49 protein-coding genes and 3 pseudogenes (1 of these 52 cut by a window edge) are annotated in these 56,743 nt (G+C 69.8%); 22 read left to right on the top strand and 30 right to left on the bottom strand.

The annotated features are described in order from the left end of the window. The 9 genes from ACE4Q9_RS33665 to ACE4Q9_RS33625 all read right to left on the bottom strand — a co-directional run. Positions 1-262, bottom strand: partial view of a phosphopantetheine-binding protein gene (locus tag ACE4Q9_RS33665; RefSeq protein ID WP_397988390.1) — the start only. The gene continues 467 nt to the left of window position 1, outside the view; the window shows 262 of its 729 coding nt (coding positions 1-262); its start codon is at positions 260-262; the stop codon falls past the left edge of the window. Positions 263-300: 38 nt separating this feature from the next. Beyond that, positions 301-1,164: a BTAD domain-containing putative transcriptional regulator gene (locus ACE4Q9_RS33660; RefSeq protein WP_397988388.1), complete on the bottom strand. Its 864-nt coding sequence runs from the start codon at positions 1,162-1,164 to the stop codon at positions 301-303. A gap of 270 nt (positions 1,165-1,434) precedes the next feature. Further along, positions 1,435-1,650, bottom strand: a complete 216-nt coding sequence (locus ACE4Q9_RS33655) for an acyl-CoA carboxylase epsilon subunit (RefSeq protein ID WP_397988386.1) — start codon at positions 1,648-1,650, stop codon at positions 1,435-1,437. An 86-nt stretch (positions 1,651-1,736) separates the two neighbouring features. Continuing rightward, positions 1,737-3,800: a condensation domain-containing protein gene (locus ACE4Q9_RS33650; protein ID WP_397988385.1), complete on the bottom strand. Its 2,064-nt coding sequence runs from the start codon at positions 3,798-3,800 to the stop codon at positions 1,737-1,739. 124 nt (positions 3,801-3,924) lie between these two features. Then, on the bottom strand, positions 3,925-4,806 hold the full coding sequence (locus ACE4Q9_RS33645; RefSeq protein ID WP_397988864.1) for a 4'-phosphopantetheinyl transferase family protein: 882 nt from the start codon (positions 4,804-4,806) through the stop codon (positions 3,925-3,927). Between the two features lie 5 nt (positions 4,807-4,811). Then, positions 4,812-6,146, bottom strand: coding sequence for a hypothetical protein (locus tag ACE4Q9_RS33640; protein ID WP_397988383.1), 1,335 nt, complete (start codon positions 6,144-6,146; stop codon positions 4,812-4,814). A gap of 56 nt (positions 6,147-6,202) precedes the next feature. Next, positions 6,203-7,147 carry an SRPBCC family protein gene (locus ACE4Q9_RS33635; RefSeq protein WP_397988382.1) on the bottom strand — a complete coding sequence of 315 codons (945 nt, stop codon included), beginning with the start codon at positions 7,145-7,147 and terminating at the stop codon, positions 6,203-6,205. A 93-nt stretch (positions 7,148-7,240) separates the two neighbouring features. Next, positions 7,241-8,074, bottom strand: coding sequence for a BTAD domain-containing putative transcriptional regulator (locus tag ACE4Q9_RS33630; RefSeq protein ID WP_397988380.1), 834 nt, complete (start codon positions 8,072-8,074; stop codon positions 7,241-7,243). 301 nt (positions 8,075-8,375) lie between these two features. Next, positions 8,376-9,023, bottom strand: coding sequence for a ScbR family autoregulator-binding transcription factor (locus tag ACE4Q9_RS33625; protein WP_397988378.1), 648 nt, complete (start codon positions 9,021-9,023; stop codon positions 8,376-8,378). 581 nt (positions 9,024-9,604) lie between these two features. Between ACE4Q9_RS33625 and ACE4Q9_RS33620 the strand changes: the two genes are divergently transcribed. After that, positions 9,605-10,606, top strand: coding sequence for a ScbA/BarX family gamma-butyrolactone biosynthesis protein (locus ACE4Q9_RS33620; RefSeq protein WP_397988376.1), 1,002 nt, complete (start codon positions 9,605-9,607; stop codon positions 10,604-10,606). Positions 10,607-10,962: 356 nt separating this feature from the next. Then, positions 10,963-11,628 (top strand): ScbR family autoregulator-binding transcription factor, encoded by a 666-nt coding sequence (locus ACE4Q9_RS33615; protein ID WP_397988374.1) that lies wholly within the window; start codon positions 10,963-10,965, stop codon positions 11,626-11,628. A gap of 92 nt (positions 11,629-11,720) precedes the next feature. Here ACE4Q9_RS33615 and ACE4Q9_RS33610 read toward each other — a convergent pair whose 3' ends face one another. The 3 genes from ACE4Q9_RS33610 to ACE4Q9_RS33600 form a co-directional block, all read right to left on the bottom strand. Next, on the bottom strand, positions 11,721-12,092 hold the full coding sequence (locus ACE4Q9_RS33610; RefSeq protein WP_397988372.1) for a DUF6009 family protein: 372 nt from the start codon (positions 12,090-12,092) through the stop codon (positions 11,721-11,723). Next, a complete protein-coding gene (locus ACE4Q9_RS33605) occupies positions 12,089-13,525 on the bottom strand; it encodes a phage/plasmid primase, P4 family (protein WP_397988862.1) in 1,437 nt (478 codons plus the stop codon). Before ACE4Q9_RS33605 ends, ACE4Q9_RS33610 begins: the two co-directional genes overlap by 4 nt. A 116-nt stretch (positions 13,526-13,641) precedes the next feature. After that, positions 13,642-14,754 carry a bifunctional DNA primase/polymerase gene (locus ACE4Q9_RS33600; RefSeq protein WP_397988370.1) on the bottom strand — a complete coding sequence of 371 codons (1,113 nt, stop codon included), beginning with the start codon at positions 14,752-14,754 and terminating at the stop codon, positions 13,642-13,644. A 679-nt stretch (positions 14,755-15,433) separates the two neighbouring features. Between ACE4Q9_RS33600 and ACE4Q9_RS33595 the strand changes: the two are divergent. Further along, positions 15,434-15,528, top strand: a pseudogene (locus ACE4Q9_RS33595). 33 nt (positions 15,529-15,561) lie between these two features. Here the strand turns inward: ACE4Q9_RS33595 and ACE4Q9_RS33590 are convergent. From ACE4Q9_RS33590 to ACE4Q9_RS33580, 3 genes are all read right to left on the bottom strand, one after another. After that, a complete protein-coding gene (locus ACE4Q9_RS33590; protein WP_397988369.1) occupies positions 15,562-16,380 on the bottom strand; it encodes a DUF6924 domain-containing protein in 819 nt (272 codons plus the stop codon). Positions 16,381-16,677: 297 nt separating this feature from the next. Next, on the bottom strand, positions 16,678-17,064 hold the full coding sequence (locus tag ACE4Q9_RS33585; protein ID WP_397988367.1) for a DUF6009 family protein: 387 nt from the start codon (positions 17,062-17,064) through the stop codon (positions 16,678-16,680). A 130-nt stretch (positions 17,065-17,194) separates the two neighbouring features. Further along, on the bottom strand, positions 17,195-18,748 hold the full coding sequence (locus ACE4Q9_RS33580; RefSeq protein ID WP_397988365.1) for a phage/plasmid primase, P4 family: 1,554 nt from the start codon (positions 18,746-18,748) through the stop codon (positions 17,195-17,197). 1,759 nt (positions 18,749-20,507) lie between these two features. On the opposite strand from ACE4Q9_RS33580, the gene ACE4Q9_RS33575 reads away from it, so the two are divergent. Then, complete coding sequence (locus tag ACE4Q9_RS33575; RefSeq protein WP_397988364.1) at positions 20,508-20,960, top strand: MarR family transcriptional regulator; 453 nt, start codon at positions 20,508-20,510, stop codon at positions 20,958-20,960. Positions 20,961-21,013: 53 nt separating this feature from the next. Beyond that, entirely contained in the window at positions 21,014-21,271 is a 258-nt protein-coding gene (locus tag ACE4Q9_RS33570) for a hypothetical protein (protein ID WP_051850404.1), read from the top strand. Positions 21,272-21,412: 141 nt separating this feature from the next. Here the strand turns inward: ACE4Q9_RS33570 and ACE4Q9_RS33565 are convergent, their stop codons facing one another. The 3 genes from ACE4Q9_RS33565 to ACE4Q9_RS33555 form a co-directional block, all read right to left on the bottom strand. Further along, positions 21,413-22,594, bottom strand: coding sequence for a ParB/RepB/Spo0J family partition protein (locus ACE4Q9_RS33565; protein ID WP_397988363.1), 1,182 nt, complete (start codon positions 22,592-22,594; stop codon positions 21,413-21,415). Then, the gene (locus tag ACE4Q9_RS33560; protein ID WP_397988361.1) at positions 22,591-23,850 is read right to left on the bottom strand and encodes a ParA family protein; all 1,260 of its coding nucleotides are present in this window, start codon (positions 23,848-23,850) and stop codon (positions 22,591-22,593) included. The genes ACE4Q9_RS33565 and ACE4Q9_RS33560 overlap by 4 nt, the downstream gene beginning before the upstream one ends. Positions 23,851-24,152: 302 nt before the next feature. Then, positions 24,153-24,743: a TetR/AcrR family transcriptional regulator gene (locus ACE4Q9_RS33555; protein WP_397988359.1), complete on the bottom strand. Its 591-nt coding sequence runs from the start codon at positions 24,741-24,743 to the stop codon at positions 24,153-24,155. Between the two features lie 130 nt (positions 24,744-24,873). On the opposite strand from ACE4Q9_RS33555, the gene ACE4Q9_RS33550 reads away from it, so the two are divergent. The 5 genes from ACE4Q9_RS33550 (at position 24,874) to ACE4Q9_RS33530 (ending at position 29,247) form a co-directional block, all read left to right on the top strand. Beyond that, positions 24,874-25,254, top strand: coding sequence for a nuclear transport factor 2 family protein (locus ACE4Q9_RS33550; protein WP_397988357.1), 381 nt, complete (start codon positions 24,874-24,876; stop codon positions 25,252-25,254). Positions 25,255-25,470: 216 nt separating this feature from the next. Next, positions 25,471-27,699 (top strand): telomere-associated protein Tap, encoded by a 2,229-nt coding sequence (tap, locus tag ACE4Q9_RS33545; protein WP_397988355.1) that lies wholly within the window; start codon positions 25,471-25,473, stop codon positions 27,697-27,699. A gap of 3 nt (positions 27,700-27,702) precedes the next feature. Further along, positions 27,703-28,260 carry a telomere-protecting terminal protein Tpg gene (gene tpg, locus ACE4Q9_RS33540; protein WP_397988353.1) on the top strand — a complete coding sequence of 186 codons (558 nt, stop codon included), beginning with the start codon at positions 27,703-27,705 and terminating at the stop codon, positions 28,258-28,260. A 146-nt stretch (positions 28,261-28,406) separates the two neighbouring features. After that, positions 28,407-28,820 carry a hypothetical protein gene (locus ACE4Q9_RS33535; RefSeq protein ID WP_397988352.1) on the top strand — a complete coding sequence of 138 codons (414 nt, stop codon included), beginning with the start codon at positions 28,407-28,409 and terminating at the stop codon, positions 28,818-28,820. 172 nt (positions 28,821-28,992) lie between these two features. Next, positions 28,993-29,247 (top strand): hypothetical protein, encoded by a 255-nt coding sequence (locus ACE4Q9_RS33530; protein WP_397988350.1) that lies wholly within the window; start codon positions 28,993-28,995, stop codon positions 29,245-29,247. Positions 29,248-29,653: 406 nt separating this feature from the next. On the opposite strand, the gene ACE4Q9_RS33525 is transcribed toward ACE4Q9_RS33530, so the two are convergent. Further along, positions 29,654-30,385, bottom strand: coding sequence for a hypothetical protein (locus tag ACE4Q9_RS33525; RefSeq protein WP_397988348.1), 732 nt, complete (start codon positions 30,383-30,385; stop codon positions 29,654-29,656). Positions 30,386-31,142: 757 nt separating this feature from the next. After that, the gene (locus tag ACE4Q9_RS33520; protein WP_397988346.1) at positions 31,143-31,787 is read right to left on the bottom strand and encodes an MBL fold metallo-hydrolase; all 645 of its coding nucleotides are present in this window, start codon (positions 31,785-31,787) and stop codon (positions 31,143-31,145) included. A gap of 97 nt (positions 31,788-31,884) precedes the next feature. On the opposite strand from ACE4Q9_RS33520, the gene ACE4Q9_RS33515 reads away from it, so the two are divergent. Further along, positions 31,885-32,313 carry a MarR family winged helix-turn-helix transcriptional regulator gene (locus tag ACE4Q9_RS33515; RefSeq protein ID WP_397988344.1) on the top strand — a complete coding sequence of 143 codons (429 nt, stop codon included), beginning with the start codon at positions 31,885-31,887 and terminating at the stop codon, positions 32,311-32,313. 97 nt (positions 32,314-32,410) lie between these two features. Here the strand turns inward: ACE4Q9_RS33515 and ACE4Q9_RS33510 are convergent, their stop codons facing one another. The 3 genes from ACE4Q9_RS33510 to ACE4Q9_RS33500 all read right to left on the bottom strand — a co-directional run bounded on the left by ACE4Q9_RS33510 (position 32,411) and on the right by ACE4Q9_RS33500 (position 33,871). Further along, the gene (locus ACE4Q9_RS33510) at positions 32,411-32,602 is read right to left on the bottom strand and encodes a hypothetical protein (RefSeq protein ID WP_397988342.1); all 192 of its coding nucleotides are present in this window, start codon (positions 32,600-32,602) and stop codon (positions 32,411-32,413) included. A gap of 83 nt (positions 32,603-32,685) precedes the next feature. Beyond that, positions 32,686-32,859, bottom strand: coding sequence for a hypothetical protein (locus tag ACE4Q9_RS33505; protein ID WP_397988340.1), 174 nt, complete (start codon positions 32,857-32,859; stop codon positions 32,686-32,688). Positions 32,860-32,872: 13 nt separating this feature from the next. Beyond that, positions 32,873-33,871: a GlxA family transcriptional regulator gene (locus ACE4Q9_RS33500; RefSeq protein ID WP_397988338.1), complete on the bottom strand. Its 999-nt coding sequence runs from the start codon at positions 33,869-33,871 to the stop codon at positions 32,873-32,875. Between the two features lie 122 nt (positions 33,872-33,993). Between ACE4Q9_RS33500 and ACE4Q9_RS33495 the strand changes: the two genes are divergently transcribed. Beyond that, a complete protein-coding gene (locus ACE4Q9_RS33495; RefSeq protein ID WP_397988336.1) occupies positions 33,994-34,932 on the top strand; it encodes an alpha/beta hydrolase in 939 nt (312 codons plus the stop codon). A 302-nt stretch (positions 34,933-35,234) separates the two neighbouring features. Here the strand turns inward: ACE4Q9_RS33495 and ACE4Q9_RS33490 are convergent, their stop codons facing one another. Then, positions 35,235-35,444 carry a hypothetical protein gene (locus ACE4Q9_RS33490; protein WP_397988334.1) on the bottom strand — a complete coding sequence of 70 codons (210 nt, stop codon included), beginning with the start codon at positions 35,442-35,444 and terminating at the stop codon, positions 35,235-35,237. Between the two features lie 68 nt (positions 35,445-35,512). Then, positions 35,513-35,902 (bottom strand): VOC family protein, encoded by a 390-nt coding sequence (locus tag ACE4Q9_RS33485; RefSeq protein ID WP_397988332.1) that lies wholly within the window; start codon positions 35,900-35,902, stop codon positions 35,513-35,515. Between the two features lie 412 nt (positions 35,903-36,314). Here ACE4Q9_RS33485 and ACE4Q9_RS33480 point away from each other — a divergent pair, with 412 nt between their 5' ends. Then, a complete protein-coding gene (locus ACE4Q9_RS33480) occupies positions 36,315-36,728 on the top strand; it encodes a hypothetical protein (RefSeq protein ID WP_397988331.1) in 414 nt (137 codons plus the stop codon). Further along, positions 36,725-37,438, top strand: a complete 714-nt coding sequence (locus tag ACE4Q9_RS33475) for a hypothetical protein (protein ID WP_397988330.1) — start codon at positions 36,725-36,727, stop codon at positions 37,436-37,438. The genes ACE4Q9_RS33480 and ACE4Q9_RS33475 overlap by 4 nt, the downstream gene beginning before the upstream one ends. 118 nt (positions 37,439-37,556) lie before the next feature. Here the strand turns inward: ACE4Q9_RS33475 and ACE4Q9_RS33470 are convergent, their stop codons facing one another. Next, positions 37,557-37,766, bottom strand: a complete 210-nt coding sequence (locus tag ACE4Q9_RS33470) for a hypothetical protein (RefSeq protein WP_397988329.1) — start codon at positions 37,764-37,766, stop codon at positions 37,557-37,559. 202 nt (positions 37,767-37,968) lie between these two features. Here ACE4Q9_RS33470 and ACE4Q9_RS33465 point away from each other — a divergent pair, with 202 nt between their 5' ends. Further along, positions 37,969-38,415: a hypothetical protein gene (locus tag ACE4Q9_RS33465; protein ID WP_397988328.1), complete on the top strand. Its 447-nt coding sequence runs from the start codon at positions 37,969-37,971 to the stop codon at positions 38,413-38,415. A gap of 491 nt (positions 38,416-38,906) precedes the next feature. On the opposite strand, the gene ACE4Q9_RS33460 is transcribed toward ACE4Q9_RS33465, so the two are convergent. Next, complete coding sequence (locus ACE4Q9_RS33460; RefSeq protein WP_397988326.1) at positions 38,907-39,842, bottom strand: transposase family protein; 936 nt, start codon at positions 39,840-39,842, stop codon at positions 38,907-38,909. A 119-nt stretch (positions 39,843-39,961) separates the two neighbouring features. Here ACE4Q9_RS33460 and ACE4Q9_RS33455 point away from each other — a divergent pair, with 119 nt between their 5' ends. From ACE4Q9_RS33455 to ACE4Q9_RS33425, 7 genes and pseudogenes are all read left to right on the top strand, one after another. Beyond that, on the top strand, positions 39,962-40,408 hold the full coding sequence (locus ACE4Q9_RS33455; RefSeq protein WP_397988325.1) for a hypothetical protein: 447 nt from the start codon (positions 39,962-39,964) through the stop codon (positions 40,406-40,408). Then, complete coding sequence (locus ACE4Q9_RS33450) at positions 40,405-40,653, top strand: hypothetical protein (RefSeq protein ID WP_397988323.1); 249 nt, start codon at positions 40,405-40,407, stop codon at positions 40,651-40,653. Before ACE4Q9_RS33455 ends, ACE4Q9_RS33450 begins: the two co-directional genes overlap by 4 nt. A 163-nt stretch (positions 40,654-40,816) precedes the next feature. Further along, positions 40,817-41,143: a WhiB family transcriptional regulator gene (locus tag ACE4Q9_RS33445; RefSeq protein ID WP_397988321.1), complete on the top strand. Its 327-nt coding sequence runs from the start codon at positions 40,817-40,819 to the stop codon at positions 41,141-41,143. A 220-nt stretch (positions 41,144-41,363) separates the two neighbouring features. Beyond that, on the top strand, positions 41,364-42,188 hold the full coding sequence (locus ACE4Q9_RS33440) for a hypothetical protein (RefSeq protein ID WP_397988319.1): 825 nt from the start codon (positions 41,364-41,366) through the stop codon (positions 42,186-42,188). Between the two features lie 37 nt (positions 42,189-42,225). After that, complete coding sequence (locus ACE4Q9_RS33435; RefSeq protein ID WP_397988317.1) at positions 42,226-42,723, top strand: DUF6420 family protein; 498 nt, start codon at positions 42,226-42,228, stop codon at positions 42,721-42,723. Positions 42,724-42,918: 195 nt separating this feature from the next. Continuing rightward, positions 42,919-43,256: pseudogene (locus ACE4Q9_RS33430) on the top strand (transposase); the annotation flags it as partial. A gap of 729 nt (positions 43,257-43,985) precedes the next feature. Beyond that, entirely contained in the window at positions 43,986-45,290 is a 1,305-nt protein-coding gene (locus tag ACE4Q9_RS33425) for a VanZ family protein (protein WP_397988315.1), read from the top strand. Between the two features lie 266 nt (positions 45,291-45,556). Here the strand turns inward: ACE4Q9_RS33425 and ACE4Q9_RS33420 are convergent. The 3 genes and pseudogenes from ACE4Q9_RS33420 to ACE4Q9_RS33410 all read right to left on the bottom strand — a co-directional run. Next, a pseudogene (locus tag ACE4Q9_RS33420) lies at positions 45,557-45,790 on the bottom strand (transposase); the annotation flags it as partial. A 351-nt stretch (positions 45,791-46,141) separates the two neighbouring features. Beyond that, positions 46,142-53,461 (bottom strand): LamG-like jellyroll fold domain-containing protein, encoded by a 7,320-nt coding sequence (locus tag ACE4Q9_RS33415; protein WP_397988313.1) that lies wholly within the window; start codon positions 53,459-53,461, stop codon positions 46,142-46,144. Positions 53,462-53,701: 240 nt separating this feature from the next. Next, positions 53,702-56,239 carry a Helicase associated domain protein gene (locus ACE4Q9_RS33410; protein WP_397988311.1) on the bottom strand — a complete coding sequence of 846 codons (2,538 nt, stop codon included), beginning with the start codon at positions 56,237-56,239 and terminating at the stop codon, positions 53,702-53,704. Between the last annotated feature and the right edge of the window lie 504 nt (positions 56,240-56,743).

Genomic DNA, 56,743 nt, shown 5'->3' with positions numbered 1-56,743 from the left:
TGCGGACAACCGCCAGGTGGCGGGCGAGCAGCGCCGGCGTGGGGTACTCGTACAGGGCCGCCCCGGCGATCCGGACGCCGAAGCGTTCGGCGACGGCCGCGACGAACTCGACGGTGAGCAGGGAGTCCAGGCCGAGCACGGGGAAGGGCTGCTCGGGGTCGACCCGGTCGGGGTCGGCGTGTACGACACCGGCCAGCACGGCCGTGAGCTCGACAAGGAGGTCTCCGGTCCCATCGGAAGGTGCCGTCGGCTCACTGGTCATGGGGAATGCCTCCAAGGATCGGCGCTCGGGCCGGAGGGTCAGTGGATCGGTGCCAGGGGTCCGGCGTGCGGGACGTGCGCGGTCCGGGCCGGCGCCGGGTTCGGCGCGCTCTCGGACGCGGCCATCAGGATCGAGTGCTGGAGCCGGCGCAGCCGCGCGGACGGTTCCAGACCCAGGTCGCGCCCGAGAGTGGCGCGCAGGTGCAGATAGGCCTCGAGAGCCTCGCTCCGCCGCCCCGACCGGTCCAGCGCGATCATGAACTGGGCGTGCAGGTTCTCATGCGTGCGGTACCGGCTCGTCAGGACCGTCAGTTCGGCGAGCACTTCGCGGTGCCGCCCGAGCCGCAGGTCCGCCTCGATGCGCTGGTCGAGCACGCACAGCCGGCTCTCCTCGAGGCGCTTGGCCTCCAGGGCGAGCCGGTCCCCGGTCTGCACGTCGGCGAAGGCGGACCCCGACCACAGGTCCAGGGCGGCGGCGAGGGTGTGTGAGGCGCCCGCGAAGTCACCGGCGTCCATGGCCCGGTAGCCCAGTCCCGCCAGCCGCTCGAACTCCCGGACGTCGCTGGTACCGCCGTCGGAGGCGAGCAGGTATCCGCCCGGCAGGGTGAGCAGCACGTCCTTGGCGGTACGGCGCTCCGCCGTGCCCTCCGCCTGCTGTCCGGTGGGCCGGGCCAGCGCCGTCGCGATGAGTTCGCGCAGTTGCAGCACATAGGTCTGCAAGGTGGTGCGCGCGCTGCGCGGTGGCCGGCTCGACCAGACTTCCTCGATGAGTGAGGCGACCGGCACCACCCGGTCCGCGTGGAACGCCAGCAACGCCAGCACCTGGCGGGGCTTCGGCGCCGTGGGGGCGACGGACACGCCGTTCACCCTCACGTCCAGTGCGCCCAGTACGTCGATGTCCACGCCGTCTCCCCTACGTTCACGTGCGCCGCTGGCACGCCACGATTAAAAAACAGCGCAGGCGGTATGTCAATAAAGACCGTTCGACCTGTCTCCAACGACCTTCAAGCCCAGATCCGGTGCAGGTACGGCAGCCCTCAAGGACATGTCACCCACCTGCCAACTTCCCCAGGATCCAGCAACTTTGACGCTCAGTCCGGCGCATCTCACGGTCGGAGCTGTGACCTGCCGAAGGGCAGGAGTCGCCTCGGAGAAAGAGACCGTCCGCAGGCTCTACCTCCCACCAAACAGACCGTAAGGTCTTTTCCATCCGGTCGTAGTTCCCGGCCGCCGCCAGCGCGGACCGTCGGCAGGCCGTGGCGGTACGTCCCCGCCCACCGACCGACCGCGCAGTGCCAGCAGTACGGCGGTCAGCGCGGCCAGTTCCTCCGCGGTCGCCGTGCCACGCTCGACGCGCAGCGTCCGCTCCACGCCGTCCGTGCCGCCCATGGCCACCTCCTCTTCCGGCCACCGTGGGCCATGGAGTTCAAGGGGCGCTCTCGTCCCACTGGAGGCACGGCCGGTGCCGCCACCGGTCAGCCACTGCGTGCCCGCACCGCCCGCAGCGCCCGTGACAACGCTTCAGCGCTCTCGGCGGCGCCGCCGACCCCGGTCATCACCACCACGGCGGGAACCTCGCCCGTGTGCCGGGCCGCACGGCGGGCGATCTCGTGGGCGACCAGGCCGGCCGGACCGGTCCCGCACAGGATCAACCGCCGCCCACCGCGGAGCAGTTCGCGCAGAGTGCCGGGCGGCACCCGGCGGTCCGGTGCGCTGAGCGACACGATGCGCTCCGGCCCCTCGTGCTCGTGCACGAACCTGTCGTACGCACCGGCCGTGACACCGGGGACCGTGACCAGGCACACGAGGTCCGCGCCGGGCTCCCCGGCCCGCAGCACCGCCGACGCGTGCCGCTGGACGCCGCCGGGTGGCGGCGGTGAGACGCGGGGCACCCCGGAGGTGGCCAGGAGCCCCAGGGCGTCGCCGACGGTGAACGTGTCCTCCGGGTGCCGGGGCATGCCGCGCAGCAGGCGCACACACTGCGCGAGGAGGTCCGAGGCGTCGGGGTCCGTGAGCCTGGCCCGGTCGTACAGGGCGGTCAGCACCAGGGAACCCTCGGTGTCGCAGTGCGCGGCGAGCGTGACCGGCAGGGGCGTGTCACCGCCGGCGCTTTCCGGCACGCCCACCCAGACGCCCTGCGCCGCCAGTTCGGCCCGCAGGTTCTCCGGCAGTGCGGGGTGGTTGTCGAAGCGGATGGTGGTCTCGGTCAGACCGGAGCCGGGGGCGCGCCCGCTCCACCGCCTGGTCCGGTCGGCATCCACCGAGGCACAGGGGCTGAGGCCGAACGCGGCGTCCCGCACCTGGAGCAGCAGGTCCACCAGCGGTGCGGCGGGGTCCACGGTGACCGTCATCGGCAGCGGGTCACCCAGGAGCCCGGGAATGTCGGCCACGGCCCGCGGCGGTATGTCCCGGCCGGACGAGTCCACGCCGAAAGCGACCGGCAGCGGACCGTCGGTTCCGGCCGCCCGGTACAGCAACAGGGCCCAGGCGACGTGCAGGACACTGCTCTCCCCCGCTCCCCGGCCCGCGGCCCAGGACCGCAACCGGGAGGTCTGGGGCGGTCCGAGCCGGCGCTGTATCCGGCCCGGCCCTCCGGTGGTCCCGGGCGGCGGACCGGGGCGGCCCGGGCTGACGGCGGCGTGGGCGGGCGGGGCCGCCGCCCGGTGCCCGCGGGCACCGGGCGCTTCCCGGCGAGCCGGCCACGCGCCGTGATCCCGGATGTCGGGCCGCCGGTCCCCGCCGGGCAGCACCCCGCCGGCGAGGTAGGAGCGGTAGAACTGGCGCACCAGCAGACGCGCCCCGCGCTCGTCGAGCAGGGCCCGGTGGTAGGTCACCAGCAAACGGCTGGGCGTCCGTCCGGCGCGGGCCCTGGCCGGTGGTCCGTCGAGCACGGACACCCGCAGCAGCCCCGGCCGGTACAGCTCGAAGCCGCGGTCCCGGTCCCTGCGAAGCAGTTCGCTCCAGCCGACATCGGTGTGCGCGTGGTGGACGACGTCGACGACGGCGCGGTCGTGGAGCACCAGGCGGGCGGCTCCGGCCCAGTCGAAGGACGCCCGCAGCACCGCCTCCCGCTCGGCGACGGACTGCCAGGCGGTGGTGAACCGGCCGAGATCCAGCGGCCCCGTCCAGTCCCAGAACAGCTGCTCCACGTACCGGCCGAGGCCGGCCTGGCTCTCCACCGCCGCCGCCAGCAGCACCCGCTGCTGCCCGGACACCGCGATGGTGTCCGCCGCGAGCGGCGCCAGCAGATCGGCCAGCAGGTCGTCGGTGAGCGGCCCGCCGTGCCCGGCCGGGTCGCGAGGGGTGAGCCGCAGGAGGTACCGGCCGCCATGCCCGGCGTCCGGTACGCCGTCGGCTTCGACGCCGTCCAGTTCGACGCCGTATCCCCGATGACGCTCGGCGACGCGGGCGGCGACCGCCTCGGTATCCGTGCGGGCGAGACCGCACAGCTCGAAGACGAGCGGCGACCAGGCCTGGGTGCCGGGCGGTTCGTGCACCACGGCGAGAACCGTGCCCGCGTGCGCGTGATGACCCCTCATCTGCTCCCCAGGGGACCGGAAACTGCTGCCGCAGCAGCCGCCCCCGGCGCCCCGACCTCCTTTTCGAATCGTTTCCGCGTGACGTGTCCCGGCGCGGCCCGGCAGCCTCGCCCGTCGCATCCGCTCACCGCTGCCCGCGGTCCCGCCGTCCCGGGAACGCGAGGACCCTCGTGCCCTGCGCCGTTTCCGCCGAGGGCGGCCGCACCGGTCCGCACCCGGCAGACGGCGCCCGTGTCCCGTCCGGCACCACCGGCCCGGTGTCCTGCCGGTGCGCCTCGCTCACCAGGAAGCGCCCCTGGACGAGATGGGTGGCGAAGGCCCACTCCCCGGCCGCGTCCCCGACGAGCCGGGCGGCACCCGACGCGTCCCACCCGAAGCCGACCGCCGAGAACCGGCGCCGCATACCGTGCCCGAGCGCCTTGGTGTACGCCTCCTTCAGGGTCCACAGGCGCAGGAACCGTTCGGTGCGCTCTCCCTCCGGCAGGGCCGCGAGCGAAGCGGCCTCCTCGGCGGTGCACACGTGAGCGCGCAGCGCCTCGAAGGAGATCCGGCGCCCCGCGGGCTCGGCGTCCACACCGACCGGTCCGGCGCGGCTGACACCGACCACGATCAATTCGTCAGTGTGGCTGAGGCTCACCCGCAGGTCCGCGCCGAGCCCGCGCAGCACGGGTCGCCCGCCCGGCAGGCCGGCGAGGTCGAACCGTTCGGCGGGGACCTGAAGGGCGGCGGCGGCCGTGTGCTTGAGCACCACTCTGGAGACGGCGAGGGTCAGCCGGCCGGCCGGTGCCGGGTGCTGCCGGTAGCGGGGCCAGTCGCGGCCGAGCAGCGTGCGCAGCCCGGGATCGAGCAGGGCCGGCGTCAGCCACTCGCCCCAGGTGGAGTGCACCACCGCCCGGCCCGTCCGCTCGAACCGCTCCTGGACCTCCTCCCACGGCCCGTCCGGCCCGGAGACATGCAAGGGCGGCGGGAAGGCCGGCCCGGGGGTGCGGCCGCTCGCCACGTCCATCGCGCTCACCACGCCACCCCCGTCGCGTACAAGTCACAGTCCACGCCGCTCGCCGCACGCCGGGCCAGTTCGTCCCACACCCCCGGCTGCGGATCGGGCAGCCCCTCGGGCAGGGGCAGTCCGAGCCGCCCGGCGATCCGGCCGAGTGCCAGCAGCGCCCAGCCGGTTTCGCCGAGGAAGGGCAGCCGCGCCCCGGCCGCCGCCTCCCGCACCCCCAGCGCGGCGGCAGCCAGCGTCAGCAGGGCCTCGCGGTCCGCCAGGGCCCGCGCGGCGGGGTCGGCGGGGTCGTGCTCGGCGACGGCCGCGCAGTCGACACGCAGCGCCCGCAGCTCGGTGACCAGTCTGCGGCCGACACGGGCGAGCGCCGCGGCGCCGGGTCCAGCGGCACCGGCGAGCCGGTCGGTGGCACCGGCCAGCGTCGCGGCGACGGCCCGCGGGCAGCCGGTGCCCGGTGCCGGGGCGCAGGCCGCCTCGGTGATCCGGAACAGCGCCGCGGCCGCCGTGCCGTCGTCGTCCGGCCATGAGCCGCCCGCACCGTTCAACCCGCGCACGAGGCGTGCCTGGGCGGCGCCAGAGGCGGTCCAGCCGACCCGGGCGAACTCCCGGTCCCGCAGGATCTTGGCCAGCGTGCGCCGTTCGGGAGTACCGGCGTCGAACCCGCACTCGTTCAGCACCAGTTCGAGATCCCCCAGCAGTTCACCGGCGAGTTGGGGGACGAGGTAGCCCACGACGGCGGCGAGCGACCGCCCGGGCCGCCGGGGCGGCACCGGGCCGTGCGGTCCGGGCCCGGCCGGGCCCGGCTCCCGGGCGGGGCAGGACCGCAGGGCCGCGGCCGTCAAGCTCTCGCAGGCCAACAGTTCCGCGAAGACCGACGCCAGGACCGGCCGCCACTGCCCGGCAGCGGGTTCGTACCTGCCAAGGCCGTCCACGACGCGGACCGCGCTCCGCAGGACGCCGCCCACCGACGCGAGGAGCGCCGCCGGTCCGAGCAGCGCGGCCGCCGGGTGCGGCACCGGTGTGCCCAGCAGCGGACGGATGATCCAGGCATGGGCGAGGGCGAGGTCCCGGCGAAAGAGCGGGCGCAGGGCGCGCGCGAGCTGGTCGGCGGCGGGCAGCGGTTCCCCGGTACCGGGCAGACCGGCGGGCGGGGCGGGCAGAGCGTCGTAGCCCGCGGCCCACAACCGCGACCGGCCGTAGGGGTTGCCGGGGTCCCTCGGGTTGCCGAGCAGCGCTTCGAGGCGCGCCGCGGACCGCGTCGCGCCGAACGGCACGGCCGCGAGACCCGAAGTCCGGGCCGCCGGGGGCCGTCCGGTGTCCGGGGCTGGCCGGGACAGGGCCATCGCCCATCTCCTCGTCGTCGTGGCGCGGGTCGCCCCGCGGCCGTTCTCCGGCGGGCTCATCGCAGCCGGCGGACGGCGCTCTCGGCGTGCCACCGCGCCAGGTCCAGCGTCTCCGTGCTGGAGCGGCCCAGCCATTCGCGCACGTGCCGGCGGGCGTCCACGAGCAGGGCACCGCCGCCCAGTACGGCCTCCACCGCGCTCTCCCGGAGCATCACGTGGTGAAGGGAGACGACCCGCACCCCGGTCTCGTCGGGCTCCAGGTACCACTCCCCGTAGTGCGCGGCAACGGGGTCGGGGGTCACGGTCTCCTTGTGGACGATCCGCCCCGCGGCCGGGAAGCACAGCCGCACGGCCTCGGACACCAGCGTCTCCCCCGTCTCCGGGGCCCAGGTGTGCAGGACCGTCGCCTGCACGCCCGGCTGGTCCTCGGTGACCTCGGCCCGGTCGACGTGGGGAAGCAGTTCGGCCCAGTCCCCGACGCGGTAGAGGAAGTCGTACACGAGTTCCGGGGAGCCGCAGACGTACACGCTGTCCTCGAAGGAGAGCAGCAGTTCGTCCAGCCGGTCCCAGCGCTCGGCCGCCTCGCGCAGGGACACCACATCGGACAGTACGTCGGATTCGAGTGTCCGGGAGTCCTCCCAGGGACCGGCCGGACGTTCCTGGCGCAGGGTCAGCAGGCACCGGTCGGTGCCGTCGGGTGCCACGCTCCAGACACCGGACGTCGGCGCACCGGGCAGCAGGTCGTCCCGCGCTTCGAACTCGATACGGCGCTCCTGCGGCCGCAGCACGCGGCGGGCGGAGACGGAAGACACCCGGCCGTCCCGCAGCCGCCACAGGCGCAGGTTCTCCTCGGTGCCGTCGAAGTCGATGCGTTCGACATGGACGAAGGGGTGCAGCAGGACCGGCCAGCGCGGGGAGTCGGCGAGCAGGCCGTACACGACGCCGGCGGGCGCCGCGACGGAGACCGTCCGCTGGGCGGAGTGCGTTCGCTGCGACGACATGCGCGATCCCCTCCTCCAGGTGGGATCCAAGCTGCACGGCCGGGCCTGAGCGGTGCTCGATTCCTGGTGGAAGGGGCGCAAGGTGACGGCGTATCAGCCCACGGCGGCCACGGACGCGATCCTCGTCGGCTGGGCCGCGAGGGTGTCCGGGCCGGACATCAGGATGGAGCGCTGCAACTTGGCGAGCGCGGAGGACGGTTCGAGGCCCATGGTGCGCACCAGGGTGGTCCGCAGCCGCTGGTAGGCGGCGAGCGCCTCGCCGCGGCGGCCGGACCGGTACAGCGCGAGCATGTACTGGCCGCACAGGCTCTCGTGAGTGGGGTACTGGTTGACCAGCACGGTCAGCTCGGCGAGCAGCTCACGGTGCCGGCCGAGCCGCAGGTCCGCCTCCACCCGCTGGTCCAGCGCGCACAGCCGGCTCTCCTCCAGCCGCTTGACCTCGGTCTGGAGATGGGGGCCGGTGTGGACGTCGGCGAGCGCGGGGCCGGTCCACAGTTCGAGCGCCTCGCGCAGCAGCCGGGCCGCCTGGGGATAGTCCTCGGCGTCCATGGCCCGGTACCCGCAGCCGGCGAGCCGTTCGAACTCCCTTACGTCACTGACACCTTCGCCACCCTTGAGCAGATAGCCGCCGGGTACGGTCAGCAGCAGGTCCTTGGCCTGGCGGCGCTGTCCGGTGTGGTCCGCCGCCCCGCCCTCCAGGGCGACGCCGATGAGCTCGCGCAGTTGCAGGATGTAGGTCTGAAGGGTGGCACGGGCGCTGCGCGGGGGCCTGGTGCCCCACAGCTCCTCGGTCAGGACACCCGCCGGGACGACCTGACCGGCGCGCAGCGCCAGCAGAGCGAGCACCTGACGCGGCTTGGGCGCCGTCGGTGTGATGGACGCCCCGTGGTGCCGTACGGCGAGTGTGCCGAGTACATCGATGTCCACGCCCGTCTCCCCCACTCTCTGGTGCAGATCTGCAGTGCTTCCCTAGCGCCTCCGAGTAAAAAACAGCACGCGCGGTATGTCAATACGGTACCGGTCAACCTGTTTACCTTCGACGTACACCGAATCCCCCGTCGCCCCGGTGAGCTGCCGGTATCCGGATCAGGCACCAAGGCCGGTCTTCGCAGGGGGACTTCAGGACCGATGTCCGGGCCGGACACCCGGCCGGGTCTTGCCGGGCCCCCTCGCGATCATTGCCGACCTTCCGGACTGTTTTCGCTCAGCCCTTCCTGTCGGTGTCCGGTCACCCGGTCACCGCCACTTCGCCGGCCGGCCCCCAGGTGCCGTCCAGCCCGACCGGAACCTGCTGGGGCGAGGCGGCCAGCAGGGGGAGTACGAGGGCCCAGAAGCGGGTCGCCCGCTCCCGCGACGTCCAGTCCCGGTTCCGGGTGCCCAGCACCTCGAAACCGACCGTCACGGCGACGATGGCCGCGGCGGCGTCCTCAGGCGGCACACCCGGTGCCAGCTCCCCCTTCTCCTGAGCGTGAGCGACCAGCTGCCGAACCCACGCCCACCACCAACCCGACACGCCCCCTTCCCCGCTCTTGCGCGAAGGGTCACGGCCCAGCTTGAAACCGGCCCTGACCAGGGGGTCGCCGGCCACGGCGGCGAGCAGCAGACAGGTGGCGTCCACCAGGGACTGGAGCAGGGTCTCAGCGGAGTCACAGCAGCCCTCCGCCATCTTCTCCACGGCGTCGACCGCGGCGTCCTCGACCTCCTGCGCCAGCTCCTCCTTGCTGGCGAAGTGGAAGTGCAGCGCGCCGTTGCTGACCCCGGCCCGCGAACTGATCGCGGTGAGCGACGCCACGGCGTAGCCCTCCTGCTCGAACACCTCGGCCGCGGACCTGATCAGGTTCTCCCTCGTCCGCGCCGCCCGTTCCTGTTTGACCATCACGTACTCCGTTACTGAACTGGGGGCCCGTGCTTCCTCATCGGCAGCCGGGTGCGCTGGCGCGCAGTCATGGCCAGGAAGTGGATCAATGCCTCGCAGCCCCCAGGTTAACAAACCGCTTGTGCGGTTTGTAGCCTGCGGCTACGGACGATACCGGCCGCCTTCCCGGCAGACGCCGCTCAACGGGCGTCCATCCAGCGCCCGGCTCGGCGGCACGTCAGCTCAGCGCTACGCCGACGCCCGCCCCTCCCGCCCAGGACGCGGGCCACCGGCGCCTCGGCCCGGTCCGCCGCGCTGGAGCCGGGAGTTGTCAGCCCGAACAGTCAGTCGAATATCGATTTTCAGCCACTGCTCACCCGTCCCGCTCGAGAAGCGCTCGGGGTCGGCTGGGGCGGCGCCATGACCCAGCCCCGCCGCCCCGGCCGAGAACCGCAGGAGGACACGGGTAAGCACCGCGCGCGGACGGACGTCCTCCACATTTTCGCCATACGGAGCCCCTGCTACCGGTAGAAACGAAACCGGTTGGTATGTATCTTCCTGCTCGAGCGTTCATCCATCGCCAGGGCATTCAGGGGGAAGCCATGTCTGCGATCACGTTCCAGGCCGAGCGCACACCACTTCACAAGGCGGAAGCGGAAGGCGGTACGGCGCTCTCGGTGCCTGGGATGGCCGTCTTCGCCCACCCGTCGCTGACCACCACCGTCCCCAAGGAGTTCGTCCACCGCGCGGCGGTCGCCGAGGTCATGCTGACGGGCTGGGACCGCCAGGGCGACGCCCGCTTCGCGGTGACCGCGCAATGGCCGCGCGCGCACAGCTTCTTCACGCCCTGCGAGGGCCTGCTGCACGACCCCCTCATCGCCGCCGAGACACTCCGGCAAGTCGGTGCACTGCTGGCCCACGCCGAGTACGACGTCCCGCTCGGTCACCACTTCCTCATGCGGGACCTCGGCATCACCGTGGACCCCGCGGGGCTCGTCGTCGGAGACGCGCCGGCCTCTTTGGAACTCATCGTCACCGCCACCGACGTCAAACGCCGTGGCAGCAGTCTCGTCCAGCTCGGCTACGAGGCGACGGTCCTGCGGGACGGGACCCCCGTCGCAAGGGGAGCAGCCTCGTTCAACACCGCGACACCGGCGGTGTACGGCCGGCTGCGCGGCCGCCAGGACCTCGGGCTCATCCGCGCTCTGCCGCTCACCGCGCCCAGCTCACCGCAGAGCGTGGGACGCACTTCACCGGTCGACGTCGTGCTGTCACCTGCCGACGGGCCGCACCGCTGGCAGCTGAGAGTGGACACCCGTCACCCTGTTCTGTTCGACCACCCGGTCGACCATGTGCCGGGCATGCTCCTGCTGGAGGCCGCACGGCAGGCCGCCGCCGGCGTGCTGGAACGTTCCTTCCTGTCCCCTCTCGGCATGGTCAGCACCTTCAAGCGGTACGTCGAACTGGACGCACCCTGCCTGATCGAGACCACGCACCTCGGGTGCTCGGCCGACGGCCGGACGGAGTCGGTCCGGGTGACGGGCCAGCAGAACGGAACCGAGGCGTTCGCCTGCCTGGTAACCGCGGCGACCTCACACGCCTGACCCCGGGGTCCGGGGCGTCAGACCGGTGCCGGGCTCGAGCAGTGCGCCCGGCACCTGCGGCGAGCGCCGGCCGGTCCCGGACGAAAGCCGGGAAACGGCTCGCGGCCCCCTCCCGGAAAGACCGTGCGGGGCGCCCCGCCAGCTCGGGCACCATGACACTTCCTCCACGGCACGAGCCTTCGAATCCCGTCGCGATGGTCCCGCGCGCGCCTCCCCCGCGCGGGCACCGGCGAACCTGCGGACTGCCTGGCCATGACGCATTGCCCGCTTCACACTGAGTCTTTCCTATGTAATATACAAACTGGGCGGTTTTTTCTTGCAGTCGGTACAGCGCAGCTCGGAACGGAGAGGCTCTCATGGCAACGCAGGACCGTGCGATCCGCACTCGCCGGAAGATCCTTTCAGCGGCGGCCGAGGTCTTCGAGTCCCGCGGGTACCGGTCGGCGACCATCAACGAGGTCCTCAGGACCGCCGGTGTGACGAAGGGTGCCCTCTACTTCCATTTCCAGTCGAAGGAAGACCTGGCACAAGGGGTCCTGAGCGCCCAGGACCAAGTGATCGAGCTTCCCGAACGCACGAGCAAGGTACAGGCGCTCGTGGACACGGTGATGCTCCACGCGCACCGTCTGCAGACCGACCCCATGGTGCGCGCGGGCGTACGCCTGACCATGGACCAGACGTCGAACGAACTGGACCGCAAGGGCCCGTTCCTCAAGTGGGGCAGCCTTGCCTGCCAGCTGCTCGAAGACGCCCGGAGGCAGGGCGAGTTGCTTCCCCATGTCGAACTGCAGGAGACGGCCGACATCCTGACCGGCGCCTTCGCGGGCATCCAGTCCATGTCGCACGCGTTGAGCGATTACGACGACCTGATGCAGCGTTCCTCCGCTCTGCTGCGCCACATCCTGCCGAGTGTGGTCATGCCCTCGTTGATCGCCGCTCTGGACCTGTCGGAGACGCGAGGGTCCAGGGTGTTCGCCGAAGTGCAGGCCGCGCTGGAGGCGTCCGCGGTCGCCGTCCCCTGAGAGAGCCGGAAGACCCCCGCTGGTCCGACGCGGCACCCGCTCCCGCACCGGCAGCGGGTGCTGAGGGCTGCCCGGCATCCGCTGCCCCCGTCCTACAGCGATGACACCGCCCCGCCCTCCGACCGCTCCGTCTTGCGCCCCTTGCTGCCCGGCGCCAGGGTGCGCGGATCGACGGCCTCGGCCGGCGTCCCCGTGGCGTACAACCCGCTGGGGACGGTGTCCCGGTCGTGCGGCAGCAGCCAGAACACCCGTCGGCGGAAGGTGCCCGAGGAACGGGACGGCTTGGCCTTCGGACCGAGCAGCGCGTAGCCGACCATGCGGCCGTCCCGGTGGTAGGCGGGCTTGCCCCGGCGGGTCGGCAGCCGGTCCAGGCTCTGCCGGACGTAGTCCAGCCCGCTGATGTCCTCAAGCCAGACCAGGTCGACCTCGTGGAGGATCTCGTCCTCCGCTATGAGGGCACTCATACTGTCTCCTCGTCGGCGGCCAGCCCGATGCCCGGATAGTACTTGCGCTGGTTGGACAGGATCATCTGCTTCGGAGACGCCAGTCCCACCACCTCCCGGACCCGCGCGGCGAACGACCGGGAAGAGACGGCCGGGGCTCCCTCATTCTGACACCATGTCCGGTAGGCCGCGTAGAGACCGGCCTGTTCCGCCCTCAAGCCCGGCTCGCGTCTGCACGACTCGCCGAGGAAACGCCCGATGTGGTCCTCGGTCTCCGCGTACGCCGTGGTGGCGATGCGCACGGCCTCCGGGCCCAGCAGGTCCTTCTCCCCACTCAGGAAGCGCCGTGCCCCGACGACGAGCCAGTTGAGGATCCCCGCCCCTTCCTCCGTGACCAGGACGTCGGCCAGGTTGTCGACCTTGCGGTGGTCCGGCACGACCCGCTCGAAAGGGATCAACCGCATCCGCCGCCAGAACGCGAAACCGCCGGTCCCGACCTCGGGCCGGTGGTTGCCCAACAGCCAGAGCTTGTGGGTCGGCTGAAAGCTGAAGAAGTCCTGCCGCATCCGCCGTGCCTTGATCCGGTCACCGCCGGTCAGCAGCTTCACCCGGGCCTCGTCGAACCGGTCCCCCGGCTTGACCTCGCTGCACACGATGACCCGGCGCCCGTGCAGTTCGGCCAAGTCGGTGGGGTGCCCCTCATAGGGGCGGGCCATGAGGAACCCGGGCGGCGCGGCGTCCGCGTAGTCCCCGACGAGCTTCATCACCACGTCCAGCAGTACCGACTTGCCGTTCTTGCCGGAACCGAACAGGAAGGGCATCACCTGGGCACCGACGTCGCCCGTGATGGAGTATCCGAGCAGCAGGTGCAGGAAATCGATCATCTCCGTGCCCTCGGGTCCCTCCCCGAAGGTGTCGGCGAGAAACCGGTCCCAGCGCGGCGTCGGCATCGCTTCGGGCGTCACGGAAGTGGAGCGGGAGTGGAAGTCCTTGTTCGGGTCCGGCAGGCGCATCAGCCCGCTTCGCAGGTCCACGATGCCGCCGGGTGTGCACAGGGCGTACGGATCGGCGTCCAGCAGCGCCGCGTTGAGCACCATGCCGGGGGCGGACCTGGCCTGGGTCAGCATCGCGTTCATCCCGCTGGTGCTCAGCGCGCGCCTGCGGTGCTGCTCCAGGGCGGTTGTGCTGTGCACGCCCCGCGCGTCGGTGGTGGCGAGGGATTCGGCCAGGTCGCCGGCCGCCCACAGCACGGTGTCGTCCTCGTCGATCTGCCAGCGGGTGCTGTCCCACCGGAACCAGCCGAGTCCCGGCACATGCCGGTAGTCGTTGGCGTAGAGGCTGACGAACAGCTTCGCGTTGCCTCGGTCGCTGAGGGTGTCGGGCACCAGCCCGTCGGCAGTGGCCTCACCAGGGGCCCCGAGGCCGCCCTGAGCGCCCGTACGGGCACCGGGCACAGTCCGGGCCTCCGCGCCCGCCCCAGGGGCGTCCTGGGCCTCTGTACGCCCGCTCTGGGCCAGGATCTGCGCGGCGACCGAGCCCGCGTCGAAGAGGGTGTCGTCGTGGACGCGTGTCACCGGCGGCCTCCCGGGCACAACGGACGGGTACGGCCCGCGCTCAACCCGCCCCGGATGACGGCACCGTAGCGGCGCTCCTGCCCGGGCCGGGCCTGCGCGGCCGCCGCCTGGAGGAGCCGCTCGGCTTCACCGGCGTCCAGCAGACCCGCGGCGACGAGCCCACCGGCGGTGTACGCCGCCCTGTTGAGCTTCTCGGTGAACCCCGCCCCCTCCGGCACGGCTCCGCACGCCGCCACCTCCGCCACCAGAGGGGCCAGCACCCGCCCGGCGGCTCCCTGGCCCCCTCCGGCCGCCAGCACGGCCTGGCGAGCCCGTGGCGGCACCGGACGGGGCGCGGGCAGGTGAGCGGGCGGCAGATGGCCGGTGCGCTCCAGTTCCCGCGCCAGCCAGTCCGGGAGCGGGGCGAGTTCGCGTGCCGTGCCCAGGGCCTCGTACGTACCGGCCTCGGTCACGGTGCCCGGCGCGACGATGTACCCGCCGTGCGCCCGTACATCGACCTGCCAGGCCAGCGCCCGCCCGCCGCCCGAGCCGGAGGAGCACTGCCAGCGGTGCCCTCCCGAAGCCCGGTACCACACGTGCAGCCCGCCGGAAGGCGTGCGCACCCGCAGGGTCGTCTCGTCGTCCGCGGGAGAGGTCGCACCACGCAGCGCCGCCAGCACCCCGATCGTATGAAAACCGCTGGCGAGTCCCGTCAGATCCACGGTGTCGGCGATGTCGATGCCGGGGAGCAGTCGGTCACGTCCGGGCAGTTGGCGGGCATGGGCATCGATGTCCACGACGACCAGTCCTGCGGGCCCGCAGGCGATCCCGACCCCGAACTCCGGATGGGTCCCCCACCACCGCTCGATCCGAGCGAAGTCCAGGGTGGCGGCCCGGAATCCGTGGCACCAGCGACCGGCGGCGGGACAACGGCACCCCCGGTGGGTGTGCCCGGGCTCACGGCAGGCCGCGCAGTTGCCCGCGGGTGTCTTGCGTCCTGGAGCCAGCGGATGGACCGGCCAGCCGCGGCCGGCGCACCATCGGGCTATGGCCAAGGACTGCGAGACGCCCGCTTCGGCAGCAGCAGGCCTCCGTGAGTCGCTGCGTGAAACCCGCAGCTCGTCGGTCATGTGTTCCCCCGTCAGCGACCGAAGCGACTCAAGGATAGGAACACCCTAGCGAAGCCCCGATAAAGGCGGGGCCAAGTAGACGAAGAACTCGTTCCGCGCCTGGAGTGAAAACAGCGACCCAAGACCGGCCCGCAGCGACCGAAGCAGTTCGGTCGCTGCTTGAGTCGCTGCTTCAGTCGCTGACGAAACCGCAGGTCAAAGCCCAAACATCCCCCAATTAGCGACTGAAGCGACTCAAGAGTCCTGCATATAACGCCATACGCACGCGCACGCGCATACACACGCACACGCGAATGTCGTCATATACCCGGAACTTGAGTCGCTTCAGTCGCTGATCGCCCTCTAAAGCCCCTCTGACCTGGCGTTTTCTCCAGCGACCGAGCAGCGACCCAACAGCTACCCACCCCTCGTTCAGTCGCTGCCCTTCAGTCGCTGCCCCCGACCGCCGTGCTCGGGCCCTGGCAGTCCCAGCGACCCGAGCGACTCAAGCGACTCTGGATCGAACCTGGACGATCGGAGCCTCACCGGGCTCCGCACACGAAACCAGCGACCGAAGCGACCGAACTCTCCTGCCCGGCTCCGACGAGTTGTGCGGCAAAGCCATGTCAGCCCCATGTCAGGAACTCGTGCCACTCTCTTTCACGTGAACGACCCCGGACACCACCGGGGCCGGGAGCGAGGAGAGGTGCCCGGAGTGGTTGATCGGGGACCAGCGAGCACGCCTCAAGGTCGGGCCCCCAGGGGTCCACGCAGGTTCGAATCCTGCCCTCTCCGCCTCACGCGGCTCTGGCGTCCGTCCAGGCGCCGTCAGTAGTGCTGCCCCCGGTAGACGCCGTGCGTGTCGGCGCCGCGGCTCCAGTCGCCGAAGCTCGTGTTGCCCAGCTCCATGTTGACGATGAAGGAGCCGGCCGCGGCAAGGGTGATCCTGAACGGGCCGTCGTCCTCGCCGGGCAGGTTGTTCACGGCCAGCAGCGGAATTTCCGCGGAGGCCAGAGCCTGCTCGTCGGCGATGAGGAGGAGGCTGCTGTCGGGCCAGTCCGCCTCGTCGCGGCCGTTGCGTGCCCGGAGCTGGTCTGCCGTGCGGCCCGCATGGATCGGGTTGTCGATGACGGTGACCGACTCGTAGTGCTCAGGGGCGCCTTCGAGGGCCTGGAGCAGACGTGCCCATGCGTCTGGCTGGCCGTAGGACGTACGGACCAGGAGGGGGCCGACGGCGTCCTCGATCCTGGGAGCCGCCGGCTCGGGTTCGGCGCCGGTGCGGTCGCCGGCGATGACCTGGATGAGGAAGCGGGGCTTCTTGCCGTCCGCCGAGCGGTCGCTGGCATGGACGCGGACCAGGTAGGGACCGACTCCGGCGGTGGCGAGGTTCTCCTTGCGTACCGGTTCGTATCCGCTGTCGCACAGGGCGAGGAAGCCGGTCGTGGAGATCACGGTGGTCTCTTCGACCTCGTCCCAGCCGGTCTCCGTCCCCGGGTCGGCTCCGGCGTAGAGGGTGACGACAGGGTTCTCCAGGGCGCTGCCGGCGTCGATGTGCAGCCAGTCCTTCCCAGCCGCCAGGAGCCCGCGGCCGTGCGGCCGTGCGGCCGTGCGCCGGTGTCGGGGTCCATGACGGTCAGGTCGCCCCACTCCTTCATCTTCAGGGGGCGGGTGCGGCCCTGAAGAAAGGGCCAGGTGGAGCGTGGCATGGAGCCCCCTGTCTGTGCGATGCGTGCCGGTCATGCGGCGTCCGGGCACGAGGCATCGTGCACCGTACGGCTGTCCACGGTCGCTGCTGTACCCGGCCCCTCCCCCAGCCACGGGACTGACGGGACTGAGAAATCGGCAACCCCCGCGACCGGCTCGGCCTGTTCCTCTGGTCCGCCTACGGCCTTCCCGACGGGCCGGTCCCGTCAGTCCCGTGCTGTGCGCCCACGCCGATGTCGTTCACCCCGTGGCTGCCGCTATCTCCGCGGTCCGGCCCTTCTGCGACCGCAGCGTCTTGGCTCCGACCTTGCCCGGCTCGATGGTACGAGGGTCGACCGCTTCGCCCGGGGCACCTACCGAGTACGGACCCTGAGGCTCCTTGTCACGGTCGTGGGGCAGCAGGAAGAACGCACGGCGGGCGAAGAGGCCGGAGTCGGGGTCGCTGGCGGCGCCCGGATGGAGGTTGGTGTAGCCGATGAGGCGGCCGTCGCGCGAGTAGCGGGGCTTGCCCTTGCGGGTGGGGACCTTGTCCAGGGCCTGCCGGACGTAGTCGAGGTTTTCCGGGTCCTCCAGCCAGACCACTTCGTTCTCGTCGGTGAGCTGGCTGTCTTGCAGCATCGAGCTCATGGCCGCGGACCCTCCTGTCCCGTGGGCCGGCCTCTGGCCGGATCGTGCGGCACGCTCACCGCTGGTCGTCTGGTTCGGGCAATTATCGCAAGAGTCCTGAACAGGTTGCCGCCGGACTCCACCCGCGGCGTCATGGGCCGGGCTCTGTCCCGGCGTCGGCGAGGAGGGCCAGGCCGGGATAGAGCTTGCGGTCGTTGTTCTTGATCATCTCTGCTGGGGAGGCCAGACCGAGCTCCTGGCGGATACGGCTGGCAAAGGCACGACTCGTGGCCGGGCGGATCCCCTCTTCCGAGCACCACCGGCCGTACGACGCGTAGAGGAGCTTCTGCTCGACCCGCAGCTCGGGATTGGGCTGCCCGCCCTCGCCCTTGGTGCACCGCTCGGCGATGAACCGGCCGATGTGGTCCTCGGTCTTCTCGTAGGCCTCGGTAGCCAGTCGCACGCTGGCCGGTCCGTGGAGCGGGTCCCTGGTGGCGAGGTAGTTCTGGGCGCCCTGGATGAGCCAGTGCAGGATGCCGGGGCCTTCGTCACGGACGAGTTCCTGAGCGAGGTTGTCGATCTTGAGTTCATCGGGGACCTTCCGCTCGAACGGGATGATCCTCATGCGGCGCCAGAACGCGTACCCGCCGGTGCCGACTTCAGGCCGGTGGTTGCCCAGCAGCCACAGCTTGTGGGTGGGCCGGAAGGTGAAGAAGTCCTGCCGCATCCGGCGGGCGGTGATGGTGTCGCCACCCGTCAAGAGCTTGACACGGGCCTCGTTGAACTTGTCGTTGGGTTTGAGTTCGGAGCACACGACGATGCGCCGACCGTGCAGCTCGGTCAGCTCGGTGCTGTGCTCGGTGAACTTGCCCTTCTCCATCAGGAAGCCGGGCGGCGCCGCGTTGGCGTAGTCCCCGAGGATCTGCATCATCACCTCGAGCAGTACGGACTTGCCGTTGGCGCCGGACCCGTACAGGAACGGCAGGATCTGCGCACCCACGTCCCCGGTGACGGAGTAACCGAGCAGCAGGTGCAGGAACGCGATCGTCTCCCGGCCCTTGGCGTCGTCGCCGAAGGTGTCGCGCAGGAAGCTCTGCCACCGGGGCAGGGGCATGTCCTCCGGTCCGACCGTGGTGGCACGCGAGTGCATGTCCGCCAGCGGGTCGGGTTTGCGCAACTCACCGGTCCGCAGGTCGACGACTCCCCCTGGGGTGCACAGAGCGTAGATGTCCCCGTCCATGGAGTCCGGATCGAGACTGAGTCCCGGCGCAGCCTGTGCCTGTTGGAGGAGGGCCTTCACACCCGCGGTGGACTGCGTACGACGCCGGTGCGCGGCCAGCTCCCGGTTGCTGAACGTTCCCTGCGGGTCGGTGCGCGGCATCTGCTCGGCCATGTCGCCGGCTGCCCACATCGCGCCTTTCTCGCCCCCGGTGCGCTTCCACCGGTATTGATCCCACGAGTACCAGCCCAAGCCCTCCACGTGGCGGAAGCGATCGCTGTACAGGCGCGCGAACAGCTTGGCGTTGCCCCGGTCGGTCAGCTCGTCCGGCAACAGGCCTGCCGGCGCTCCTCGTCGGCCTCCCTCACTTCCCGCCTGTGCGGGCACCAGCGCCTGGTCTCCGGGCAGCCCCAGATCAAGGCTCGTCTGCCTGGTCTGCTCCGCGGCGGCCGCGGTGGCGAGGTGCGCCGGCTCAGCACTGCTCATGAGCGTCCCTTGTCGAAGCCCGACACGAAGAGGCCGACGGACGACGGGAGATCAGCACGGCTGCGGTGCTCGCCAAGACCTTCAACGCGGCGGACACCGCGGGGCTTCGACGGGCCTGCCGCAAACTGGCCGGGCACTAGAGAGTCCTTGTCCTAGCTGGTTTTCTTCGTCTGGGGCATCAACCCCACGGACACCCTGTCCATCGCGTCGCCACCCGCCTCCGGGGCGGGACCAACGGGGCTGACGGGACTGAAGCTTCCGTTTGCGATCAGAGGCTAGCGCACACCCCGTCGTGGCAGCACCCTCAGTCTCCGCGTGTCGAACATTCGGTCCCGTCAGCCCCGCACAGTGTGAGCGCCGCGACGCGCAGCAAGGAGGGGGCGGGCCCGGCATCGTTTCGGTCCCGTTTCAGTCCCGTCCACAAAACAGCAGGTCAGAAGGCTCAACCCCTCCTCTACGGGACTGACGGGACTCAAGCTCCTATATATGAGCTACAAAACACGCGTGGTACTACATACATACGTACGCGCGCATACGCGCGCGCCTGATCGGTATAACTTGCACTGTCAGTCCCGTCAGTCCCGTTCTCCGCCGAGACAAGCCTCTGACCAGGCACTTTGCCTGCGGGACTGAAACGGGACCCAAGCACAGCCTCAGTCCCGTTTGGTCCCGCACCACCGAAAGTCAGCCACGACGATGCCGCTCGTCGGCGTCTCAGGCGCGCGTGTGTCACAGCGACCCCTTCCCGGTCTCAGCCACGCCTCTGTCGGTAGATGCCCCGACGGACCGCTGGCCGCCCACGGCGAACGCACATCCCGGCGGGGCACCGCAAGCCCGCTAGGGCTGAGGAGCTACCGACCCGACGCGCCTCCTGCTCCAGTCACCGGCGTCCAGCCCCTCTCCCCCAGCACCGCGGTCGGCACCCAGCCCTGCGACCGCGGCAGAACTCTCGTGACGGGTCCTGTTGGCCCTCGTCCGCGGGTCACGACATCCCCCGTGATCGTGATCCGCGGACGATGAAGGAGGCGAAGGACCTGCGTGGTCGGTGGATTTGGTGCGGGCGCCTGGTACCAGGGGCCTTCGCCGGCCCCTGGACCCCGCTCCCCCGCCGCTTCCTGGCGCGCAGCCGTTTCGTCGTGGCGCGGACCGTCCGCGCCAGGAAGCGGCGGGCCGTTGTGGGCGGGGGCCGGATTCCGGCGTTCCAGGACGGAGTGGCATACGGCGGTGAGAGCGGTGGTGCGAGGGGGGTCGCTGTGAACCGGGTGGGCGTCGTAGGCGGGAGCGGTGATGCATCGGGCAAGGAACGGGGTACTTCCTGAGGTCGTGTGGTGTCGGGTCGTGTGGTCGCGCGAACGCACGCCCCAGATGGGGTGGCGGGAACCCCGAAGGCGGTGCTGGTTCCCCAAGTAAGAGAGCGCGCCCGCCAAACCGGCTCTGACCTGCATAGAGACCGTCGACGACCACGATCGTGAGAACTGGCAGGCAGTTCTCACGATCGTGGAGGGCGTTCCTAGGAACTGAGTGCCCAGATCCTGTGACCCGGTACCCAGTTCCTAGGAACGCCCTAGATTGACGTGAAGTACATGAGGAGAGCCGAAAGACCGGTGATCCGGGCGCGGTACGACATGAGCGTGGAGGCAGACGACACGTCCCCCAGGCGGACTTGATTGACGTCTCGTTCATGTACGTTAGGTTCATCTGGTCGGCCTCGCAGCCACCCCTCGTGAACCGGTAGTCAACCTCTCGCTCGGAGGGCTCATTGGGAGCAGCACGCAGGCTGGTCGACGCCGATACAGGCGAGCCGGTCCCCTATGCGCCGTACGCCTTCTCCGGCCGTCACACACAGGTCGACAAGGCGCGGGTAGAGGCGATCACCGAGTCCAAGGCGTTCACACCCAGTCAGAAGTTCCTCGTCCTATGGTGGATCGGAGTCTCCCCCGAGGGGATGGAACCGCTGCGGGCCACCGGTGCGGACATCGCCAAGCGGGTAGGGATGTCCGCCGACGCCGTCGGCAAGATCAACAGGAAGCTGGTGAAGCATCGCATCCTGGTCGTCCGAGGCCGCGTCGGCAACTACAACTTCTACCGGATCAGCCCCTACATCGCGTTCCACGGAACGGGGCTCGAACAACGTGAAGCAGTGAAGACGTGCAACCCGCCGGACATTCCCGGATTCGACGACCAAATCCCTGCACGGTGGGAGGCCCAGTGAACAGCAGCGACGACAAGCACCAGAACCTCGAGTTGCTCGAGAAGACCGCAGGCATGACAGCGAATCAGCGACTCGTCGTCATGCTCTACGCGCTCCACCCCACCGACCGCTCCGGAGCGGTCCTCGAGACCGCCGCCAACCTGGCGGAGCTGGTCGGGATGGCAGCTCCCGTCTTCTCCCGCACCCGCAAGCAGGTCATCGAAGCCGGCTGGCTCGAGGAGACCGGGAGGATCGGTCACATCAGGTACTACCGGCTCGACCCCAAGCGTCTCGGCGAGCACGTCGTCATCCCTCTTCGACGCGCGACATGACGTCCTGCGGACCGCACCTCATGTACGTCACGTCAATGAGGTGCGGTCCGCAGGACGTGTTCCTTCACCACCAGGCAATCGCCCCGGCGACCAGCTCGGCACCGGGGCGATTGCCGAGGGAGCCCGTGGGCCCGTATGAATTCAGCCAGCGTGGACCGCCTGGCTGTCCCTGTGCTTGATCAGCAGGTCCAGCATCTTGTCGAACTCCTGCGGCGGCATCTTGTGGATCAGGAAGTACGCCGCGTCCGTGCCGTTCTCGTAGGGGAACCTCTTCGGCTGTGATCCCCCCGCACCAGCCGTCGTTTCGGCGGCTGTGGCCTGGACCGGCACCGTCGTGGGAGCAGCCTCCTCGGCCCCGTCGACAGCTCCTGCGCCTTCCCTGCCTGCCGACTTGGGAACCACAGGCCGATCGGTGTCGCCTTCCGATGTGGATGCCGATGCTGGAGCTGGAGCGGGGTCCGCGCCCCGTGCACTGTCGGACGTGCCCCCCGCCCGCGTCCTCTGAGGCGCCTCGGTGATTACGCCGTAATCACCACCGCGAGGCTCCGCGACGCCCTCTACCGATCCCGCTGCGAGCTGCTCGCGCTGAGTCTTCGCCGCGCGAGACCTCTCCTCCTCCCGGCGGCTCCGGTCCTCCTTCAGCTCCCGGAAGGCCGCCTCCTGCTGGTTGGCCGGCTTGTTGCCGACCGCGCGCAGGAGGTCGATGGGCTCCTCCCCGACGAGGGCCTGTAGTTCGGGCGTCAGGTTGAGCAGGGCGAGACGCTGTGACACCCAGCCCTGCGAGCGGTGCAGGCGCTTGGCCAGGGCCCGCTGACTCCCGTGGATGGCCAGCAGCCTCTGGAGGGCGCGCGCTTCGTCGATCTCTTCCAGGTCCTGCCGGTGGATGTTGGCGACCAGGGCGGATTCGAGGAGTTCCTCGGAGGTGGCACCCTGCTCGTCGCTGACCATCACCTTGACGGTGGCGAGTCCGGCTTCGCGAGCAGCGGCGAGACGGCTGCTGCCGTCCACGACGACATGGGTGGTGTCCGGCTCAAGGGCGGCTTCCTGGCCGGGGTTGGCTTTGACGTAGGCGTCACGGTTCATGACCGTGATCGCCTGCTTCTGCCCATGGGTCTTCAGGCTGCCGACGAGATCGGTCAGATCCCCGAGAGCGGAGCGCGGGTTGTCGGGGTTGGGGCTGATGCGGTGGACGGGAAGTTCCGTGGGGGCCGCGACGCCTTCGGTGGGAACCCCGGTCGCGGCGGCCACGGCCTGGCGGCGGGCGCTGATGGGGCGCACTCCCCCGCCGAAACGGCCACTGCCCAGCTGGTCGGCCTTGCTCACAGGACCTCCTTGGCCAGGGCCCGCATCCCCACGGCCTGCTGCGATTTGGGCGCGTAGGACAGTAGGGGCTTCTTCACCCGGACGGCTTCCTTCTGCTCCTTCAGGTCACCGATGAGGCCGACGACGCGCGGATCCTTTATGTCGACCCACCCCTGGAGCGATGAGGTGGCGATGTAACCGCGGCGGGAGTCGTAGAGGTTCACGACGATGCCGAGGTAATCGATGTCGACCTTGAGGTCGCCGCGAAGGTCGTCGATCTGGGTGGTGAGCAGCTCGTAGGCATCCGCGGAACTGTCCTCGGCCTGGACGACGATCAACGCGCCGGACTGGCCGGGCTTCTCCCCGTCACGGCGTCGGCCGTAGTAGGCGGCGGCATCCATGCTCAGGCCGAGGCTGGGCGGGCAGTCGACGATGATTACGTCGTAATCAGCCTCCAGCGGCGCGAGAGCCCGTTCGAGCGCGGCCTCACGGGCGCGTACGGCGGACAGGCGTACGTCGAGGAGGAAGGCGTCGTTGCAGGCGGGCAGCAGATGGAGCCTGCCGCCGAAGTTGTCTTCGTCGATGGAGACGATGAGGTCGCGGAGGTCACCCTTGGGGTCCCCCGCCATGTGGTTGGTGAGGCTGTCGCCGTTCATGGGCAGCGGCGTGGCGCCCAGCTGGTTGGTGAGGTGACACTGCGGGTCGAAGTCGACGAGCAGCACCTTCAGGCCCGGACCGGGAAGGTTCTCGATGTCGAGCGGGTCGTCCAGCGGCGGCATGTCGCCTGACTGGGTCTCACTGTCCCGCAGGGCTTTGGTGAGCGCCTTCGCGACCCGTACGGGGTGCAGGGCTTCGGAATCCTCGGCCAGCGCCTCTCCCAGCCCCGCGGTGATCGCGGTCTTGCCGACCCCGCCCTTCTGGTTGCAGACGATGATCCGGCGGGTGATCTCGGGCCGTTCGACTTCCGGCGCGGGGTTGGCGTCGAGCCAGAGCTGGACGGACTGGGCAAGGCCCTGGATGAGCGAGACCCGTCGGTCCGTCGCGATCTGCCTGAACTCCTCCCACTGCCCGGGAGGCAGGAAGGTGGAGAAGGAATCGGCGCCGGAGGTATCGATGGTTGCGGCGGCGGAGGCCAGTCGGCACCAGTCCGTGATGCCCTGCTCGACTGCGACCTGGATTTCGACGCCGTACTGAGCGGCCCTGACTTTGAGGCTCTGCCGGAGCCAGCCCGGCAGTTTGGAGACGACCTTCTCGCGATCGTTGGCTGGCGAACTCATGGAGACACCATACTAACGTCCTTGATCATCTATCTCACCGACACGTTAGTTAAGCCTCTTTGTTACCGCGTCAGCTCCCGCGCGAGGTGATTACGCCGTAATCACCGGTCCGCCTTCCCCGGCCGACCCTTCCCTGCGGAGCAGAGCGATTACGGCGTAATCATCACGCAGCACACCGGAGGAAGCGCCGCAACCGAGGCACCGTCGGCATGGCGCGCCACTAGCCCCCTCGGCGCTCTCACCGGTCGGGTGATTACGCCGTAATCACCCGACGTCGGCTCGCCCCGCCCTGGTGACCTGTCTCAGCGGAGTTTGATCGCCGGGTGCCAGGTCCCGCTGAACAGGTCGGCCACCAGGGTGCGGGCGTAGGTCTCGTCGGTGCCGGGCACGGCGAAGACGGTGCGGAAGTAGAGCGGGGCGACGATCTGATCGAGCAGCCGCTCCAGCGGGGGAGGTGTCTCGCCCCGGTCGCGGGAGGCTCCGAGGATCGTGTCGAGGTCGGCCGTGGCGCGCCGCAGACATTCCCGCAGGCCGCTGCGGCGCTCGTCGATGTCGGGGGAGACCTCTGCCCGGAAGAACGCGATCCCGCCGGGCCGGGTCAGATCGGCCAGTGTCCGGATCGCGTAGGCCTCCAGGTCGGTGCGGAGGTCGCCGCTGGAAGAAGGCGGGGCGGCGGTCTCGCGCAGGGCGGCCACCTCGGCGAGCAGGGCCTGCAGCGTGCCCCAGCGCCGGTAGATGGTGGTGGCGTTGACCCCGGCGCGTTCGGCGACTGCGGGGATCGTCAGCTGGGTCACGTCGCGCTCGCCGGCCAGGTCGATGACGGCTCGATGGACGGCCGCCTGGACGCGGGCGCTGCGGCCGCCGGGGCGCTTGGCGGGGGATTCGGCATTCACGTATCCGAGACTAACGCAGATCAGATTGCTTTTAGCGGGTAAGGCGTACTAGTCTGCGTTAAAGCAAATCGCTCTGCTTTAGCTGGCTGCGGTTAGCCGGGCTATCGCTCGCACTCCGAAGGGGACTGCCATGACCACCACCGCCCACGACCTCGGTCGGCGCTTCCACGCCGCACTCACCTCCGCCGACTGGTCGGCCATCCGGTCCCTGCTCCACGACGACGCCACGTGGACCCTGCCGGGCGACAACACCATCAGCGGCACCGCCGTGGGCGCGGACGCCGTGGTCGAGCGCGCTCAGAAGATCGCCTCGTACGGCCTGTCCTTCGAGCTACTGCACATCCTGGTCAGCCGCGAGAACATGGCCCTGTCGCTGCACAACACCGCCCAGCGCCCGGGAGCGATCCTCGACGAGTACCTGTCCACCGTGTGCCGCCTGCGTGACGGCAAGATCGCCGAAATCGAGACCTACCTGTCCGACGTTCCCGGTATGAACGCCTTCTTCGTCTGACGCCGACTCGAGCTCCTGATGCCTGCCGGGGGAGTGCTCGGGTGATTACGCCGTAATCACCCGACGCGGGCTCCCGCCCACTCGCTCTCCTCCGCCCTGAGTGATTACGCCGTAATCACTCACTCTCACCCCACGGCACCTATGTGCGATCCACAGGCGACACTTCGTCCGATTCGATGAGCGCTTTGGATAGGGTGTCTCGTGGAGGTGAGCCCTGTGGCCACTGAGGACCAACTGTTCAGCGCGGTGGATGCGCTGCTTGAGCAAGTCGCCCAGGACGCGCTCCCGAGCCCTGCCGAGCGCAAGCGCCTGCGAGAGGCCGCCGGGCTCAGCCAGGCCCAGGTGGCGTCCGCACTGAAGACCCGCCGGGAAACGGTCGCGAGCTGGGAATCCGGCAGGAACGAACCCCGCCCGCCACAACGCGCCGCGTACGCCCGCCTGCTGGAGAAGCTGGCCGAGCGCTTCCCGACCCCCGACGAGGCACCCGCCCCGGAGCCGGAGTCATTCCCCACCCCGGCGTCCCTTCCCGCCCCGGCTCCCGCTCCCGCCCCGGTGTCCGTTCCCCCTCCGGCGCCCGTTCCCGCTCCGGCGCCCGCGATGACGGCCCCGACCTCGGCCGTACGACCGGCGCCCGCCGCGAGGCCGGCCACCTACTCCCCGCACCCCGGCGTGAAGAAGGCGGCGAAGGGGCCCGCCACCACGGCAGCCGCCGACGGCCGCTTCGAGAACGGCCCGCTGGCCGTGGTCGATGTCGACGACGACGGCCAGGTGGCGGCGTACTGCGTCGGCGGCCTGGTCCTGGACGTGCCCGCCAAGACCCTGCCCACGCTGGTCGACTGGACACTGACCGAGGCCAAGCTCGGCCAGGCCCGGCTGCACCGCCACGGCAAGGACGCCGACCCCGTCCTCGTCCTCACCTCGGCCGCGCTGGAGCGCTACGGCCTGCCCGCCGAACTGTCGCCCGACGACCGGCGTGCCGGACGGCTGCCGGCCGACCACAAGGTGATCAAGCAGATCGCCAAGGCAGGGCAGCAGCTCACCCGGCGCGGATTCGGCGCGTGGGCGCGCGTCTTCCGCGAGCCGGAGGGCTCCCGGCGCCGCTGCGTGCAGCTGTGCATCCCGGCCTGGGGCGCGCTGCCCATCGACGAGTGGGACAACAAGAACGACCCCCGGCTGCCCACCATGCACGCCGCGGAACTGGCCCGCTTCCTGGGCACGTACGCGGACCGGGTGATGACACCACGCGGCACCACAGCGGTCACCGGCCTGGAACTGATGACGGCGCTGCGCCCCCCCACCCGCGCGGAGCGGGACGAGGCCACCGGAGAGTTCAAACCGGCGCCGAACGACGACGCACTCACCCGGCTCTACGACGTGGTGGAGTGCGAAATCCCCGACGAGCACCCGAAGTTGAGGGGAAAGTACGCCCGGCACCACCAGCGCACCCCGGCCGAGATGCTGATGGAGGAGCCCTACAACTGGTGCCGGCAGCTGACCGACGACGAGTGCATGCGGCCGTACCTGGTCGCCATCGACGTCAACATGGCCTTCGCCGCCGCCGCGAACGGCCTTACCGTCGGCCTGAACGGCCCCACCCATCTGACCGGCAACCCCCGGTTCGACCCGGCGCTGCCCGGCTCGTGGCTGGTCGACCTCTCCCACGTCGACCTCTCCCGCGTCCAGGTCAACGGTCGCTTCCTCGACGCCGACCGGCTGCCCTCGCCGTTCACACCGACCGGCGACCGCCCCGACGGCCCGGCCTGGTACGCCACTCCGACCGTCGCCTACGCACAGGAACTGGGCTTCGACGTCGCACCGATCGAGGCGTACGTGCGCACCCGAACCGGGCGCTACCTGGACCCCTGGTACAAGCGGCTGCGTGACGCCTACGTCACGACGATGGCCGATCTCGGCGTCACCACCGACATGGGCGGAAGGCAATTCCTGGACGCCATGGCCCGCTCCGGGGACGCCGACCCGGCCCTGCTCCTCGTACTGAAGGCCATCAAGGCGACGGCGAAGGGCGGGATCGGCAAACTGCGGCAGCGCAACCGCGGCCAGGTGCCGTACTACGAGCCGTGGCCGGCCCTGGAACGCCTCACCTGGCGTCCCGACATCCGGGCGGCCGTCCTGGCGAGCGTCCGGATCAGCATGCACCGCAAGATGATGAAGACCGCCGCCGCGGCCGGTGCCTACCCCGTCGCGATCGGCACCGACGCCCTCGTCTACCCCTCACCCGGCCCTTCCCCGCTGGACTTCCTGCCGCACACGGCCGAAGGCAAGCCCGCGCCGGGCTCGTTCCGGCTCGGCGTCTCACCTGGCATGGTCAAGCACCAGGGCACCCGGACCGTGCTGTGGGCGGAGCAGCAATTCGAGGAGCACGGCGGCGTCTTCAACATCGCCAACCTCGTCAAGACCGACCCGACCGCCGGGGAAGGCGAGTAACCCATGGTGGACTCGATCGGCGACGGCCTGGACCGCGCGCTGGAGGCGGCATTCACCCGCCGCCCCCCGCAGAGCGCCCAGGCGCAGATGAAGTACCTGGTCAAGCAGCTCAAGGGCACCAGGGCCGTCGCTCAGCTCCTCGGGATCTCCCAGCGCACCGTGGAACGGTACGTGACCGGCCAGCTCAAACGACCCCGCCGCGAGCTGCGCGACCGCATGGAGCGTGAGGTCAAGAAGCGCTGGCAGCCCCAGGTACGCGCCAGGGCACGCAGAAGGGCAGCCACCACCGACGGCCTGGTCGTCTCCACCCGCGCCCGGTTCGGGTTCACCGCGGCGCCGGGCACCACCGACGACGCCCGTATCCGCGACATCCTCCAGGCCCTGCCGCCCGAGTTCGCCGCCCAACTGTTCACCGCCCGCGAGCAGGGCGCCACCGAATCCCAGCTCCAGCAGATCGCCGCCGACGGCCTCGCCCAGATGTACTTCCGCGCCAACAACACCCGCGCCCACGGCCTGGGCGTGGAATTCACCGACATCGAACAGATCGAGATCCAGCTGTAAGGGCCTGGGTAGTCCCCACGGGCCCACGATGACGTAGGGGGTTGAGTTCCACACGGGGGAAGGGAAGTGGGCGCGCAGGCGGTCCACCGCGTCCAGGTGCGGCTCGCGGACGGGTCTCGGTCACCGGACGCGGCGTCCTGCTGCACGTGCCGTCGTGCGACGCCCTGCCCGAGGTACCGGAGGAATGGCGGCCGCTGCTCGACGGGCGGGACCACGCCCTGGCCGACCTGTGGTGTGACATCCCCTCACCCCGCGCGGCGGCGGCGAGGTTGGCGCGGCTCACCTCCCACGGCGCGCTCAGTGTCGAACCGGGCTCTTCCAGCGAGGAGTCGGCCTGCGTGTGGCACGCCGCGCAGCCCCATCTCGTACGGGACTCCCGGACCGATGGCAGCTGCCTGCTCGTCTCCCCGCAAACCGGCCGGGGCGTCAGGGTGAGCGCCACCGGGCGGCTGCCGTGGCTGCTCGCCGCCGCCGGCGCGACCGAAGCCGAGCTGGCGGTGAGGTACACGTCCTCGCGGAGAAGATCGACCGCAATCAGGCGCAGATCGTGGATCTGCTGACCCACCTCATCGGGCACAACTCCAACGCCGGCTGATCATGGCGCTGACCGCCGGCATGCGTGGCCAAAAGCCCGGATTCCCGTGATGCCATCGCGGCCGCCTGTCCCGGCCAGGGCCCCGAGTTCGGCGGGGTAGCCGGCCGGGGTGAGGAGTCTGTCAGGATGGCGGCATAGTGAATGAGCCGCATGATGAGCGGCTGCGGGATCTGCAATCGGAGGCATTCCGCACCGGGCGGACCCGTGCGGAGCACGGCGAGCAGTTGGCGACGATCCGTGAGCAGCAGCGCACGGCGTTCGGGAACATCGACTCCCTCGCCAACGCCGTCGGGGCGCCGGGGGAGCGGTCGATCACGCAGCGTCTGGACACAATTGAGCGAGTCCTGTTCGCTCTCGCTCGTGCGCAGGGCGTCGCCCCGGATGCCGTCTGACCGGCACATGTTCGCGTACGGGGTGGACGCGGCCTGCCAGGTACCGGGCAGCTCCACCGACGTGTACCTGTCCCGGGGCATGGATTTCCTGCGGTACCACGTCCATACCGGGCAGAGCACCCCGCCCGCGCCCATCATGTTCGGCCGGCGGGGACTGATCGGCACCCAGTTCATTCTGGAACTCGATGCCGCCGCCCCGTGCCCGGCCACGCCACAGACGTGTACCTCTTCAAGGGGGACCAGTACGCGCCCTACGACACCTACGCCCAGAGGATCGTCCGCGGCCTGCCTCGTCCTCCCCGCCGGTCTCGTCCTCGTCCAGCTCGGACGCTGTCCGGGTCGCTCGGCGAACGCGCGATGGTCCTGAGGGCCGAGCCCGGATACCTGCCTCAAGGCAGCCGGGTGACTATGTGCTCACCAGCACGGTGGTGAGAACATGTGGATCAGGCGGTGTTTGGCCTGTTACCCCAGGTACCCTTCGTTGACATTCATTCCCTGAAGCTGGGCGAAAGTGGTTTTGATGCCGCTGGGCGACACGGTGCCCAAGCGGATGGGGGACTGCAACTGGAACAAGGCTCCTCCGGTGGGCGACCCGTCGGAGGCCGTCCCCTGGGGCGGGGGCGGGTACTGGGGGGAGGTTCGACGCCACCCACTTCGCCGGTTCGAGGGTCTCGTAGATGAACGGGCCCGGGGTGTCCCCGTTCCGTTCGAAGGTGGCTTTGAACGATTCGAGCCACGTCTCGGTAAGCCCGCCGGGGCCCATGGAGAGGATGCTTGCGGGAGTGACATCGACGTCCGGCAGCTGAAGAGTGATCTTCCCGTAGAGCGGGTGGAACGCCTCCATCGTGAAGCCAAGCGTCTGTAGGCGTACGAAGTCCAGGCCCCCGACCAGGACCTTCTGGACGATGGAGCCGATGAAGTTGAGTCTGGGCAGCGGCGGCGGGACGTTCACGGCCAGCGTGGCGCCGAAGGCGTTCAGGCTGAGGTTGAAGGTCTGCCCGACTTCCGGAAGAAGGGCACGCCGGGCGGCGGTCTGCGGAGCGGCGAAGGCACGGCCGGTCTGGCTCAGGAGCAGTGCGCCACCGGCGGCGGCCACGGCCTTGCCGAGCAGACTGCGGCGGCTGGGGAGGGACGTCATGCCAAGATTGTCGAACTCCACACCTGCGCTGGAGCGGCTATGGGCAGTCATCTCCTTCCAACAGGTGATGCCTGCGTCTACTGTTCCCGCCCGCTACCCCGCGGCCTGTTCGCGGCTGGTGGAGGACCGGGCCGAGCGCGCCGAGCCCGCCCTCTATGGCCTCGCGGCACGGCTGGGGCAGGTCGTGCGCCTGCGCCGCGAGCACCGCATCGGACCGGTGCGGCTGGCCGCCCGATGCGGCGTCGCCGCCTCCAGCGCCCACCGCCTCCTGCGCCGTCACGTGCCTGCCCGCCACCGACCGGGCCAGGGCGAGCCCGTGCGCCGCCACATAAACGCTCCCGGCCTGGCGGCAGGGCAGCAAGTGCCCTTGTCCCCTGGGGTTCCGGTCAGGCCACTGAGGATCACCCGCAGGGGCGCTTTGCGCGGATAAGCACGCCAGTGGTGCCGTCGGGCAGGGAGGACGAAGTCCCTGCCGAGCTCCAGGACGACCGCTGGCTCGCCGCCCTGCCCCGGGACTGACCGGCCAACAGCCTCTCAAGTCACTTTCGGTGAGCGCCGTCGACACTGGGGGCCCGGCTCGCCGGAGGGGTCGGCGATCCGGCTCGTCGGCGGCAGCGGGCGACCGGGGCTGGGGCGCCGAAAGGACGAGCGATGAACCGGCCACCGTCACGATGGCCAGCGTCACGGTGGCCAGTGGCCACTGGTCGCCCGACGCACCGGCCAGGAGCGACCATGGCCGACGCGGCCTCGGCGGCGTTCAGCTCACCGGAACGGTGGCACCGGCGGTCAGCCGGGTGTAGGGGGCGCCGAGGCCGGGGCCGTGCTCGCCGAGCAGTCCGCCGACCATGGCTATGCCGGTGTCGTTCAAGGCACCGTCATGGATCGCGTAGGCGTGCTTGGGCGCGACTTCTCGGACGTAATCGACCAGGTGACCAAGGGTGGACCACGGAGCATGCACCGGGAGCAGCAGCGCCTGCAGGCCGGGCTGGTCCGGAACGGTCAGAGCGTCGCCGGGATGGAAAACACGGCGGTCGATCAGGAAGCCGATATTGCTGATTCGCGGAATGTCCGGGTGGATCACCGCATGCCAGGCACCGTGGACCTGGATGTCGAAGCCCGCTGCCGTGAAGGCGTCACCCTCACCGACTCGGTGAACCCGGTTGCCCAGCCCGTCGAGTTGAGCGGCCACCGCGGTGTTCGTCCAGATCTCCAGGGCCGGGTCGGCTGCGGCAGCGGCGCGCAGTGCGGACTCCGAGAAGTGGTCGAAGTGTTCGTGGGTGACCAGGACAGCGGAGGCGCCGTCCAGGGCCGCAGGGTCGGTGAGGCCGCCGGGGTCGATGACGAGACGGCGGCCGTCCTGCTCCAACTGTACGCAAGCGTGTCCGAACTTGGTGAGCTGCATGAAGATCTCTCTGGTTCCTCGAAGGGCAATCCGTACAGCTAAGTTGTACACCTAGACTGTGCAGCTATGTTGTACACTTTCCCTGTAGACTTTCGCCATGGAACAGAGCCGTCAGCTGGCCGAGGACCTGCGCGCAGCCGTAGGTCACCTGGTCCGCAGCACGAAGCACAACTCGGCAACGATGCCCGCCGCCGAGGCCGCCATCCTGGGCCTTCTCTACCGCGACGGCCCGCAGACCATCGCCGAACTGGCCCAAGCGCGCGGCGTGCGGCACCAGTCGGCGGCCAGGACGGTCAAGGAGCTGACACAGGCCGGCCTGATCGCCACCCGCCCGCACCCCACCGACGGACGCAAGCTGCTGGTCCATGTCACTCCGGCGGGCCGGGCCGCCCTGGAACAGGATCGGCACGCACGCGCCGACGTACTCGCGGACGCCATCGACAAGGCACTCACGGCGTGTGAGCGCGACCAACTCCGCCGCGGCGTGGAACTGCTGGTACGCCTGGGCACCCAGATGCGCTCCTGACCGAGCCAGCTCGTAGGTCGGTGACGGTGCCAACTCCCCCCTCTGACGCGAATGTTGATACCGGTCAGTGGCCTTCACGTCCTGAGGCTCAAGGGGATCAGCCGGCTCGGGATTTCCTCGCGCGCACCAGGCCCACCAAGCCCTCCAGTACCTCGACGGCGCGCCGGGCGGCGGGGTGCCGTGCGATCGACTTCTTCACCGCGAGACTGAGATACCGGACCGGGGCGGGGGACACCAGAGCGACGCTCGGCAGGCCCTCGGGTAGCTCGCCGATACCGAGTGCCGGCACGACGGGCAGTCCGTCCCCGGTGCCACGACTCGACCGGCCCGACGGCACCGGTGGAAGATGGCCGGCATGCAGAGCGGGCCGGATCAGGCGGCTTCGGCGTAGGCGGGGAGCTGCCAGTCGCCGCCGCGGTCCTCCTTGGACATGCGGGCGACCAGGTCGGGAATGTGCAGGAAGCAGGCCAGCGCGGTGATGTTCTGGAACGCGGTGATGGAGTGCTTGCTCAGCGGCATGCCCACCCGCAGGATCTTCGGGTTCACCCCGCCGTTCACTTCACGGCCGGGGTTGCGTGCGCGTGGCGGTGGTCGAGCGGAAGGCCCGCCGGTAGGCAGAGGGGGTGGTGTCCAGGGCGAGCCGCATGTGTTGCCGCAGGTTCGTGCCACTCCCCAGGCCGGTCTCGGCGGCGATGTCATCCACGGGCAGGTCCGTCGATTCCAGCAGGTAGCGAGCGTGCTTCACACGGGCGGCGGCGAACCATTGAGCTGGGGACTGGCCTGTCTCCTGCCGGAACCGCCTGGTGAACGTCCGCACGCTCATGTGGCAGTGCGCTGCGAGGTCCTTAAGGGACAGCCTTCTGTCCAGGTGCTCCGTCATCAGTGCACGCGCCTTGGCTGTCGACATCCCCGCGTCCTTGGAGACTGGCTGATCGATGTACTGGGCCTGCCCTCCTTCCCTCATGGGCGCGACGACGTTGTACCGGGCCACCTGGTTCGCCACCGAGCTGCCGTGGTCTTCCCGGACCAGGTGCAGGCACAGGTCGATGGCCGCCGCACCGCCGGCGGAGGTCAGGACTCCGCGATCGGCGACGTACAGCGGATTGACGTCGAGACCGACCGACGGGAAGAGCCGCGTGAACTGATCGACGTAGCGCCAGTGCGTCGTGGCCCTGTGCCCCTCCAGCAATCCCGCGGCCGCGAGAACAAACGCCCCGGTGCAGAGGGACACCATCCGCGCCCGGAGTCGAGCCGCCCGCAGCGCCTCCGCGACGCGGGAGTCCAGTACGCCGTCCTCGAGCAGTTCCGGAGAGCGGGTGCCTGCAACGATCACGGTGTCAGCGTGCGCCAGTAAAGACAGGTCTCCCCGCGGCACGACGTCGTACCCGTTCGCCGTCGGTACCGCGGCGCCGTCCGGCGTGATCGTCCGCACGCAGTACGCCGCACCCGGCCCGCGGGAGGGGACCGTGGCGAGCATCTGGGCCGGGATGCTGAGGTCGAACGCGACCACTGGCGCGATCGCGAGCACCACCACCTGATGAGGGGCTGCAACAGTCATGGCCCGATAGTTGCAGATAGTGGCTCCTGGGCCACTTCTGCCGTGCGCGTGGGCACAAGAGACTGACCACAGTCCCGCAGTTCCGCGGACGAATTCCTCCCCACGCAAGGTGGCATCCCGTCATGCCTGTTCCCCCCGTCGACCCTGAGATCCAATCGCTGCTCGACACGTCCGACTCAGGGGTCTTCCCCCTCTACGACCTGGACTCCGTCCTTGCCGATCCCGAGCTGTACCGGCCGCTGCGGGAGCGCCCCGACACGCCTGCCGACGAACAAGCAAAGGCCGAGGACCTGTTCATCCCCGGCCCCGGCGGGCAACTGCGGCTACGGGTCTACCGGCCCGCCACGGACGGCACGCTGCCCGTCGTCCTCTACCTGCACGGCGGCGCCTTCACCTACGGCTCTCCCGAGGCCGAGGAGAAGCACGCACAGCGGTACGCGCGGGACGCCGAAGCCGTCGTCGCCTCCGTCGACTACCGCCTCGCGCCCGAACACCCGTATCCGGCCGCGGCCGATGACGCCTACGCGGCCCTGACCTGGCTCGCCGGTAAGGCGGCGGAGATCGGCGGCGACCCGGAGCGCATCGCCGTCGCGGGCGCGAGCGCCGGCGGGAACATCGCGGCTGCCACCGCCCTGCGCGCCCGCGATCTCGACGGACCGCCAGTGGTCTTCCAGATGCTGATCTACCCCGCCGTGGACAGCGGCATGACGAGTGACTCGATGCGTCAATGCACCGACACACCGGTCCTCAACCGGGCCGCGATGAAGCTGGCCTGGCGCCATTACACCGGCGGCCACAGCCTCGCGCCCTACGCTTCCCCTGCCCAGGCTGCCGACCTCAGCGGATTGCCCCCCGCCTTCATCGTCGTGGCCGAGGCCGACCCGCTACGGGACGAAGGACTGCTCTACGCCAAGCGCCTCAGCGCCGCCGGAGTCACCACCGAGCTGATCCAGGCCCCGGGCGCTGTCCACGGCTTCGACCTGTTGTTCCCGAAGGCCCGGGTCAGCGAACGCAACCTGGCTGACCAGGTGCGGGCCCTTCGTGAAGCCCTTCACCAGTGAACGCTTCGCCGGACCGCCCACGTCCTCATGACGCCGGCCGGGCGTACGGTCGCTGCCGGCTGCCCAGCCTTCGCACCCGACACGATGCGAGGGCCGGGCAGGGTGGCCACTGCGGTGAGGCCGAGCCGGTTGTTCCTGTAGGGCTCAAAACGAAAGGGCATCCCCGCGCTGTCTTACTCAGAGCCCCCTGCCGGCAGTGCGGCAAGAGTATGAAGATCCAGCCCGGACAGCTCTCCCGCCTGTGTTCATCCGCCTGTCGAAGGGCCAACTACCTCAAGCACCAGCAGAAATGGTCAGCCGAATCAGGCCCGGCAGAACCATCCGACCACTCCTCTGCCCCATCTGCGGCGACCAGATGCTGACACCACGCCGGACATGCTCGGACCGATGCCGCCGGCGAGCACACCGCCGGCAACGCCGGCAGCCGCCTGCGAACCCATCTCCTCCACCGCCGCCGACACCACGGCCCGCACCACCACCGAAGGCGCCAGAACCGGCACCTGCACCGTCATCACTACCCGATCAAGCTTCGATGACGGCGGGAGCGCCGACGACCTTCCGGCTCCGGCGGGAAGGCCGGTCACATGAGGTAGTCCGCGCGCCCCTCGTCATCGAGTTCGAAGGGGCCTTCGGGGATGATGCAGAATTCATTGCCCTCGGGATCCGCCATCACCAGGAACCCGCCAGCTTCGTACTCCTCCAGCCGGCGCCCGCCGAGCGCCTCGACACGTTCCTGCTCTGCGGGCGGGTTGGGTGAGGTGATGTCGAAGTGCATACGGTTCTTCACTGACTTGGGCTCGCCGGTTCGCTGGAAGCCCAGCCCCAGGCCGTTCTCGCGCTGCAGCCATACATAGGGCCCCATGCGGCCTACGACTGGCCGGCAAAGCAACTCGGACCAGAACGCCGCAAGTCGCTCAGGGTCAGCGGCATCGACGATGAGGGCATTGATCTGCATAGGTGACTCCGCCATGCCCTGATCCTCTCAGGGCGCACAGGACCGCTCAGCGTCGGTCGCCCCACGCGCGGTGCGCGGCTGCCGAGCCTCACGCTGACGCAGAATAGGCGTGACAGCCTGATCGGGCCTCACGCGCACTCGGGGGCAGCACAGAACGTAGTTGTCCTGTGCCACCGAACCTTGAGGGTGCTTGGTCACCGCAGCGCCCCGACCCGCAGGTGGTCGTACCCGCGCCCGCGGGGTTAGCTCGTCGTCCATCCGAAGATCTCCGGAACGGCCAACTACGCGAAGGTGTTCGAGGCCGCCCTCCGCTGATCAGCCCACACGCCTCAGTCCGGTGGGGAGAACCGAGCCGGCTCTCCCCACCGGGGCTTTGAGTACACGTACGGATAGCAGACCACTCCACGAGCAAAGGACGATCGACGGCATGGCCTACCTGCTACGTGCCGCGAAAACCATCTTTGTGGTCGCAGTCGTCACGTTCGGATCCTGGAAGCTCCTCGGTGCTCTGGAGGCGCTGCTCGATCACCTGACCCCGGCGGACAGTGACCGCAACCCGCTGGCCGGCGTCCCCTACTACTGGGCCGCCGACGCAGCGGTCATCGCCCTGTATCCGCTCGCCATATGGGCGTGCTTAAGGCTGGTCAGGATCCGCGGAAACCACCTCGCGGTCACTGTCGGCTCTTTCACATGGGTCACGCTCATGCTGCAGCATCTGGACATCAGCACCACAGGGAACGCTCTCCGATTCATGATCCACGTGCTGCTGGCAGCTGCCGCTTCCTTACTGCAAGCGGCGCTGATGCCTGTCAGCACACGGCCGCAAGTCCCTCTGCCTTGACGCGCCGACCAGGGCGGGCCGTTCTCCTGCGCAGCGTCGGCACGGCACTTCTGCTCGCTTGGACCCTTTTCGAGAGGGCGCTGTCGCTCATCGTCTCGACCGGCCGACGGAAAGCGCATCGTCTCGCCTCCGGCAAAGCAGCACAGCAAGCCCGCCATGCGTCCGAGGCCCGGTTGCGCGCCATCGCCGGCAGATACGAGGAACAGACACCGCTCACGCTGCGTCTCCTGGTCATCGACGACCACTGCGTACCGGGAAGACTCGATTGGGACCTGTTCACGCCACGCCGGCCCACCTACAAGGTGCGCTGCTGGATGCGGCTGACCGCCTACTACACGAGTCCACTGCCCTCCTCGGACACCATCGACGCGATTCTCGCCGCGGGCGACCAGCCCCTGTCGGCGATCCCCTTCACGCACGAGCACGATGGCACCGGCACGGAACTGATACCCGGCCCGCCCGGAGACAGGGTCCGCGCAGGGCACGTCCTCGACTGGGACAACCGCATCCACACCCTGCCGGAGCCAGAGGAGAATCCCGGCCTGTACCGGCACGTGCACGAGCCGCGTCACGCCACGGTCGCCGACATCCGCCACCAACACGGCAGCATTTACCGGCTGGTCCTGCCCGCAGACGACTACTACCGGAGAGGAAGCCAAAAAGAACCTTTCCCTCATTCGCGCTGGGCCCGCTCGCTCCGTAGACCCTGAAGACACGTCAGACATGGCGGGCTCAGCGCAGTGCTCAAGAGCGGGTCCTTGCCCCCGATAGCAAGTGCGCGCACGCGGTGCTGCACAAGGACAGCGGGTGGACGAAGTGCAGCGGGCGCTACAACACCCAGGTGACCCTCCGGGTCGAGTACCACGGTCGCTTCAGCACACCCGGAATCGCGGACTCGCTCTCGCGCATGTGGATGACGGCGGCGACGTCTCGCCAGTCCCAGTGCGCGCCACCGCTGCGGTTCTCGACGGCGGCGGCAACCTGCGTGAACCACCCCGGCGACCCGAGCGTGGGCTGGCGCACCATGACGATCGGCACTCTTGTGAGCTCCGGCGGTCAAGTGGGGAGCGGCGACGCGGAGAGCCCCGTCTTGTTCGTCTCCTGTGCGTAGTGGGAAGTTGGAGGGCCTGCGGCGCTCGCTCCGGCCGTGGGCCCTCCCGCAGGTTCCTCGGGAAAGGATCTGACCATATCTTCGTCTCCTGACGCGGTGTGGCGGCGTTGCGCCCATCTCGGTCGTGTCGTGCTGCCCCTGATCGACCAGGAGCCGGGGCGACAGGCCAGCCGACACGACAGTCTGCGGACGTGGGGTATTGACGTGGGAGTCGGCGAGCGGCTGCTTGAGACCTTCGCGGCCCTGGCCGCGCACGCGGCCCTGAGCGACGCCGCCTCACCCGCGGCAGGAATCGACTCGATGCCCCTCAGCGCCGTCGCCGCGGCGGTGACCGGCAAGCGCGACATCGAGTTGCTCGCCGGCCTCCCGGAGCGCTTCACCGACGACCGGGACCAACAAGCCGTCAGCCTCTTCCGCCTCTACGCCTATAGAGGCGGCTCCTTCAGCCGCACGCTCTTTCACCTGAGCCGGGAACTGCGTCATACCCTCACCGTGCTCGCAGACCGATCACCCACGCCATCCCCGACGTGCGTAGACCTCATGCGCCAGGCCGACGACGCTGGTCTACCTGACTGACCAGCACGAGCCTGGAGGCGTGGGTGCCTGCCGCCGTTGCTGACGGTGTGGGGCCGGAGCAGGGCCAGGGCGTGCCCGAGCCGAGGTCGGACGGCGGGTGGTTCTCGCGCTTCCGCCAGTTGACGCGGCGGGATCCAGCGGAGCGTGAGAGCTGGTCGGGGCTGCCCAACGCTGCCCGCCCGCCCGCGCATCCGGGACCGGGGCCACCCGCTCGAAGGCCCTGCGTTCGCCCGTCACTGCTGCTGCGGCGTTGTCAGGGGTCTGCGCTACGGTCGGGCCGGCACCGGAAGCAGGCTGTTGCGGGGGTGGGGTCGGGCGGCTGGACAGCCGGGTCTAGGATCGCGAAGTCAGAATGGAGTACTGCTAATCGACTTCCTCAACTGACGGCCCTTCTTCGCCACTTGACGGCCCTTGCGCGGAAGACGGTGGCTCGATGTGAGCTCGTGCATGGTTGGCGTTGGCACGTCGAGGGGTACGAACTGGTGCGGTATTTACACTCGTTCATCGGGTACGAGGGTGACCGCCTGCTGGTGAGAGAGCAGCGCGGCGACTGCTTGAATGATGTCGCTCATGTGCTCACGCCGACCGTGGTGGCGGGCGAGGGCTCGCCAGTTCTTCAGATGAGCGATGCCGTGCTCGACACGGATGCGGCGCGAGGAGTGGGCCTTGCGTCGCTGTTCATGGATCTCCTCGTACCAGTCTGGGGCGTTCTTCTTGAACTTGCGGTGGGGTGGTGTGATCACGCGTCCGCCGGTCTGGGCGCCCAGTCCCTGGTAGCCGGCATCCGCGAGGATCTCCACCGCAGGGCCGTCGGACAGGACTCTGACCAGCCCTAACTTGCGAGCATGGGTGATGTCCGCGCAGCTCGCGGGCTCAGCCGGGCTGCAGTACAGCAGGCGGCCGTCCTCGTCCGTGAAGACCATGGACTTGACGGCGTTCTGCTTGTTCTTGCCCGAGATGAACTTGTCCCGGTCCTTGCGTCCGGCGGCCGGGCGGCGCACCCGGATCTCGGTGCCGTCGATGATGCCGGTCTTCTGGTTTTCGCCGAGGTGGTCAACCACCTCGGCGAGCGTGCGGAGACGCAGGCCGGGCGCGATGGTGCAGCCCCGCTGGGCCAGCAGCGGGCGTACTTCACCGATCGCACGCGTGATGGTGGAGCGGTTCACGCCGAACCAGCAGGCCAGCACGTCGTGGGTGACGCCATGGCGGAGGTGGATCAACGTGGCCAGGAGCCGGTCGACGAAAACGAGCTTGTGTTTGGCGCCGGCACCGACTGCTCGCCGACGCGGACGCGACGCCAGTGCCGCCTGGTGCCGCTCGTGCCACAACGGGCCGATCTCCGCTACGAGTTCGGCGATCACCTCTGAACTCAGTCCGGTGATCTGCTGACTGCGAATAACCGCTGCACGCGTCCGGATCCCCACCACGCAGACCATGATCGGCGATCAAGGTCTCGACCTGCCAACGCCAACCATGCACGAGCTCGTTAGAGAGCAACACCAGCCTCGACAGCCTGCTGAGCGGACTGCTGCCCTCCCGCTCACCGATGCGCGTAGGACGCGACGAGATCTACAGGCTCAACGGTGTCCGGATCTGCGCACGCACCGATCGCGGCATCGAGCTCCGCCGGCTCGGCCAGCCGACCAGCATCAAGCTCACCGGCCTTTCGCGACGAGCCTTCCAGAAGGCCGAGGCAGCCCTTGCGCAGCAGATCCAGAGCAACGGGGGAGAGGCCTGCTGGCTGGCCGGCGACACCTGGACTCCCTGCGAGAAGCAGTGGGACACCGAACGGCAGCCGCTCATCTACGAGAAGACCTGGCGGGACGCCGCCTGGCTGCCCAGCGGGCTGCTGCGCCGCCTCGGAGTCCTCCACACCGTCGCCGTCCCCCAGGTCGTCACCGGCCACGAGTCGCGGCTGGGGGAGTGGTGGATCCTGCAGCTCGAGCACGATTCCGAGACAGCCCTGCCCGCGCTGAGCTGGTGCAGGCCTTGACCGACCCGGAGCATGGTCTGCCGCTGGAGCTGTGCGGTCACCGCGATCTGACGCCCGGAGGCAGCCTCGGCCTGGTCCTGTTGAATCCAGATCGCAGCGCCGCTCTCCCACTGCGCTACGACCGGATCGACTACCCGATCAGGAAGCACCACGCCGAGATGTTCGCGGCGATCCGCCGGCGCACCAGTGCTCTGACGGGCGACGCATCGTTGCCCGTGATGCCCGGTTGCTCGGGCACCGGCTGAGGGGCGTCACGAGGCGTTGGGGCCTTGGTCAAGGCCCCAACGCCTGAGGGGATTGCCGCAATGCGGCGATGCCCCCATGCCGTAGGCGTTTGCCGTACCGTTCTCGGACTGCGCCTGCCCAGGGGAGTGCGGCGGGCCGGACCGGGGAGAGGACGGCGTCGGGGTGAACGGGGAAGACCAGGAGAACTGGGGTAAGCGAGCGGTCTGCCGAACCGCTGATCCGGACGAGCTCTTCGTGGACGGCGCGGCCCCGAACAGGGCCAAGGCCCTCTGCACCGGCTGCCCGGTGCGCACCGAGTGCCTGGCCTATGCCCTCGGCCATCGCATCGAGCACGGAATCTGGGGCGGCATGACCGAGCGTGAGCGGCGGGCTCTCCTGCGACGGCGCCCCCTGGTCACGTCATGGAGACGCCTGCTCGAAGCCGCCCGATCGGAACACCAACGACTTGCCAGCCCGGACGAAGGACAGGCCTGGGACGTCGCAGGATGAAAGCACGCCGCCCCCTGGATCCCCGCTCCCCGCGCTACCGCCCAGCGCGGACAGGAGGTGTTGGGTCCGGGCCGTGCGCGCCGGACGGCACCGCGGCCTGAGCGGCTGGACCCAGGCCCATCAGGGCCTGCGGGCTGGAGCCCGCGGCCGGGAGAAATTGGCGGTGATGCGGTCGCCCGCCCGGCAGAATCGGGTGATCGACAGGCCTTTTGGGGGAGCTATGCAGGAACTCCGCTTCGACGACGACATCCGGTTCACCGTGGAAGTCAGCAGCGACCAGACGTGGCTGCACCGCGCACTGGGAGCCCACGAGCTGAGCGTCCAACTCGCTGTCGGGGTGTCGCCCTTCACCGAGGCCGGGAAGATCCTCGCCCTGGAGGCGGACCTGTTCGGCTTCGAGGCGACGGGGCAGCGCTCCCGGCTCGCCCGGACCACGGCGAACCTGGCGTACACCCCGAAGGTGACCATCCATCGCGTGAACCTGTCGTTCCCGCTGACCCCGTTGCAGGTCCACGCCATCGAGGAGGGCCGCACCGGCGACGTCCGCTTCGAGATCGACCTCAACGCGACCCTGCCGCAGGCGCCCGGGTATCCGGGGAGCACCCAGGACACGGCGCACATCACCATCGCCAAGAGCCGCTGGGAACAGCAACTGGCGCAGCTGGGGCCGTCCGCGGCGTTCGAGATGGCCGTGCCGTACCCGCTCGGCGATCCGGAACGGGACGAGGTCGGCCGGACGCTGCGGGAGGCACAGCGGCTGCTGACCGCGAACGAGGTGCGGGCGTCGATCCTGGAGGTCAGGCGGGCGCTGGAGTGGGTCCGGGAGAACGTCACCTGGGACAACCCCGGATCGAGGAAGCAAGCCAACCAGTGCAACCAGACCGAGCGGTGGTGGCGGATCCAGGACGCCCTCTACAGCCAGACCTGCGGCGCCCTGCACAACGACGCGGTCACCAAGACCTTCAGGTACGACCGGGCCGAGGCGGAGACGCTCCTGGCGATGACCGCCGCACTGCTGCGGAACGTGCCCGTCACCAGCGCATGACGGCCCGGCGCCCGCCCCGCGACCGAGAGAGGACCGCATGGCAATCGAGCACAACGGCATTGCAGGCCCCTACTTCGAGTACGACGGACTGCCCGCCCAGCACGTGGTGGACAAGGATCTGCCGCTGATCCATCCGTACGGCCCGGTGACGCCCGGCCGCTATCTCACGCCCGGCGGCGGACGGCTCACCATCCGCCCGGCCGAGAAGCGCGCCCACACCCGGATCACGCTGGACCACCTGGGTTGTCCCGCCCAGGTCACCGATGAGAAGAACGCCGCCTTCATGCGGCTCGCCCAGGCTGCCGAGGGGTACTGCGTGCAGGCCAGGTGCCGACACCACGCCGCGTACTCGGGCGGGGTGCTGCGCATCTTCGAGGTACGCAAGGGGAGCATCGAGCTCACCGCATTCGTGCGCGCCGCGCTCGCGATCGAGCTGGGGGACTTCACCCCCGCGGACCGGCTCTTCCGGGAGACCGAAGTACTGGTCGGGCCTGTCCGCCGGGACGACGAGGGAGACCAGGCCAGCGGCGGCTAGACGCCCGATGTCCGCCTGCCGCGGCGGTACCGGCGGGCCCATGAAAGCGGGGAGGTGCGGCGCCACGGGGGGAGCGCCGCACCTGCGACCAGCGTAGCGATCCACCGCCCGGCCCAGGCTCATTTGCGCGACCGACAACGGAGAAGGCCCCGGACCTCGGTCCGAGGCCGTCGTCGTGGAAGACCGGCAGCCTGGTCCGACCATCCCGGCATCCGCAAGGTGTGGGTCGACGGTGGCTACCGCCAGCACCTCGTCGAACATGCCGCCGTTCTCGGCATCGACATGGAAATCACCGCTCGCAAGCCCGGGACCAAAGGTTTCACACCAGTCCCGAAACGCTGGACCGTCGAGCGGACCTACGGCTGGCTCATGCTCCACCGCAGGCTCGCCCGTGACTACGAACCTTCCCGAACGCTCCCGAAGCCATGATCCACCTCGCCATGACCGACCTCATGGCCCGCCGCCTCACCAGCGAGAACACCATCTCGTGGCGCGACCCGACACCACCGGACCAAGCCCGCATCACGGGATAAAACACCGGGATAAAACGACCTCCAAGGGTTTCGTCGCCGATCGTCATACCCGCGTAGCGCCACTGCTCGTGGCCGCGTCAGGACCGCTGACGTCAGGAGGCCCTTGACCCCGGAGCGCCTTCCTGGTCTCGCGGAGGCGGGCCGGTGTCTTTCGGGCCGCTGCCGACATCGCCTGACTTGTGCATGGCATAACTGTTTCGTTAAGGTCCCCATGACCATCAAGATCATCTACGAGGGGGAGCGTCACGAAGGCGCATATCCGTAGCGTTGCGGTCGTGGCCGCCGTCGTACTGATGCCGGTTCTCGGTGTGGCCGCTAATGCCCATGCGGTGGACACCGACTGCCCGCACAACGGCTAAATCACAAACTGGGACGTCTGCAGCAAGCTCTCCAACGGGACGCTGTACCTGCACCGCACTGATACCGGAACCGGCATCACGGTCGAGTACGGGAAGAGCAAGGGCGGTTCCGTCACGTGCAAGCTCGGCTACTTGCGCGACGGGGTCAACCACTGGGGACCGAACACGACGTGCTCGACCTCGTACGAGCAGAACCACACATGGGGTGCCAAGGCGACGTGCAAGGCGGACATCGGCCTTCTCTACTCCGGCTCCAGCACTTTCCAGACTCCTCCCACAAAGGGCTGCTGACCGCATGACCAGGGTGGCCCCATGCTGAAGCATGGGGCCCCGTGCTGTCGGTGCCCGTTTTCTCTCAAGTGAGCCGCTCGTGCTGGAAGCTGTATTTCAAGGACAGGCGTCCTTCGTCCTCACCGCATCGGTCATCACCGTCCTGTTCGGCGCGCTGGGATGGAAGCTCGCCGGCAAGCGGTCGGATCGCCCGGTTCTGGTGGGGATGTGGATCTCCTCCGTGGCCGGCGTTCTTTGTCTCACGCTGTGGTCGAATGGCGGTTCGATCGTCGAGCCGAGCTGTGTGATCAATCGGAATGTTCTCGAGCCCTTCCGCACGGTCGAAGGCCGACTCAACGTCGCCATGTTCATCCCCGTGGGCTTCCTGGGAGTCCTGGTCACCCGTCGAGCCCTGCCGGCCACGCTGATCGGCGCCGCGCTCTCCGTCATCGTGGAAACTGCGCAGGGCGCGTTCCCCTCGATCGGGCGAGCGTGCGATACGAGCGACCTGGTGGCGAATACCTCCGGCGCGGCTTTGGGAGCGCTAGCCGGTCTGCTGGTCGCCGCCCTCTCTTCCCGGAGCCTCACCCCTTGGTCCTTCAGAAACAGGCCCACCGCTGTGACCGGGCTTGTGGGGGCTCTGGTGATCGGGCTCGCCTGGACGACGTCCATTCAGCCCCATAGCGTCAGGCGAACCGTCGGCGTGGGCGCGGCCACTGCTGAACAGCAGGATGCTGTCAAAGCGGCCGTTGCTCAGGCGTTCGGAGACTACTTCCCGGTCCGGAGTGTGCAGCTCGCGTCGTCACCGGACAGCAGCAACGGCACGGTCATCGCGAACCTGTCGTCGGGGTTCCTCCAAATGGGATGGCCAGACCGCGCGGATGTGACGGCGAGTCTCGGCATGTCGGACACCGAGGCGGAATCCGGTTTTCCCGTGCCCGGGTTCACAACGAAGCCGAAGGGCCCCGGGGGCGCCAGAGCGATTGCGACGGCTTATGCCCAGCGACATTATCCGTGGGGTGTTCCGCACAGCCGCGTGGATGTCTCCCCGGTCGGGGATCACGCCGCTCTGGGGTGGCTCGTCGGATATCGCAGGTACGTGAATGGCGTCTTGATGCCTATGCGTCTGGACATCCAGGTCGACCGAGCAGGTCGGATTTCTCAGCTATCGGCTCGCAAGGCATCGGATGTATCGGTTGCTCCGACAGTGACGAGGGAAGAGGCGGCGGCCGCAGCTTCGAGGGAAGCGCGAGGGTGTTCGAAGGTCACCGTCGGTGAACTCATGGCGGTGAAGACGAAGAGTACGTGGCGTGCCGTCTGGCGTGTGGTTGCCTCGTGTCGCTCTGCGAGCACCGTCCTCAATATCGACGCGCGCACCGGTGCCGTCGAGTCCAGGCAGAACTGAGGGCCCCGGACGAAGACCTGGCGTGAGTGAACGTCGCCGGACCGGCGAGTGAAGGTTGGGCCGGCACGCCGCGTGCCCCGGCCTCGTGGCGCAGGACGGCTCGCATCCGCGAACTACCGCCACCGGCCTGGACGGGGACTGTAAAACGTTCGGCTCTGTTCCGTAGTCGGTGGTGACGGAGAGTGTGGTCAGCCCAGGAGGATGCGGTGGCGGAGGAGGGGGAAGCTCGCGCAACCGTACATCTGGCGCTTGATCAGCTTGGTGATGACATCGACCGCCAGGACGAGCCGGTTGTCGGCGGCCTTGGGCTGGGGCAGCATCGCCAGCGCGCGGCGCAACCCGTCCACGTCGATACGCCCGCAGTTCAGCGCGTCGTAGAGCGCACCATGCCCACGCCGGTGCTCGGCCAGCAGTGTCAGGTCCACCGGCGAGGTCACGGGCCCGTTCTCGCAGAGCATCGCGTCGCACAACTCGAACAGGGTGTCACCGCGCCGGGTCAGGCACGCCTACATGTCCTCCCGGAAGTGTGACGTGAAGTCGAACGCGTCCCGCCGGGCATCGTGGTCCAGCACACTCACTTCTGCGGCCTTCGTATGAGTCTGTTTCCGTGGCGGAACGCAGCATCATGCGAGGGCCGTCCGTTTGTCCGGCGAACCCCCAGGTGAGTGACGGTGTGCGACCCGTTGTTCGAGACCGAGCGGGATCTGCCGTGAGCGTGGCTGTCATAGGGGCGGTACGCCCCGCCCTGTGCCGCTGTCTGGGGAGCGGTACTTTCCAGATCTGGTGCTTGCCGCACGTTTCTGCCCGACGGCCCGGCCCCCCCCGGATGGGTCGGGGGGCCGGGCGGGGTTTCAGTTCTCCATTCCGAAGTAGTGGCCGAGGTATTCAGTGATCTCGGCCGCGTGGGGCAGGAGTTCGGGGAGGTGGGCGGTGAGGGCGTTGCGGGTGGCGGCGGCGAGGTCGGCCGAGCTGGTGGCGGCGGTGCGGACGTACGGTTCGAGGCGCTTGATCAGCTCGTAGTTGCTGGCGATGTTCTCGCTGCGCATCGCCTTCTCCAGCGGCGGCGCGCCGGGCGGCGGGACGGGGGCGAGGACCCGGCTGATGTAGGTGACCCGGTGCAGGATCCGCCAGCACGGGGGCTTGGCGGAGCTCTGGCGGGTCTGGCGCAGGGCAGCGGCGTCGGGGGCGTTGCTGCCCTGCAGCCAGGTCGGGTCGACGACCTTGTGGTAGAAGTCGTCGAAGTTGGCGCTGGTTTCGCCGAGGTAGAAGGTGAGGAAGCGGTAGGCGTCGACCTTGCCCGGTACCAGGACGGGTTGGCCGGCCGAGTCGTAGACGGGCTTGCCGTTGGTGTCGCGGCGCTGCAGGTCGCCGGAGGGCGCGCACTGGACGTCGAGGCCGAAGGAGCGGGAGGCGTCCTTGCCCTTGGCCCGGGTGACGCTGAACCCCCCGCCCACGGAGGCGTCGAGGCTGCCGAACCAGCCCAGGCCGAGGGCGCCGAAGCTGCCTTCGAAGCTGGCACCGAACGAGCCGCTGAAGCTGTACGAGCCGGAGGTGGTCTCGCTGACCGCGTCGGTGGCCTCCGTGGTCTCGGCGAAGAAGCCGCCCTGGGCCGTCCAGACGTAGGTGTTGACCAGGTCCCGGTGGGAGAAGCCGGTCGCGGCCGCGCTGCCGGACGTGCTGCGGCCGGTGTCCTGCTGCCCGGCGGAGACTCCCATCGAGCGCAGCACCGACTGCGCCTGGGCCTCGGTCGGGTCCGCGTGGTGGGTCTCGGTCGAGACCGACTCGTAGAAGGCCTCCAGCCGCTGCTGGTCGCGGGTGATGCGGCGCTTGAGCGCGTAGGCGTCGCGGGGCTTGAAGTAGCTGTACTCGCCGTAGCCGGAGGCGGTGGGGTAGTCGGGGTCGAGGACCTTGCCGGAGGCGTCGAAGCCGACGGTGCCGTCCAGGGTGCCCTGCTTGGTGTAGCGGGGGTTGATCGGGAAGTGGACGATGTTCCAGTCCAGCGGGATGTCCGGGTTGGGCAGCATCCGGTAGGCGACCAGGGCGCCGGTGTGCGCCAGGCGCAGCGCGAAGACGTCGGCGGTCTGCGACTGCACCAGCGCCGTGCCGGTGTTGGCGGGCACGTACCGGAGACCGACGGCCGGGTTCAGCGCCTTGGCCGCGTCCTCGGTGTACCCGGTCAGCGCCAGCTTCGTCTTGCGGGCGGTGTTCTTGCCCTGGCTGACCTTGGTGTCGGTGCTCCAGGTGTTGGCGAACTCCAGGCTCCCCTTCCCCGAGAACTTCATCTGGCCCTCGGCCAGCGGGGACGCGGTTCCCATGCCCATCGGGGCGATGATCTTCAGGACGCTGGCGTCGGTCTCGACACCGAAGGAGAAGTTGAAGGCGGCGTTGACGCTGCGGGTCTTGCTGGAGGAGAGGCTGCGCACCACCTGGTCGGCCTCGGTGAACTCCACCGAGGAGGCGGCGGGGAAGCCGTCGGGCTTGTCGGTGAGGTTCTCCGAGGGCACCGGCGGGGCGCCCTCGATGTAGCCCATCAGCTGCGGGTCGAACTGGGCCTGGCCGACCCACTCGGTGGTCAGGTCGCCCACCTTGTAGCCGGTGACCAGGTGCCAGCGGCCGTCTCGGACGAAGCCGTAGCAACGCTTGAGCACGCCCAGCGTCTCGCCCTTGGCGTCGAACTGGAGGTCGGCGTACTCGCAGGCGGTGGGCGCGCCGGAGACGGTGTCGTGGAACGGCGTGCGGACGTCGGCGAGCGCCGAGCGCACCTGGGCGGTGTCGGTGGACACCGGCGCGGTGGAGAGCAGGATCCGCGGCCGCTTCGTGGAGAACGCCAGGTTGTTGCCGCGCAGGCCCTCGTCGCGCACCGAGGTGGTGGTGGCGGCGGTGGAGTCCCGGTCGAACGTCCAGTAGCCGAGCAGGTCCTGCTTGTCTCCGCGCAGGCGGGTGAACAGGTTGTCCAGAATCTGCTCCCGGGTGCGCACGGTGCGCCAGATCCGCACCTCCTCCAGCGTGCCGGTCAGCAACTCGGTGGGCTTGCCCCCCTCCAGCCGCGCGCCGAGGGTGAGTTGCTGATCGCCGTAGGGAAGGAGGTCCGCCGGGAGCGGGGCGGTGGTGGCGAGCAGCGGCTCGCCGTTGCGGTACAGCCGCAGCGGGCTGGCCGCGGGGTCGACGTCGCGGGTCCAGCGGGCGCCGCGCAGCTTGGCGGGGAAGGAGCCGGAGACGTCCAGGGTGGTGTTGCCGGCGTTCTCGTTGAAGGGCCAGCGCGCCAGCAGCCCCTTCTCGCGCACGGCGACCGGCTGGCCGAGCTGGTTGAACGTCCGTGCGGAGTTCCACAGCCGCACCTCGCACAGGACGCCGTTCAGGCCCCGGCCGATCTCCAGGTCGCTGCTGTTGGACTGCGCGCCCGGGCCGCCGTAGACGTAGGTTCCGGCCAGGCCGTCGTCGAGGTAGAAGCGGATGTCCTGCTCGGGCTGACCGGCCGTGGCCGGCTGGGTGCCGGTGGCGGCGGACACCTCGGCCTTGCGGCGCTGCCGCACCACGCCGATCCGCTGGAAGGCCCCGGCCTTGACGGCCCGCTCGGAGACGTACCGGACGGGATTCCCGTCGGCCTCGGCGAAGGCGAACTCCACCCGGCCGTCGGCCAGGATGCCCAGCTGGTAGGGGACGCCCTCCCGGCCGCCGTTGACGGCCGTGCCCTTGGTGACCAGCGCCATCGGCGCGCCCACCTTGTCGATCTGGACGAACGCCTCGATGGTGAGGTCCTCCAGGACGTTCAGCGAGTCCTGCGAGGCCACCGACAGGCCCTCGCCGCCGTCCAGGCGCAGCGCCCAGGCCTGGGTGAAGGTCGCGGCGAGGTGCGCCCACTCGTTGCACGGGAAGCGGTCGGCCGACCGCAGCACCCGCTCGCCGACCCGGGCGACCACCTGGTAGCCCTTGATCGGCGAGGCCGGGCTGTTCGGCTCGTTGAAGGTCCAGTAGCCGAGCAGTCCGGGCTCCCGGCCGGACAGCCGTTGGTTCCGCTCGGTGGAGATCTCCTGGGCGGTGCGGACCCGCCCGAAGACCCGGGCCTCGTCGATCTGGCCGTCCAAATGGTCGCCGGTGAAGGGATGGTGACCGAGGACCAGCGGCCCGCTGCCGGTATAGGCACCGGCGGCGGTGCCGCGGTGGACCTCGGTGCCGTCCCGGTAGACGATCTGCTCGCGGGTGGCGTGCTTGTAGACCGCGGCCCAGTGGTGCCATCCCAGGTCCGGGTAGGGCTGGGGGGTGGTCAGGTCGTCGCCGAACAGGGCGAAGGTGAAGGCCCCGTCGGGGGTGAAGTGCAGGTGCAGGGTCTGGTCCTTGGCACCTGACATGACGCCGTGGGCGAGCAGCGGTTCCCGGCGGCCGCGGGCCTGGTTGCGCTTGGCCCACAGCTCGATGGTGAAGTCCCGGCCCGCGAGGTCGAGCGAGTTGGTCAGCTCGACCTTGGTGGTGCCGGTGAACTGGCGCGCCGGGAGGTCGACGGCGGCCAGCGCCAGCGAGTATCCCGACCCGTCCGTCCGGCCGTGGACGATCCGGCCCTGCCCGGCCTCGGGGTTGACCCAGGCTTCCAGGGTCAGGTCGCCGGCGGGGACGGCGTTCTTCTGCTGGGCGGCCGGCAGCGTCAGGTACTGGTCCTTGCCGTCGAACAGGAAGGCGCGGCCGGGCATTTCGGCCCGCCAGCGGCAGCCGCGGCCGCCGGTCACCAGGACGGCCGTGCCGTTGGGCACGGAGGTGGCGCCGCCGGTGCTCAGGGTGATCAGCCGGGAGCCAGCGGAGAGCAGGACCCCCACCCGGGTGGACTCGGCGCGGGCCCAGTCGTAGCCGACCACGGTGACCGTGTCGCCCGGCTTGACCGCCGTGCCCGCGGTGGTGAGGTCCAGCGTCTTGGCGCCGACCGGGACGTTGGCGGACGCGGCGTACCCGTTGGCGCCGATCTGCAGGTGGGCCTTGGCCGCGACCGCGACGGTGGTGGCCGCGGTGAACTCCACGGTGCTGCCGGTCACCTGGGCGACGGTGCCGACCGTGACCGGCTGCCCGGCCTGCCCGGCCAGTGCGGCGGCCATCTGCTCGGCCTTGCGTGGCAGCGAGCGCCAGGTCTCGGTGTCGCCGCCGACGGTGATCGTCAGGTCGCAGCGGCCGGGGGCGTCGCCGTCGGAGACCTTGATGACGGCGTTGTCCAGCAGGACGCCCGGGTCGCGGGCGAGGAAGCCGAGCGTGCCGCCGTTGCCGGTCAGCCGCTGGGTGCCGCGGGTGACTGCGGTGTCGTAGTAGACGGCGAAAAACTGCTCGTTGGCGCCCCGGAAGTACAGCACGACATTGCCGGTACCACTGTCGAGCAGCGCGGGCCGGTCGGTACCGCGGGCGAACTCGAGCAGGCCGCCGGAGAGGCTGAGCCCGGTGGTGTCCACCGATATCAGCGGCATGGCCACGGTCAGGTCGTCGTCGCCCTGCAGGGCGGTCGACAGGCGGGCCAGCTTCTCCTGGGCGTCCTTCAGCTCCGCCTGCTTGCCGGTCAGCCTGAGCTGGAGCTCGTTGACGCGCTGTACGGCCGTCTTCGCCTCCTGGAGGCGCTCGCGCACGGTGTCCATCTCATCCTTGGCCTGCAGGTAGGCCGTGTCCACCCCCGAGCGCAGCGAGACGCGCACCATCTTGATCAGGCCCGAGTCGCCGGTGAGGCACTCGCTCGCCTGGACCGGGGCGGGGGCCGGGAACGAGGCGGGCATACCCACCGCGAGCTTGCTGCCCCGGTTGACGATACGGGTGTACTCGCCCTCGGCGGTCAGCTGGAACTGGGTGAAGGGGTTGCCCGGCTCGCGGACGACCGTGTCCATCGGGGTGTTCTGCGCCGACGCGTTCTTGTAGATGTGCAGGTCGAGGTTGTTCACGTTGTTGCCGACCAGCCAGTAGAAGGGCTTGCCGTTCTGGCTCTCGCCCGTGGCCTCCAGCCGCCAGGTCGAACGGGAGGGGCTGAGGGTGACGAGGGTCGACGTGTGGATGGGGGCGTTGAAGTACCGCAGTACCTGGCCGTCGGACTCGCGCGGGGTCTTGGCCTCCAGAGCGTAGTTCCAGGCGGTCGGCACGTCCTTCTCGGCGAGGTACTGCCGCTCCAGCCGCTCGAACCCCGGCAGCAGCCGGTCGTGCTCCCCCTGCCAATAGGCGACCTGGCCGGCCGTGGCGCCCAGCCGGGTGATCTCCACCGGCAGAGCGGCCACCTCCGGCTCCAACTGCCGGATCAACTGCTGCAGGGCGCTGACCTGCTCAGAGTCCTGCCCCTTCGCCGGCCGCCGGAGCACCACCGGGTCCAGGACGTCGGGCACCTGGGCGAGCCGGCCGTCGCGGCCGACGGCGAAGTCCAGGCTCACCAGGGCCGGCTCCTGGCCGTACTTGGCAGCGAACGCCAGCATCACCCGGGCCTGCCGCTTGGCGGGCTTGGGATCGGGCCGGTAGCCGGCCGAGACGTTCTCCTGCTGGTGGTAGATCACGGCGGACATGCCGGACTCGACCGTGCGCCCCTTGAGGACGAAGCTGTCGCGGCGCACCCCGGGGTGGTCGCCCACCGGGGCGTCCGAGCCGCTCCACTTCGCGTCGCCCTTGAGCGTGCCGTGCAGGGCCTGGTCGCTCTGGTCGTATGCGGTGGCCCCGGAGCCCTCGTCGAACCGGTAGTAGGCGACCAGGCCCGGCTCGTTGCCGATCAGACGGTGGTTCAGGTCGTCCACGAGCTCGGTGGCGGACCGCTCCCGGTTCCACACCCGCACCTCGTCGAGGTCGCCTGCGAAGAGGCCGGGGGTGGCGCCGGAGACCTGCTTGCCGATCAGGGTGCTCACGCCGGTGGCCGGCGTGAACGGCAGCGCCCCGCTGCCGGACAGCTTGCCGTTGACGTACAGCTTCGCGGTCGTCCCGTCGAAGGTGGCCGCGACGTGCGTGTAGACGTCCTTCGGCACGGTGTCGGCGGAGACGACCGCCGTCGCGGCCCCCTCGTGGGCCAGGCGCAGCGACCCGCCAGCGTCCAGGCCGAGCCGGTACTCCCCGCCCCGGGACAGCACCGGGCGGTCGTACGCGGTCGGCTTGATCCAGGCCTCGATCGAGTACGCCTTGCCGCCGAAGGGCAGCGCCGCGGGGTCGCCCAGGTCGACGTGCGCGTCGTTGGCGCCGGTGAGGCCGAGCGCCGTCTCGGCGTGCCCGTCGGTGCTGGTTACCGGGACCAGGTCCTGGTTGGTGAACGGGCAGGTGCCGGGGCTGCGTTCGAACACCGCGTCCCGGTACGCCGGGTCCGGGCTGGTGTAGAACCGCGTGCCCTGGGTGTTGAACAGCCCCTGGTCGCCCTGTTCGACGCTGAAGCCGTCGATCCTTCCGGTGGCGTCGTTGTGGGCGAACAGCTGCCAGCGCCGCGCACTGCTGACCGCGGTGGGCACCAGCACCGCGGCGAACCGGCCGCGGGTCAGGTTGCGGACGAACGACAGCTCCTGGGTCGGCTCGTAGAACGGCCGGCCCTCCATGTCCTCGGTGCCCAGAGTGTCCTTGGCCGACGCGGGACGGGTGGCGTGCCGGCTGCGCTTGTAGCGCACCTCCAGCACCGGCTTGAGCTTGCCGTCGACCAGCAGGAAGCGGTCGCACAGCAGGGTGTCGCGCACCAGCGGCACCTTCTTCGTGCCGCTCAGCACGTAGTCGGTGCGGGAGGCGTTGGCGGAGCAGCCGCCGTCGGTCAGCTTGTACACCGCGTCGGGGTGCGTCTCGCCGATCGACTGCCGCAGCACCACCACGTACGTGCCGTCCGACACCACGTGGAACGGGGCGTCCGCGGTCAACCGCGCGGTGGTGGACAGGTAGGGGTCGATCTCGCTGTCCAGCGGCCGCTCGTCGACCGCCGCCTCTGCCCCGCCCCGCTTGACCGTCGGCATCGCCGTCGCCCCGACCACGGCGAACCCCACCTCGGCCAGCTCCCGCGGCAGGACCAGCTCGGCGGGATTGTCGCTCCAGTACGCGGCGTCCGCGTCTCCCTTGGACTGCTGGCCGGCCAGGTCTAACACGGAGTAGACGATCCGCCGGGCCGAGTCCATCGCGAACGCGATGGTCGTGCCCTGGTGTCGGGCCATCGTCACATGCCGGTACGACCGGTCTCCGTAGACCTTCAGCAAGGATTCCTGAGGTGCCACTGTTCCCCTCCCACACGCGGAACGCCGCTCCCGTTCTCTCCCGCCCGGAGCGGCGATGGACGTACCCCTGGCGGGACGTCGGCCAGTCTGGCATCTGCGGATATCCCGTGAAGAGAATGCGAAAAAGCCTCTCTGCATATGACTTGATCAGCCATCAGTTGGCCGGACTTCGATGGCAGGACCGCTGCCCGAGCCGATAGCCGGCGGCGAGCGCGGCGGCCGCGGTGACGACGCCGCCCATCACGACCATCGCATCCCGATCGCGGACAGCAGCTCGATCCGCTCCGGCGTCAGGGTCTCGGCCCGGCTGCGCTGGTTCCCGATCCATGCCCCGAGTCGGAGCTCCCGCTCCTCCTGGTCCTCGCCATCACCGTCGCCGCCGATGATGATCCGTTCGACGTGCTTCCTCGGTACCCGAAGGTGCCCCTCACGCTCGAAGAACTGCCGGGCGGCCTCGTAGTTGAGCGCCCATTTTTCGGCTTGTGTGCGGCGCGGCTTGGGCTTCTCGTCCGCGGTCGCGGGTGTGATGCCGAGGACCTGTTCGCACATCCACTGCTGCACGGTGGTGAGGTTGTCCCAGCCGAGCCGGACCGAGCGCACCCACCGCCCGAGGTCTTCGCCCTGGTGCACGACATCGCCCGGTGAGGTGGGCAGCGGGTGGCCGGCCTCCAGGTGGAGCCGGACGAGGTGGAAGCAGCGCTGCCACTCCACCGGCCAGGTGGGGCACCAGGAGGGGTCGATGTCCTCCAGCTGTTCGCGCCGTTCGTTCGACAGTGCCCCGGCCGATGACTCCACCGGCAGGCCTTCTGCACGCCGCTGCTCGATCTCCTGCGCTTTGCGGGCGGCGGCCCGCGCGTTCTTAAGCCAGATGCCCACCCGGTAGCCCTGGTAGGTGGCATCCGTCGGGGCCAGGAGGTGGCCCGTCTCGGTTGCCCATCCGCGCGCGGCCGCGAGTCCTTCCTCCCATGCGACGTCGTAGTGCGACCACACCATGGCGAGCTTCTCCAGCTGTGCGATGCGGTCCTCGTCCATGTTCCCGCGGGCGTAGAAGCGCCGGTTGTCGGCGATCCACTGCCCGAGCGGGAAGTTCGCGAGCGAGGCTGGCCACCCCTCGGCCTCCACCGCCTGGTCCTGGCCGCCGGGCACCTGGTAGGTGAACGGGACCTTGAGGTTGCCGTGGAGCCGGTTGTAGATGACGGCGGCCTCGATGCCGCGTCGCCAGTGCTCGTGCTCGGGGTTGAGGACCCGCAGGTTGATGAACGCGGCCAGCTGCGCGGGGTCGCGCGGCGTGGAGAACTTCAGCAGCTTCCGCGCCGGGGCCGACGGGCCGCCGGACTCGTTCCCCTCACCCCGGCTCTCCTGACCCTGCGCGCCCTTCTGGACGGGCTTGTAGGCGCTGGGAGCCTGCTGCTCGGCGAGCTGCTCCACCACCCGGGCATCGTGCGCCCTGAGCGCCTCCAGCAGCTTCGCCAACCCGCCGAACGCCCGGGAGGTCAGCATGTTGTCCGCCGTCTCGCCCGGCCCGAGCAGGACCGGCACCACCAGTGAGGCGATCTTGCCCTCGCCTGGCTGGATCCGCAGCGCGCGGCCGACGGCCTGGACGAGGTCGGGCATGGAGCCGCGTACGTCTGCCCAGTACACGGAGTCGCAGTTCTTGGTGTCGACGCCCTCGCCGAGCACCTTCACCGAGCCGAGGAAGCCCTTCTCCACGACCGTGCCGTCCGTGGCGATGCCGGACGCGAATTCCCCGAGGACCCGCTGCCGGTGGAGGGGCTTGTGCTCGCCGCACAGCCAGTCCGCCCAGATCGTCTTGGGGTACAGCTCGGGGTCCGCAGCGTGCAGCCGCTTGGCGACGCTCGGCAGGCCGGCCGCGAACGCCTCGGCCTCCTTCACGACGTGGTGGAAGATCAGCGTGCGCCGGAAGTTCTCCTCCGACGACGCCTTCAGCAGCGCGGTCTGGAGGGCAGCGAGCCGGGCCCCGCGGACCTCGTCCGAGCGACCTTCGGCGCCCAGGAGCTGCGCGGCCTGGAGCTGGGTGTCGGTGATGTCCACGCACACCACCTGGTAGGGGGCACAGATCCCCCGGTCGATCGCCTCCGAGAGGGTCAGCGTGAACGCCCGGCTGCCGAACGGGCCGTCCGGGTCGTCCTCCATGCTCGCTACCAACTCACCCGGCGCGCCCTCGGCATCCTCGTCCAGCTGCCACAGCCGGGGCGTGGCGGTCATGTACAGCCGCCGCAGGGCGGGGACGCGGGTGTTGTCATGGACGACCGCCCATGGCTTGCCCAGCCGACCCGAAGTCCGGTGCGCCTCATCGACCACGATCAGGTCCCAGCCCGGAAGGCCGGCCTTGTGGGCGCGCTCCAGCGTGCCGAGACCGAGAGAGGCGTAGGTGGCGAACACGGTGACCTTGTCGAACGGCCGCACCCAGTCGACCAGTTCTGCCACGTCCGTGGTGTTGGGGAAGGACACGTCCTCGCCCCGCAGGGACGAGACCCCGATCATCGGGCCCGTGCGGCCGGCCTCGCGCCACGCGGCCTCGGTCTGGGTGAGCAGGTCCAGCGAGGGGACGAGCACCAGCACGCGGCCCGCACGGAGCTTCTCCGCGCTGCGGGCCGCGACCCGAGTCTTGCCGGACCCGGTCGCCATGATCACCTGAGTCCGGAGCCCCCTCTCGGGCACAAGCGATCTTGCAGGCAATTCGAGGGCACGGACCACCGCGTCAACTGCTTCCTGCTGCGCCGCCTCACGCTGATCCGTTCGGCTTGTGGTCGACATATCCGTCTGCCTTCTCCTGGGCTCTTGGCTGGGCAGTGAACGGGATACCTACACGTAGAGTGCACGTGACCGGCTACGGTAGACCTCACTGGAACCGGGTTATCGCCTCGAACCAGTAGAGGGGGAACGTGATCGAAAAACGGCCCAGCTCCCTTAGTGGTGTTGCTATCTGAGTCCAGACTCTATCTCATACTTCAAAATGAAGCACTCAGAACCGAGAAGACCCCTCGAACGTGGCTTAACCCTGTTACTGTCGCCTTATGGCCACCCCCGAAAGCAGCCTGACGGCCGATCAACTTGCCCCCCGCACTCCCCGGTTCGACTCGTCACTCTCCCGACCACCCGTCACCCCTCCCTCTCCTTGCTGTTCCCACGGGCCGCAGGGCCCATGGGTGGGCCGCGCGGAGCATGACACGCCTTACCCCGTACGAGAGTTGAGGCCGCACCTCGCCCCTCCCCTACTGCGTTTTTGGTGGCTGGAGCGCAGCGGAGGCCACCGGGGCC

Source organism: Streptomyces sp. AM6-12, from assembly GCF_044327085.1.
GTDB lineage: Bacteria > Actinomycetota > Actinomycetes > Streptomycetales > Streptomycetaceae > Streptomyces.
This window is presented reverse-complemented; position numbering and strand designations above follow the sequence as displayed.

Excerpts from the sequence above, each read along its gene's own strand:
- ACE4Q9_RS33655 (WP_397988386.1), bottom strand. The coding sequence starts at position 1,650 with ATGGGCGGCACGGACGGCGTGGAGCGGACGCTGCGCGTCGAGCGTGGC.
- ACE4Q9_RS33650 (WP_397988385.1), bottom strand. The coding sequence starts at position 3,800 with ATGAGGGGTCATCACGCGCACGCGGGCACGGTTCTCGCCGTGGTGCAC.
- ACE4Q9_RS33645 (WP_397988864.1), bottom strand. The coding sequence starts at position 4,806 with ATGGACGTGGCGAGCGGCCGCACCCCCGGGCCGGCCTTCCCGCCGCCC.
- ACE4Q9_RS33640 (WP_397988383.1), bottom strand. The coding sequence starts at position 6,146 with ATGGCCCTGTCCCGGCCAGCCCCGGACACCGGACGGCCCCCGGCGGCC.
- ACE4Q9_RS33635 (WP_397988382.1), bottom strand. The coding sequence starts at position 7,147 with ATGTCGTCGCAGCGAACGCACTCCGCCCAGCGGACGGTCTCCGTCGCG.
- ACE4Q9_RS33625 (WP_397988378.1), bottom strand. The coding sequence starts at position 9,023 with ATGGTCAAACAGGAACGGGCGGCGCGGACGAGGGAGAACCTGATCAGG.
- ACE4Q9_RS33620 (WP_397988376.1), top strand. The coding sequence starts at position 9,605 with ATGTCTGCGATCACGTTCCAGGCCGAGCGCACACCACTTCACAAGGCG.
- ACE4Q9_RS33615 (WP_397988374.1), top strand. The coding sequence starts at position 10,963 with ATGGCAACGCAGGACCGTGCGATCCGCACTCGCCGGAAGATCCTTTCA.
- ACE4Q9_RS33610 (WP_397988372.1), bottom strand. The coding sequence starts at position 12,092 with ATGAGTGCCCTCATAGCGGAGGACGAGATCCTCCACGAGGTCGACCTG.
- ACE4Q9_RS33600 (WP_397988370.1), bottom strand. The coding sequence starts at position 14,754 with ATGACCGACGAGCTGCGGGTTTCACGCAGCGACTCACGGAGGCCTGCT.
- ACE4Q9_RS33585 (WP_397988367.1), bottom strand. The coding sequence starts at position 17,064 with ATGAGCTCGATGCTGCAAGACAGCCAGCTCACCGACGAGAACGAAGTG.
- ACE4Q9_RS33580 (WP_397988365.1), bottom strand. The coding sequence starts at position 18,748 with ATGAGCAGTGCTGAGCCGGCGCACCTCGCCACCGCGGCCGCCGCGGAG.
- ACE4Q9_RS33570 (WP_051850404.1), top strand. The coding sequence starts at position 21,014 with ATGACAGCGAATCAGCGACTCGTCGTCATGCTCTACGCGCTCCACCCC.
- ACE4Q9_RS33560 (WP_397988361.1), bottom strand. The coding sequence starts at position 23,850 with ATGAGTTCGCCAGCCAACGATCGCGAGAAGGTCGTCTCCAAACTGCCG.
- ACE4Q9_RS33550 (WP_397988357.1), top strand. The coding sequence starts at position 24,874 with ATGACCACCACCGCCCACGACCTCGGTCGGCGCTTCCACGCCGCACTC.
- tpg (WP_397988353.1), top strand. The coding sequence starts at position 27,703 with ATGGTGGACTCGATCGGCGACGGCCTGGACCGCGCGCTGGAGGCGGCA.
- ACE4Q9_RS33525 (WP_397988348.1), bottom strand. The coding sequence starts at position 30,385 with ATGACGTCCCTCCCCAGCCGCCGCAGTCTGCTCGGCAAGGCCGTGGCC.
- ACE4Q9_RS33520 (WP_397988346.1), bottom strand. The coding sequence starts at position 31,787 with ATGCAGCTCACCAAGTTCGGACACGCTTGCGTACAGTTGGAGCAGGAC.
- ACE4Q9_RS33515 (WP_397988344.1), top strand. The coding sequence starts at position 31,885 with ATGGAACAGAGCCGTCAGCTGGCCGAGGACCTGCGCGCAGCCGTAGGT.
- ACE4Q9_RS33500 (WP_397988338.1), bottom strand. The coding sequence starts at position 33,871 with ATGACTGTTGCAGCCCCTCATCAGGTGGTGGTGCTCGCGATCGCGCCA.
- ACE4Q9_RS33495 (WP_397988336.1), top strand. The coding sequence starts at position 33,994 with ATGCCTGTTCCCCCCGTCGACCCTGAGATCCAATCGCTGCTCGACACG.
- ACE4Q9_RS33490 (WP_397988334.1), bottom strand. The coding sequence starts at position 35,444 with ATGACGGTGCAGGTGCCGGTTCTGGCGCCTTCGGTGGTGGTGCGGGCC.
- ACE4Q9_RS33485 (WP_397988332.1), bottom strand. The coding sequence starts at position 35,902 with ATGGCGGAGTCACCTATGCAGATCAATGCCCTCATCGTCGATGCCGCT.
- ACE4Q9_RS33480 (WP_397988331.1), top strand. The coding sequence starts at position 36,315 with ATGGCCTACCTGCTACGTGCCGCGAAAACCATCTTTGTGGTCGCAGTC.
- ACE4Q9_RS33455 (WP_397988325.1), top strand. The coding sequence starts at position 39,962 with ATGCGCGTAGGACGCGACGAGATCTACAGGCTCAACGGTGTCCGGATC.
- ACE4Q9_RS33440 (WP_397988319.1), top strand. The coding sequence starts at position 41,364 with ATGCAGGAACTCCGCTTCGACGACGACATCCGGTTCACCGTGGAAGTC.
- ACE4Q9_RS33435 (WP_397988317.1), top strand. The coding sequence starts at position 42,226 with ATGGCAATCGAGCACAACGGCATTGCAGGCCCCTACTTCGAGTACGAC.
- ACE4Q9_RS33410 (WP_397988311.1), bottom strand. The coding sequence starts at position 56,239 with ATGTCGACCACAAGCCGAACGGATCAGCGTGAGGCGGCGCAGCAGGAA.